Annotated in this window: 47 protein-coding genes and 2 pseudogenes (1 of these 49 running past the window's edge); 27 read left to right on the top strand and 22 right to left on the bottom strand. The window is 46.8% G+C overall.

All coding sequences use genetic code 11. From position 1 onward, the window contains the following. The 6 genes from NC997_RS24060 to NC997_RS24035 form a co-directional block, all read left to right on the top strand. A protein-coding gene (locus NC997_RS24060) for a peptidase domain-containing ABC transporter (RefSeq protein ID WP_190528843.1) crosses the window boundary here: on the top strand, positions 1-2,553 show its 3' portion. It extends 417 nt beyond the left edge of the window; 2,553 of the gene's 2,970 nt are visible here — the last part of the coding sequence; the start codon falls outside the window, past its left edge; its stop codon occupies positions 2,551-2,553. Between the two features lie 143 nt (positions 2,554-2,696). Further along, entirely contained in the window at positions 2,697-4,286 is a 1,590-nt protein-coding gene (locus NC997_RS24055) for an HlyD family efflux transporter periplasmic adaptor subunit (RefSeq protein ID WP_190528841.1), read from the top strand. A gap of 125 nt (positions 4,287-4,411) precedes the next feature. Then, the gene (locus NC997_RS24050) at positions 4,412-5,080 is read left to right on the top strand and encodes a glutathione S-transferase family protein (RefSeq protein WP_190528839.1); all 669 of its coding nucleotides are present in this window, start codon (positions 4,412-4,414) and stop codon (positions 5,078-5,080) included. Between the two features lie 215 nt (positions 5,081-5,295). After that, positions 5,296-6,123: a type I methionyl aminopeptidase gene (map, locus tag NC997_RS24045; RefSeq protein ID WP_190410170.1), complete on the top strand. Its 828-nt coding sequence runs from the start codon at positions 5,296-5,298 to the stop codon at positions 6,121-6,123. 178 nt (positions 6,124-6,301) lie between these two features. Further along, on the top strand, positions 6,302-6,940 hold the full coding sequence (locus tag NC997_RS24040; RefSeq protein WP_190410169.1) for a Uma2 family endonuclease: 639 nt from the start codon (positions 6,302-6,304) through the stop codon (positions 6,938-6,940). A gap of 104 nt (positions 6,941-7,044) precedes the next feature. Beyond that, positions 7,045-8,448, top strand: a complete 1,404-nt coding sequence (locus NC997_RS24035; protein WP_190410168.1) for an amidase — start codon at positions 7,045-7,047, stop codon at positions 8,446-8,448. 99 nt (positions 8,449-8,547) lie between these two features. Here the strand turns inward: NC997_RS24035 and NC997_RS24030 are convergent, their stop codons facing one another. From NC997_RS24030 to NC997_RS24020, 3 genes are all read right to left on the bottom strand, one after another. Further along, positions 8,548-9,300, bottom strand: a complete 753-nt coding sequence (locus NC997_RS24030; RefSeq protein WP_190528837.1) for an SDR family oxidoreductase — start codon at positions 9,298-9,300, stop codon at positions 8,548-8,550. 112 nt (positions 9,301-9,412) lie between these two features. Next, on the bottom strand, positions 9,413-10,024 hold the full coding sequence (locus tag NC997_RS24025; RefSeq protein WP_190528835.1) for a DsbA family oxidoreductase: 612 nt from the start codon (positions 10,022-10,024) through the stop codon (positions 9,413-9,415). A 426-nt stretch (positions 10,025-10,450) separates the two neighbouring features. Continuing rightward, the gene (locus NC997_RS24020; RefSeq protein WP_242031440.1) at positions 10,451-11,542 is read right to left on the bottom strand and encodes an EndoU domain-containing protein; all 1,092 of its coding nucleotides are present in this window, start codon (positions 11,540-11,542) and stop codon (positions 10,451-10,453) included. Positions 11,543-11,798: 256 nt separating this feature from the next. On the opposite strand from NC997_RS24020, the gene NC997_RS24015 reads away from it, so the two are divergent. Beyond that, on the top strand, positions 11,799-13,604 hold the full coding sequence (locus tag NC997_RS24015) for a tetratricopeptide repeat protein (protein ID WP_190528833.1): 1,806 nt from the start codon (positions 11,799-11,801) through the stop codon (positions 13,602-13,604). Positions 13,605-13,679: 75 nt separating this feature from the next. On the opposite strand, the gene crtW is transcribed toward NC997_RS24015, so the two are convergent. Then, complete coding sequence (gene crtW, locus NC997_RS24010) at positions 13,680-14,456, bottom strand: beta-carotene ketolase CrtW (RefSeq protein ID WP_190528831.1); 777 nt, start codon at positions 14,454-14,456, stop codon at positions 13,680-13,682. Positions 14,457-14,482: 26 nt separating this feature from the next. Between crtW and NC997_RS24005 the strand changes: the two genes are divergently transcribed. Continuing rightward, complete coding sequence (locus tag NC997_RS24005) at positions 14,483-14,620, top strand: hypothetical protein (RefSeq protein ID WP_190528828.1); 138 nt, start codon at positions 14,483-14,485, stop codon at positions 14,618-14,620. 238 nt (positions 14,621-14,858) lie between these two features. On the opposite strand, the gene NC997_RS24000 is transcribed toward NC997_RS24005, so the two are convergent. Then, positions 14,859-15,065: a chlorophyll a/b-binding protein gene (locus tag NC997_RS24000; RefSeq protein WP_190528826.1), complete on the bottom strand. Its 207-nt coding sequence runs from the start codon at positions 15,063-15,065 to the stop codon at positions 14,859-14,861. A 267-nt stretch (positions 15,066-15,332) separates the two neighbouring features. Here NC997_RS24000 and NC997_RS23995 point away from each other — a divergent pair, with 267 nt between their 5' ends. After that, positions 15,333-16,154: an SDR family oxidoreductase gene (locus NC997_RS23995; RefSeq protein ID WP_190528824.1), complete on the top strand. Its 822-nt coding sequence runs from the start codon at positions 15,333-15,335 to the stop codon at positions 16,152-16,154. Positions 16,155-16,273: 119 nt separating this feature from the next. On the opposite strand, the gene NC997_RS23990 is transcribed toward NC997_RS23995, so the two are convergent. Continuing rightward, positions 16,274-18,964: a tetratricopeptide repeat protein gene (locus tag NC997_RS23990; RefSeq protein ID WP_348257829.1), complete on the bottom strand. Its 2,691-nt coding sequence runs from the start codon at positions 18,962-18,964 to the stop codon at positions 16,274-16,276. A gap of 6 nt (positions 18,965-18,970) precedes the next feature. On the opposite strand from NC997_RS23990, the gene NC997_RS23985 reads away from it, so the two are divergent. Next, a complete protein-coding gene (locus NC997_RS23985; RefSeq protein WP_190528860.1) occupies positions 18,971-19,189 on the top strand; it encodes a hypothetical protein in 219 nt (72 codons plus the stop codon). A gap of 294 nt (positions 19,190-19,483) precedes the next feature. Here the strand turns inward: NC997_RS23985 and ilvC are convergent, their stop codons facing one another. Beyond that, positions 19,484-20,479, bottom strand: a complete 996-nt coding sequence (ilvC, locus tag NC997_RS23980; protein WP_190410160.1) for a ketol-acid reductoisomerase — start codon at positions 20,477-20,479, stop codon at positions 19,484-19,486. A gap of 168 nt (positions 20,480-20,647) precedes the next feature. Further along, positions 20,648-21,376 carry a DUF3891 family protein gene (locus tag NC997_RS23975; RefSeq protein ID WP_190528819.1) on the bottom strand — a complete coding sequence of 243 codons (729 nt, stop codon included), beginning with the start codon at positions 21,374-21,376 and terminating at the stop codon, positions 20,648-20,650. A gap of 228 nt (positions 21,377-21,604) precedes the next feature. Here NC997_RS23975 and NC997_RS23970 point away from each other — a divergent pair, with 228 nt between their 5' ends. The 5 genes from NC997_RS23970 to NC997_RS23950 all read left to right on the top strand — a co-directional run bounded on the left by NC997_RS23970 (position 21,605) and on the right by NC997_RS23950 (position 28,307). Then, positions 21,605-22,552, top strand: coding sequence for a DUF4349 domain-containing protein (locus NC997_RS23970; RefSeq protein ID WP_190528817.1), 948 nt, complete (start codon positions 21,605-21,607; stop codon positions 22,550-22,552). A gap of 178 nt (positions 22,553-22,730) precedes the next feature. Next, positions 22,731-24,275 (top strand): SagB/ThcOx family dehydrogenase, encoded by a 1,545-nt coding sequence (locus tag NC997_RS23965; RefSeq protein WP_190528856.1) that lies wholly within the window; start codon positions 22,731-22,733, stop codon positions 24,273-24,275. A 138-nt stretch (positions 24,276-24,413) separates the two neighbouring features. Beyond that, the gene (locus NC997_RS23960) at positions 24,414-25,355 is read left to right on the top strand and encodes a ribonuclease III domain-containing protein (RefSeq protein WP_190410157.1); all 942 of its coding nucleotides are present in this window, start codon (positions 24,414-24,416) and stop codon (positions 25,353-25,355) included. 431 nt (positions 25,356-25,786) lie between these two features. Next, entirely contained in the window at positions 25,787-27,205 is a 1,419-nt protein-coding gene (locus NC997_RS23955) for a hypothetical protein (RefSeq protein ID WP_190528815.1), read from the top strand. 487 nt (positions 27,206-27,692) lie between these two features. Then, complete coding sequence (locus tag NC997_RS23950; protein WP_190528813.1) at positions 27,693-28,307, top strand: hypothetical protein; 615 nt, start codon at positions 27,693-27,695, stop codon at positions 28,305-28,307. Between the two features lie 1,140 nt (positions 28,308-29,447). On the opposite strand, the gene NC997_RS23945 is transcribed toward NC997_RS23950, so the two are convergent. Further along, positions 29,448-29,834 (bottom strand): PhoD-like phosphatase N-terminal domain-containing protein, encoded by a 387-nt coding sequence (locus NC997_RS23945; RefSeq protein ID WP_190528811.1) that lies wholly within the window; start codon positions 29,832-29,834, stop codon positions 29,448-29,450. Between the two features lie 401 nt (positions 29,835-30,235). Here NC997_RS23945 and NC997_RS23940 point away from each other — a divergent pair, with 401 nt between their 5' ends. Then, a complete protein-coding gene (locus NC997_RS23940; protein ID WP_190528809.1) occupies positions 30,236-30,616 on the top strand; it encodes a response regulator in 381 nt (126 codons plus the stop codon). A gap of 23 nt (positions 30,617-30,639) precedes the next feature. Here the strand turns inward: NC997_RS23940 and NC997_RS23935 are convergent, their stop codons facing one another. Both NC997_RS23935 and mnmE read right to left on the bottom strand, forming a co-directional pair. After that, positions 30,640-31,233 carry a class I SAM-dependent methyltransferase gene (locus tag NC997_RS23935; protein ID WP_190436525.1) on the bottom strand — a complete coding sequence of 198 codons (594 nt, stop codon included), beginning with the start codon at positions 31,231-31,233 and terminating at the stop codon, positions 30,640-30,642. 127 nt (positions 31,234-31,360) lie between these two features. After that, positions 31,361-32,746: a tRNA uridine-5-carboxymethylaminomethyl(34) synthesis GTPase MnmE gene (mnmE, locus tag NC997_RS23930; protein WP_190410153.1), complete on the bottom strand. Its 1,386-nt coding sequence runs from the start codon at positions 32,744-32,746 to the stop codon at positions 31,361-31,363. Between the two features lie 59 nt (positions 32,747-32,805). Here mnmE and NC997_RS23925 point away from each other — a divergent pair, with 59 nt between their 5' ends. Continuing rightward, complete coding sequence (locus tag NC997_RS23925; protein ID WP_190528807.1) at positions 32,806-33,804, top strand: mechanosensitive ion channel domain-containing protein; 999 nt, start codon at positions 32,806-32,808, stop codon at positions 33,802-33,804. Further along, positions 33,779-34,915, top strand: coding sequence for a mechanosensitive ion channel domain-containing protein (locus NC997_RS23920; RefSeq protein ID WP_190528805.1), 1,137 nt, complete (start codon positions 33,779-33,781; stop codon positions 34,913-34,915). The genes NC997_RS23925 and NC997_RS23920 overlap by 26 nt, the downstream gene beginning before the upstream one ends. A 79-nt stretch (positions 34,916-34,994) precedes the next feature. On the opposite strand, the gene NC997_RS23915 is transcribed toward NC997_RS23920, so the two are convergent. Further along, on the bottom strand, positions 34,995-35,522 hold the full coding sequence (locus NC997_RS23915; protein WP_242028965.1) for a hypothetical protein: 528 nt from the start codon (positions 35,520-35,522) through the stop codon (positions 34,995-34,997). Between the two features lie 862 nt (positions 35,523-36,384). Then, positions 36,385-36,727, bottom strand: a pseudogene (locus tag NC997_RS23910) (SulP family inorganic anion transporter); the annotation flags it as partial. Between the two features lie 375 nt (positions 36,728-37,102). Between NC997_RS23910 and NC997_RS23905 the strand changes: the two are divergent. The 3 genes from NC997_RS23905 (at position 37,103) to NC997_RS23895 (ending at position 41,488) form a co-directional block, all read left to right on the top strand. Further along, complete coding sequence (locus NC997_RS23905; protein ID WP_190528803.1) at positions 37,103-38,947, top strand: family 10 glycosylhydrolase; 1,845 nt, start codon at positions 37,103-37,105, stop codon at positions 38,945-38,947. A 278-nt stretch (positions 38,948-39,225) separates the two neighbouring features. Further along, positions 39,226-40,560 carry a MurT ligase domain-containing protein gene (locus NC997_RS23900; protein ID WP_190528854.1) on the top strand — a complete coding sequence of 445 codons (1,335 nt, stop codon included), beginning with the start codon at positions 39,226-39,228 and terminating at the stop codon, positions 40,558-40,560. 103 nt (positions 40,561-40,663) lie between these two features. Further along, positions 40,664-41,488 carry a type 1 glutamine amidotransferase gene (locus NC997_RS23895; protein ID WP_190528801.1) on the top strand — a complete coding sequence of 275 codons (825 nt, stop codon included), beginning with the start codon at positions 40,664-40,666 and terminating at the stop codon, positions 41,486-41,488. Between the two features lie 158 nt (positions 41,489-41,646). On the opposite strand, the pseudogene NC997_RS23890 reads toward NC997_RS23895, so the two are convergent. The 3 genes and pseudogenes from NC997_RS23890 to NC997_RS23880 all read right to left on the bottom strand — a co-directional run bounded on the left by NC997_RS23890 (position 41,647) and on the right by NC997_RS23880 (position 44,769). Next, positions 41,647-43,040, bottom strand: a pseudogene (locus NC997_RS23890) (IS4 family transposase). Positions 43,041-43,338: 298 nt separating this feature from the next. After that, the gene (locus tag NC997_RS23885; protein ID WP_190528799.1) at positions 43,339-43,788 is read right to left on the bottom strand and encodes a GAF domain-containing protein; all 450 of its coding nucleotides are present in this window, start codon (positions 43,786-43,788) and stop codon (positions 43,339-43,341) included. A gap of 156 nt (positions 43,789-43,944) precedes the next feature. Beyond that, positions 43,945-44,769 carry an SDR family NAD(P)-dependent oxidoreductase gene (locus NC997_RS23880; RefSeq protein ID WP_190528797.1) on the bottom strand — a complete coding sequence of 275 codons (825 nt, stop codon included), beginning with the start codon at positions 44,767-44,769 and terminating at the stop codon, positions 43,945-43,947. Positions 44,770-45,375: 606 nt separating this feature from the next. Here NC997_RS23880 and NC997_RS23875 point away from each other — a divergent pair. Both NC997_RS23875 and NC997_RS23870 read left to right on the top strand, forming a co-directional pair. Next, the gene (locus NC997_RS23875) at positions 45,376-45,528 is read left to right on the top strand and encodes a hypothetical protein (protein ID WP_190528794.1); all 153 of its coding nucleotides are present in this window, start codon (positions 45,376-45,378) and stop codon (positions 45,526-45,528) included. Between the two features lie 17 nt (positions 45,529-45,545). Further along, positions 45,546-46,433 (top strand): mechanosensitive ion channel family protein, encoded by an 888-nt coding sequence (locus NC997_RS23870; protein WP_190528792.1) that lies wholly within the window; start codon positions 45,546-45,548, stop codon positions 46,431-46,433. Positions 46,434-46,496: 63 nt separating this feature from the next. Here the strand turns inward: NC997_RS23870 and NC997_RS23865 are convergent, their stop codons facing one another. The 5 genes from NC997_RS23865 to purE form a co-directional block, all read right to left on the bottom strand. Beyond that, positions 46,497-47,702, bottom strand: coding sequence for a 4-hydroxy-3-methylbut-2-enyl diphosphate reductase (locus NC997_RS23865; protein WP_190427982.1), 1,206 nt, complete (start codon positions 47,700-47,702; stop codon positions 46,497-46,499). A 99-nt stretch (positions 47,703-47,801) separates the two neighbouring features. Then, on the bottom strand, positions 47,802-48,668 hold the full coding sequence (locus NC997_RS23860; RefSeq protein ID WP_339380495.1) for an SGNH/GDSL hydrolase family protein: 867 nt from the start codon (positions 48,666-48,668) through the stop codon (positions 47,802-47,804). 92 nt (positions 48,669-48,760) lie between these two features. After that, positions 48,761-50,248: an ammonium transporter gene (locus NC997_RS23855; RefSeq protein WP_339380590.1), complete on the bottom strand. Its 1,488-nt coding sequence runs from the start codon at positions 50,246-50,248 to the stop codon at positions 48,761-48,763. Positions 50,249-50,496: 248 nt separating this feature from the next. Next, entirely contained in the window at positions 50,497-52,107 is a 1,611-nt protein-coding gene (amt, locus tag NC997_RS23850) for an ammonium transporter (protein WP_190411393.1), read from the bottom strand. Positions 52,108-52,896: 789 nt separating this feature from the next. After that, complete coding sequence (gene purE / locus NC997_RS23845; RefSeq protein ID WP_190429595.1) at positions 52,897-53,418, bottom strand: 5-(carboxyamino)imidazole ribonucleotide mutase; 522 nt, start codon at positions 53,416-53,418, stop codon at positions 52,897-52,899. Positions 53,419-53,493: 75 nt separating this feature from the next. On the opposite strand from purE, the gene nagA reads away from it, so the two are divergent. The 4 genes from nagA to NC997_RS23825 all read left to right on the top strand — a co-directional run bounded on the left by nagA (position 53,494) and on the right by NC997_RS23825 (position 56,424). Continuing rightward, positions 53,494-54,768, top strand: coding sequence for an N-acetylglucosamine-6-phosphate deacetylase (gene nagA / locus NC997_RS23840; RefSeq protein WP_190528790.1), 1,275 nt, complete (start codon positions 53,494-53,496; stop codon positions 54,766-54,768). Positions 54,769-54,878: 110 nt separating this feature from the next. Beyond that, the gene (bchM, locus tag NC997_RS23835) at positions 54,879-55,565 is read left to right on the top strand and encodes a magnesium protoporphyrin IX methyltransferase (protein WP_190528788.1); all 687 of its coding nucleotides are present in this window, start codon (positions 54,879-54,881) and stop codon (positions 55,563-55,565) included. A gap of 41 nt (positions 55,566-55,606) precedes the next feature. After that, positions 55,607-56,029 (top strand): hypothetical protein, encoded by a 423-nt coding sequence (locus NC997_RS23830; protein ID WP_190429598.1) that lies wholly within the window; start codon positions 55,607-55,609, stop codon positions 56,027-56,029. A 17-nt stretch (positions 56,030-56,046) separates the two neighbouring features. Next, positions 56,047-56,424 (top strand): DUF423 domain-containing protein, encoded by a 378-nt coding sequence (locus NC997_RS23825; RefSeq protein ID WP_190528852.1) that lies wholly within the window; start codon positions 56,047-56,049, stop codon positions 56,422-56,424. Here NC997_RS23825 and NC997_RS23820 read toward each other — a convergent pair. Further along, a complete protein-coding gene (locus NC997_RS23820; RefSeq protein WP_206753368.1) occupies positions 56,417-57,037 on the bottom strand; it encodes a dual specificity protein phosphatase family protein in 621 nt (206 codons plus the stop codon). The genes NC997_RS23825 and NC997_RS23820 overlap by 8 nt on opposite strands. Positions 57,038-57,671 lie beyond the last annotated feature (634 nt).

The raw sequence follows: 57,671 nt of genomic DNA, 5'->3' as shown, positions 1-57,671 counted from the left end.
TTCGATCTGATTGGGGAAGAATTGGCGCGTCAAGCTGACGGGACAACCAATCTCAAAGAACTAGCTTTAAAAGCGGTTTCAGACGCAACGATTCTCAACTTACCACCCGGAAAAACTCCCCTGAGCAAGATAGATCCCGACTGGGTATGGCTGGTGAGTGGCGGAACTGTCGCTGATTTCCCTGTCGGAAGCCGCTTGATACCGAGTACACCCGGAAATTTACACGTAGAAGGCGGGAGAGGGGTTCGTTTATTAGGCTTGCAGAAGTCCATCCTGTTTCCCTCGGAATCGAAAGGCGCGATCGCGTTAGCATCGGCGTCCCTTGCCGCTACAACTGACTGGGAAGCGATTCCCTACGCGCCGGAACAGCCTCCATCTGGTGAAACGGCGACGACTTATAAACACGAGAAACACCCCTACATCTACGGGAGAGGTCGTCTGGATGCAACAATAGCTTGCTTCCAAATGCTGTCTCAGCACTTGGGGATACCTTTCCGGCGAGATGTTATCAAGAGAGTCTTAGTCAATCACCTCAAGCACACCGAGAACTTATCTCTGCAATTTTGCGGTGCGGTGGCTGAGTTAACGGGGTTAAATACGCAATTAATTAAAGTGCCTGCGGCTGCGGTGTGTCGCTTGCAAGCTCCCGCCATGATTAGCTGGCAAGATAGTTTTGCGATTCTTTACAAAATTAGCGATCGCGAGTTAGTGCTGGCGGTGCCAGAAATTGGCATTTTACGCAAAAAACCCGCCCAATTCATGGAAGCGTGGGGGCCAGAAGGGGAAGTTCTGCTGCTCCGACCCACAAAAGAAGCTTCTAAAGAGCGGTTTAGCCTGCGTTGGTTTTTACCTTCTATCTATCGCTACCGCAAGGTTTTAATAGAAGTTTTAATTGCTTCCATTTTTGTACAAATCTTTGGTCTAGTAAATCCTCTGATGACTCAGGTGATTATTGACAAAGTTCTTGTACAAAATAGTATCGATACTTTATCTGTTTTAGGCATTTTCTTAGTAGTCGTCGCTGCTGTCGAAGCAGTTCTGACCAGTTTACGCACGCATTTATTTGTTGATACCACCAACCGGATGGACTTGGCTTTAGGTTCAGAGGTCATCAGCCACCTTCTACGCCTGCCCTTGTCATATTTTGAACGGCGACCTGTTGGGGAACTCGCTACTCGCGTTAATGAACTAGAAAATATTCGCTCCTTCTTAACCGGAACTGCCTTAACTGTAGTGTTAGATGCCATCTTTTCAGTCATCTACATTGCGGTGATGTTGATTTACAGCGGAGTGCTAACGCTAGTCGCATTGGCAACAGTGCCACTGTTTGCTTTGCTAACACTTGGAGTGTCACCGATCATTCGGCAGCAGTCGCGGGTGAAAGCAGAGCGCAACGCCGAAACTCACTCTTATTTAGTGGAAGTTCTGTCAGGAATCCAAACAGTTAAAGCGCAAAATTTAGAATTGCGATCGCGCTGGCAATGGCAAGAGCGTTATGGTCGTTACATCAGTGCTGGATTTAAGACAGTTTCCACCTCTACGACTGCCAGTTCCGTAAGTAGTTTTCTGAATAAACTCTCCAGTTTGTTAGTGTTATGGGCGGGAGCTTATTTAGTCCTCAAAGGAGAATTAACATTAGGACAGTTGATCGCTTTCCGCATCCTTTCCGGTTATGTAACCAGTCCGTTATTGCGATTAGTACAACTGTGGCAAAACTTTCAGGAAACCGCTTTATCTCTTGAGAGGCTGGGCGATGTTCTTGACGCCAATCTCGAAGCAGATGAAGCCGATCGCCATAACATTCTCATGCCAGCCATTCAAGGAAGCGTGAAGTTTGAAAATGTTTCTTTCAGCTTCAATCCTAGCGGCGCTCTTCAGCTAAGTAACATTAATCTGGACTTTCCAGCAGGGCTATTTATCGGCATCGTGGGACAAAGTGGATCGGGTAAAAGTACGTTGACAAAACTTTTACCCAGACTCTATGAGCCAAGATCGGGGCGGATTATCATTGATGACTACGATATTAGTAAAGTAGAACTTTATTCCCTGCGGCGTCAGATTGGAATGGTGCTTCAAGATACTCTCTTGTTTGATGGGACGGTGCAGGAAAATATCGCGCTAACTAATCCAGATGCTAGCGATGAGGAAATCATTGAAGCCGCCAAGGTAGCTTTTGCTCACGACTTTATCATGGCTTTGCCGAACGGCTACAACACTCGCGTTGGAGAACGAGGTTCTGCTTTATCTGGGGGACAAAGACAGCGAATTGCGATCGCGCGTACCGTTTTACAAAATCCTCAGTTACTGATTTTAGACGAAGCGACCAGCGCTTTAGACTACAACGCAGAGCGACAAGTGTGTTTAAATCTCGCCTCGACGTTCCGCGATCGCACTGTATTTTTTATTACCCATCGTTTAACTACAATTAGAAATGCCAGTCTGATTTTGATGATGGATCAAGGTGCAGTCGTTGAACAGGGAACTCATGATGAATTAATGGCTCTTAGAGGTCGCTACTACTGTCTGTATCAACAACAAGAAGCGCAGCTATAACAAAGGAAAAGGGGAATAGCTAATGGGTAGTTAATAACTCTCCTCTCCCAATTTTCCCTTCTATTATTCACCTTGCGAACCTCTCGCCGCTACGCTAACACTCTTCAGTCCTCAGTCCCCAGCACTCAGAACTATTGTCAGCTATGCTTCAACAAAATAGAAAACAGTCTAACGAACACCTATCTTTAGTAGCCCAAGCAGTCCCAAATCCTAACCTTGATACAGTCCCCAACCCTAGCCTTAATCAAGAAAAGAAGGAAGTAACGCCACCCACCTCCACCTCAAATAACTTCGATCAAGCTGTTATTCTGCAACAATCCCCGACTTGGTCTCGCGCGATCGTTTGGGGAATCATGGGAATGACAACTTTTGTGATAGTTTGGGCTTCTGTATTCCAAATTGAAGAAGCCATCCCTGCGACTGGCAAACTGGAACCTCAAGGTGCTGTTAAGGAAGTTCAAGCTCCAATAGCAGGGGTAGTGAAAGAAATTTATGTCAAGGATGGACAACGAGTAAAAAAAGGAGATAAACTGCTGAGCTTAGACTCGGAAACGGCTCAGGCTCAGTTGACTTCCCTAAATAAAATTCAGACAGCATTAAAGCAAGAAAATCAGTTTTATCGTTCGCAAATAAAAGGCGCAGATTTCCCCGCAGCAATAGATGGAGAGACGGCTCAACTAAAACTGCCATTAGAGTTAGTCTCTCTGACTAAAGTGCGCTCCTCTTTAGCGTCAGAAAATCAACTGTATCGCGCTCAACTAAGAGGTTCTTCTAAAGGAACAAGTCTTAGCTTAGATCAACAGCAACGTTTTCAATCGAGTATAGCAGAACTAAATTCTCGCGTTGCGACTGCTAGGTTGGAAGCTGAGCAATTGGAAAAACAGCTAAGTCAAACTCAGGTAGAGATAGCGAGTTCCAAAGACCTATTAGAGGTGAATCAGGGAATTCTCGACGATATAGAACCGATCATGAAGCAAGGAGCAGTTTCCCGCGTGCAATACCTGAAGCAGAAGCAGGATGTACGTACTCGCCAAGCTGAGGTGGATCAACTGACTCAGGAACAGAAGCGGTTACAGCTAGCGATCGCGCAAGCGAATGAAAAGCTGCAAAATACCATCGCTTTGACGAAACAAGATCTGCAAACCAAAATTGCTGAGAATGAAAAACGTTTGGCAGAAATTGACGATCAGCTAAACAAGGCAATTGTAGAAAACAACAAACGCCTTGCAGAAATTGACAGTCAAATGAGTCAAGCAGAACAAAATTTAAAATATCAAGAAATTAAAGCTCCGGTAGATGGAACCATCTTTGAGCTAAAACCTCATGGGCCAGGTTTTGTTACTAATTCTACCGAACCCGTTTTAAAAATCGTTCCAAGTGACAGCCTAGTTGCTAAAGTTTTTATCACCAATAAAGATATCGGCTTTGTGAAAGAAGGAATGGAAGCAGATATTAGAATTGACTCTTTTCCATTCCGAGAATTTGGCGATACGAAAGGTCGTTTAACCTGGATCGGTTCGGATGCTCTACCACCCGAACAAATTCGCCCTTATTATACGTTTCCTGCCAAAGTTAGCTTAAATAATCAGTCCCTTTTAATTAAGGGTCGAGAAGTCCCGCTGCAATCAGGGATGTCAGTCAGTGTCAACCTGAAGGTACGTAAACGCACAATCATGAGCATTTTCACTGATTTATTTATGGATAAAGTTGAAGGCTTAAAGACGGTTCGCTAGTGTTTCTTAGCAGAAAGATGGAATCGGGAGAGGGAAGTCTGCGATAAAGTTGCAGACGCGATCGCGCTCGTTGCCAGACCAGGGAGCGGAGTATCCTGGGAAATAAGTTCTGGAGAGGTATCCTCATGCTGAAGCTTTATCACACTCCCCTTTCCGCTAACTCAAGGCGCGTATGGGTGGCGCTACTGGAGAAAGAAATTCCCTTTGAGCTGGTATCGCTGAATATGGATGGCGATCAATTTCAACCAGAATTTCTAGCGATGAATCCCTTCCACCACATTCCAGTTTTAGTGGATGATGGCTTTAACGTCATAGAATCCTTAGCCATCCTTGACTATCTAGAGGCAAAATATCCCACGCCTGCCTTACTACCTACGGATGCCAAGGCGCTAGCAACCGTGCGGATGGTGGAAATGGTGACTGTCAACGAACTGTTGCCTGCCATAAACCCATTCGCGAATCAAATGATGGGTTTGGATACAGACGCGCAGCAGTTGGAGCAGTCAAAGCAGAAAATTCTGACAGTGCTGAACTTTTTTGAGAGTCTACTGGGCGACGATCGATACTTTGCAGGTAGCGCTAGTCTCACCCTCGCTGAGATTGTCGCCGGAACGATGGTGCCGTTATTGCCTATGCTAGGCGTATCGCTGGATAACCATCCCAAACTGAGTGCCTGGTGTGAGAACTTGACGCAGCGTCCTGCATGGCAAAAAACCCAGCCCACTCAGGAGGCAATTGAAGCCTTTAAGCCTCGATTCAAAGAGTTGATGGCAGCGCGGCAGAACCAGTCTTAATACCAGTTGGTAGCTGTAACCGTGAACCGATTTAGATGCGAGAACAACCGTGGAGCCTCCCGCCCTAGGAATGGTTTCAACAAAGTTAACTTAAGATAATAAATACCTGACAAATTAACAGGGAGAGTCCTTCCTCAGTCGTCAATCACCCCAGAAGCAGGCGGGAGGAGCGATCGCTTTACCCTGTTGACATCCCACCACTCGCCATCTGTCAAATGAACATCCTGAACAATCTGCTTTTCCAACCCGCTCAACCTCCCCGCGAGAAAAAACAACGTCGTGGCGTTGAAATTAAGTCACAGCGTGAAATTGAAATCATGCGGCAGGCGGCGAAGATTGTGGCAACCGTACTCAAAGAAATTCAAGAGATGGTGCAGCCCGGTATGACAACGGCGGATTTAGACGCTTATGCCGAAAAGCGCATCCGCGAAATGGGGGCAACACCCAGTTTTAAGGGATATCACGGCTTCCCTGCTTCCATTTGCTCCAGCATCAACAACGAAGTCGTACATGGCATTCCCAACGCCAAAAAAGTGATTCGGACTGGCGATGTCTTGAAAGTTGATACAGGTGCTTATTTCCAGGGCTATCACGGTGATTCCTGCATCACTATCGCCGTGGGTGAAGTGACACCAGAAGCGGCTAAGTTAATCCGCGTAGCAGAAGAAGCACTCTTTAAAGGAATTGAACAAGTTAAAGCTGGAGCCTACCTGCTCGACCTTGCTGGTGCCATTCAAGACCATGTGTTAGGCAATGGTTTTAGTATTGTGGAAGACTTCACCGGACACGGTGTTGGACGGAATTTGCACGAAGAACCGTCTGTTTTTAATTTCCGCACCCGCGAGATGCCAAATGTCAAGCTTCGGGCTGGAATGACTTTGGCAATTGAGCCGATTTTAAATGCTGGTTCAAAGTTCACCCGCATCTTATCCGACAAGTGGACGGCAGTGACGGTGGATAATGCCCTGTCAGCTCAGTTTGAGCATACCGTACTGGTGACGGAAGATGGATATGAGATTTTGACCGACCGCTCGAAAGTTTAACGCATCGTTACATTGATTGACCCGCAGCATAAAATGCTGGGACTATACAAACAAAGCTCGCCTATGCGGGCTTTGTTTATTTTTATAGAATAAGTTGATAAAGCGATCGCATCTTGATACAAATTCTATTCTCATCTCTAAAATTTGAAATTTAAAATAGCTATGAGCAGGTGGCAATATGTACCAAACAGCGCAAGAATTAGAAGCACAAATGCCAGATGCTACAAAACTTTTGAGCGATGAACCAGAAATGGAAAGTTCTTTGCACTACAAGCAACTAGCTTTATTGGTGAGTTGCTTAGAATGGTTTTGGCGCAAGCGGAATGATTTTTTTATTGGCGCTAATCTGACAGTTTATTTTAGTCGGCAACAACTGCGAAATCGAGACTTTAGAGGACCAGACTTTTTCCTAGTGAAAAACACGGAAAAAAAAGAGCGTCTCTCTTGGGTAGTGTGGGAAGAAGAAGGCAAATATCCCGATTTAATTATCGAATTACTGTCCAATACGACTGCTAGTATTGACCGAAATCTCAAAAAAGAGTTGTATCAAAACCGCTTTCGCACGCCAGAGTACTTTTGGTTCGATCCCGAAAGTTTAGAGTTTGCGGGTTTCCGGTTGGTAGGAGAACAATATCAAGCGATCGCGCCCAACCCTCAAGGCTGTCTGTGGAGTGAGGTTCTAGATTTGTATTTGGGTATAGCAGCCGGAAAATTGCGCTACTTTATCCCAGAAGGTTCTCTAGTTCTTACCCCAGAAGAGGCAGCAGAACGACTAGCAGAACAACTGCGATCGCTCGGTGTCGATCCGGATACTTAAGCGAAAAAGCGATCGCGTGAAACAATGTTTATTGGCAAGCTAGGATTTTATTGCCTAGACGCGCTCAGGCGTTCAAGATTAAATAGCGATCGCCCAAAGTCCCCATGAATCAAACTGATTTAGCTTTTACCCCAGCGATAGAACAGGCGCGGCTCATCCGCAGCAAACAAGTATCACCGCTAGAGTTGGTGGAACTTTACCTGGAACGCATTCAGAGACTGGATTCCCAACTGGGGAGTTATTTTACCGTCATGGCAGATATGGCGCTTGCCGATGCCCAGGCGAAGACGGAAGCATTGGCAGGCAACACAGAAGAATTTCCGCCCTTTTTTGGAGTACCCATTTCAATTAAAGACCTCAACCCCGTTGCTGGTGTTCGCTGTACCTACGGAACAGCCGCGCTGATGGACAAAATTGCCGCTTATGATGATGCGGTGGTGACGCGGATTAAGCTGGCGGGGTTTACGATTCTCGGTAAGACAGCGACTTCTGAACTGGGTTCTTTCCCTTATACAGAACCTCCGGCGTTTCCACCCGCCCGGAATCCGTGGAATCTCGACTATACACCAGGGGGATCGAGTGGGGGCGCTGCGGCGGCTACGGCGGCGGGGTTGTGCGCGATCGCTCAAGGTTCTGATGGCGGCGGTTCGGTGCGCGGTCCCGCCGCTTGTTGTGGTTTAGTCGGCATTAAACCCTCCAGGGGTCGGGTGTCTTATGCACCTGTGGGCGATCATCTAAATGGCATTGCAACCAATGGCTGCTTGGCGCGTAACGTTGCCGATGCTGCCGCCCTTCTGGATGTCATGTCTGGTTATGTCGCGGGCGATCCCTACTGGTTGCCCGACCCAGGAACGACTTTTCTTGCCGCAACTGCCCAAAAATTGGGGTCTTTGCGGATTGCTTTTTCTACAACAATTCCCCCGATAGGCGAAGCCGATTCGGCATCTGGGCAAGCCGTCCAAAAAACTGTGCAATTGCTAGAAGAAATGGGTCATACCGTTGAACCCGGTTGTCCAGACTTTACCGATTTGATCAAACCTTTTTCCAAAGTTTGGCAAGCTGGTGTGGCGGCGACGGGGATTCCCGGCGACTACTTGGAACCGATGAATCGCTGGATGCTAGAGAAATCCGGTTCTGCGGGTGAATATCTGCAAGCGGTTGCTCAGATGCAAATTATGGCGCGGCGCATTGTTGCCTTTTTTGACAACTATGACGTTTTGGTAGTGCCCATTTATATGCATCAGCCAATTCGGGTTGGGGAGTGGGCGCACCTGAATCCGGAGGAAAGATTGCAGAAAATCATTCAGTGGATCGCTCCGTGTCCCCCATTCAATGCCACCGGACAGCCTGCAATCGCACTTCCGACTGGTTTTGACGCCAACGGGTTGCCAATCGGCGTGCAGTTGGTGGGACGCCCCGCTGACGAAACCACGTTGATTGCCCTCGCCGCACAACTAGAAGCTGCAAAACTTTGGAGCGATCGCCGTCCTGACTTTGCCGCGCAATAAAAGCGATATCTGTTTCTCGTTCCCCGGCTCAGCTGGGGAACGAGGCTAATTAGCCCCAAGACAGTTTATGCTTTGGGATTATCCTACTGGTTAAATTCGTTAGAGTTCCTGAATACGCGGACGAATCAACAACTCACCGATATTGACGTGTTCAGGTTGGCTCACCACGTAAAGAATCGCGTTGGCAATATCTTCCGCTTGCAGAATATCCGCACCCGGAGCATAAAAACCGCCTTGTCCGGTCACAGCTTCTTTCGTTGCCTCGTGCTTAATTGAATCGGCAAGTTCAGTCGCCACTGCCCCTGGTTCAATGTCTGTCACCCGCACGCCATATTCAATTGCCTCTCGGCGCAAACTATCGGAGATGGCGCGCACCGCAAATTTGGTTCCGCAATAGACCGCCGCCCCTTTAAAGGCAAAGCGTCCAGCCACCGATCCAAGATTCACAATATGACCGTGCTTGCGCTTAGCCATGCCGGGAAGGACAGCATGAATGGTGTAGAGGAGTCCCTTCAAGTTCACATCAATCATCCGCTCCCACTCATCCACGCGCCCTTCCAGCATCGGTGCCAGAGGCATTAAACCAGCGTTGTTGATCAGGATGTCCACGCCACCCATTGTTTCCAGTTCCTCTCCAAGCTGTGCCACAGCTTCTCGATTCGTTACGTCCAAGGGTTTGATCATCGCCTGACCGCCTGCACGTTCAATTTCCTGGGAAAGCTGTTCGAGTTGCTCGGTGCGACGTGCCGACAAAACGACTTTCGCTCCGTTCTGAGCTAATATTTTGGCTGTTGCTGCGCCGATGCCGCTACTAGCACCAGTAATCCAAGCTCGTCCTGAAAGGATTGCCATATTTTATCTCCTGTAATGATTAGAGTCGTACTTTACCCATCCCGATGGGGATGAATTTGTCGGTTAGGGAATTCACGCCAATGGTTAGAAAAATGGGCAGTTTAGGCGATCGCTACTTTTGGCTAAGATTGCCCTCTAATGCCCGATTAATCGCCCGTTCCAAGCTTTCTTGACTTAACAAACCCGGCAAAATGCGATCGCCAATCATAAATGTCGGGACTGAGGTAATACCGACTTCTTTGCGAGTCTGTTCTAATGCCTGCTGATGAGCTGTTTTATACTTTCGAGTTTCCAAGGATTCTCTAAACTCTTTTTCATCCAGCCCAATTTCTCCCGCTAACTGCGTCAAAATCTCGATATTGCCAATATCCCGATCTTCTTGAAAAAACGCTCGGAGAAGACGGTCATTGTATTCGTTAGCTTTACCATGTTCTCTAGCGTACTGATAACCCTCGAACGCTAGATGTGTATGTGGTTGTGGCGAGATAGTTGGTAGCTTGACCTCAACACCCATTTTTCTTGCTAGCGGATAGACTGACTGCTTCCACACCGTTTGAAGATAATCGTCTTCCGGTTTCAGCGTCGCCTGTGGTGATGGTCGAAGCTCAAAGGGTAGCCACTCAACTTCAACGTCCTTTCCCTGAATGGCTGCTTCTAGGGGGAATTCGGCTAGAAAACAGTATGGACAAACGTAGTCGGAGAAAACTTTTATTTTCAGAGTCATGGCATATTCCTCTTAACAAACGGTGACGCAGGGGGATTAACTGCCAATCGTGGTGGTTCAATCGCTAAGAGAGCGATCGCGTCTTTACTTCAGAGGTACTGGACAAGTATCAATAATGGCTAGGTGCTAGATGGAAACGAACAGAATCAGGGTTAGCAATGTCTGCCCCTTCCACTCAAGTCCAAGCAATCAATTCGTTTTTCCGAGCTTCAATAATTTCTGCATCCCATTCAATATTCCCCTCAAATCCTACTAGCGCTATTTCTGCCTACCTTCCATCTGAGGTATCAGTTGCAGAATATTGATTCTCCCCGTAAATCCCCCAACTTATCGGAGGGATTTACGGGGAGCAAAACCGGACAAATAGGTTCTAGAAGACGTGTGTGTATACGATACGAACAACGGGGCGGGGATGGGGTTATTCAATTAATTTCTGCAAGCTTTTCCCCCAGGAGTCGCATCAGGATAAAAAGTAACGATTGCATCTCTACTCTTGACAAAAACCGCCTTATAAGATTTATTCGTCTCATCATCCTGCACTGTTAAAATGCAAGCACCCTGAGCATTTCCCTGGGCTTTCAAGGCTTTTGTTGCATCTAATAACATTTCTTTGGCATCGCTAACGAGAGCATATCCTTTGATATTATCTTTCCAAGTTTGACCATCCTTTTTGATGAATACTCCTAAGGTATAAACTAACCCTGGAACGACTTCTTCTTTGTTCAAATTATTCGCAAGTCGTCCGCCAATTCCTTGCTCTTGCAGTTCCCGGTATCTGCCAAAAAAGTGCAGTCCGCCAATTTTCGTTGCCCCTTCGAGTTCACCACAAAAGATATGTTCAAAGCCGCCTCTTGCAGACCAAGCAGCCGTTAAATCGTCGAGAAATTCTGCTTCTGTACTGCGGACGGCACGCAGTTCCCCACCCACTGCTTGTTGAATTTCACGCAGTACATCTCGATTTTCTGACATCAATTGTTTGAAAGCACTTGGCGTCACTTTGGTGCCAATCGCTCCACAGGTTCTCAACACTGCTTGGTCAAAAGCATTGAGTTGGGGTAATGGCGGTGTGATGTCTGCTTTTTGCCCGCGTGGAAAGCCATGAAGCTCTGGATTATTAACACTATCAAAAAAGGGTAGTACCGATGTCGATGGCTGCGTTACGGTGCCGGAGTTCGGTTCAGAACTCGCATCTGTTGCGGGGGAAAAATTACCACAATCAGCACTAACCCAGCGACGTTCTGGCTTAGCACCAGGGACTGCAAGCTGAATAAACTTTCGCTTTGGAGAATTGAAACCAATTGCTTGATAACGCTGACCGTTTGAGACTTGGATATTACCCGGATTTATCCCGTTAATTGCTCGTGGTGCTACACAAGTGCGTGTAGCGGTGAAAGTTCCAGAGGGCGGGACTTGAGCGTAAGCAGCATCGATTGATAGTAGCGGAATGATTCCGAGTAAGAAAATGGCAATTTTGAGCATTGGGCTTGCGCCTAAACTAATTAAAAAATTACGTTGCATAATTGTTAAGGCAAGAATCCGTAGGATTCCGTTAATAGATGAGGGCGTTGACAGAGTATATTCAAGCGTTTTTTATAAAAATCCGGACATTTATTGCCAGCTCCCGCAAGGATTAAGATAATCATACTTTTCTAATTTTTTTAAACCTGGCAAGAGTTTATTTTACTTTACAGATAAAGTGTTAAATATTAATTTTGGCAAGGGAATAAATGGTCGCGCTTATGCTATTATTGAAGTCTAAAATTCAGCTCTCGCTATGGCAGACTACGGCAATTTAAAGAAGGCGATCGCATTGCTAGGGCAATCCCGCAGAGAGAAAAAGGCGAAGCAAAGATTTTTTACTTTTAGTTTATTTCTGTTAAGTTTTTATTGTGTAAGTGTTAGTTTTTACGGCTCCCAGATACTGGCACAGCCAGCGCCGCAGCCACCCCTGGAGTTGAAGGACATTGATTACTGGGGGAGTTTGTGTGACTTATTGGGGGACGAGAAGAAATATGCAGAAGCCGTCGCGGCTTGCGACCAAGCGATCGCTCTCGATCCCAAAAAACCGAAAATCTGGACTGACCGAGTGGATGGGCTGCTAGGACAAGCAAAATACACCGAAGCCCTGGTTTCTGCTGATAAGGCTATCCGTCTCAAACCCGATTATTCCCTAGCTTTGGCGAATCGATGTATCGCCCTCGCTAACTTAGGCAAATATGAAGACGCGATCGCGTCTTGCGACAAAGCACTCAGAGGCGATGGAAATTGGGAGAACAATACGCCGCTGATCGCTTGGTACAACAAAGGATTAGCACAAAGGAAGCTGGGACAGAACGCCGAAGCGATTGCTTCTTTTGACCAAGCCTTAGAAATTAAATCGGATTATTCCTTAGCTTTAGCGGATCGATGCGCTGCACTGTCTGCGTCTGGGCAATATTCGCAAGCGATCGCTGCTTGCGATTTGGCGCTGAAAAGTGATGCTGATTGGGGCGCTGGGACTCCAGCCATCGCCTGGTACAACCGAGGCGTGGCGCTGAAAAAATTAAGTCAGTACCAAGAAGCGATCGCTTCTTACGATCAAGCTTTGGCGCTGAATCCCACAGACGCCACCGCTTGGACTGAACATGGCGTTTTGCTGTCACTGGTGGGTAAGTACGCCCAAGCACTCCCCTCTCAGGAAATGGCGGTTAAATTGAGTCCCACTTACTCTGTGGCGTTAGCGAACCAGTGCGCGACGCTAAACAAAGTCAGCAAGTACGAAGACGCCGCCGCCGCCTGCGATAAAGCATTACAAGGAGATGGGAGATGGGGTGAAGCGAGTCCATCATTAGCCTGGGATCAGCGGGGGAATGCCTTATCTGGACAAGGCAAATACGAAGAAGCATTAGCCTCTCACGATCGCGCGATCGGTCTTAACCCTGATTACCCTGAAGCTTGGAACAACCGCAGCGTTACCCTGTGGTTTTTGGGAAGATACTCGGAAGCGATCGTTTCGAGCGATCGCGCCACCACCTTGAATCCTAACTATGCCCAAGCTTGGTTCAACAAAGGCAGGATACTGAGAACAGTAAAAGACTATCCCAAGGCACTCGCCGCTTACGATCAAGCGATTAAAAGTAGCGATCCGAACTTCAATCAATCGCTGCTTGCCGATATCTGGGCGAACCGAACGGTAGTGCTATGGCATTTGGGAAGAAACCCCGAAGCCCTCGCCTCAAGCGATCGCGCGATTAGCCTCAATCCTGAATTATCACAAGCTTGGTACAACCGAGGCGTCGTGTTAGTCGCTTTAGAACGGTATGAAGAAGCGATCGCCGCTTACGCCCAGGCGATTCGCATTACGCCCAATGATGCGAATAGTCTTGCCGGTCGAGGCGTCGCCCTGTTGCTGTTAGATCGGTTAGAAGAAGCGATCGCTGTCTTTGATGAAGTTTTGAAACTCGATCCAAAAAACACTTTAGCGCTGGAAAACAAAACTCTTGCCACGCAAAAGTTGGAAGAAAAGAAGTTAGAAGAACAAAAATTGGAAGAGAAAAAGAAAGAAAGCCTCCCGCCACCCAAAGTACCGATTAAAAAGTAACAAAAAGAAGGGGCGTATTAGCTACGCCCCTTCTTTCTGCTTAAAATTGCATTTGTCAGTACAAGCAGTGATTGATCAACTTGAAACGGTCTGATTCATTCTGTAAGCTTCTGGTAGCTGCCACCAAGGAAGATGCGGATGTTCGTGATGTTCTTCGTGGTAGCCAAAATGATAGCAGGTGATAAATGACCAGAAAACGGGCAGAGCATTAGTTTTGGCGCGATGAGGATCTTTATAACCCTCTTGTGGCTCTCGGTGAGGTAGGAAGGTGCCGAAAAAGAATAATTGCACCGAACTCAAAATTGAAGGAATCACCCAAAATAAAGTTAAATTCAATTCTGGGATCGGCAGCGTGAAAGCAATCAGGTTATAGAAAGCCATTAAAGCAAACAAGCGTGTCCAGCTCCAATAACCTTTCATAAAGTGAAAATACCAGGCAAAAAAGTTTTTATGCTGACTGTTGTGAAAATCCGGATCGACTTCACTTGCTGGGTGCTGGTGGTGTACCCCATGCTTTTTCAATAACTCGTCAAAAGAAAAGAAACCATATAACAATAATACGAATGAACCTATCAAATTATTAATCTTACGGTTTTCAGGAAACACCACTCCATGCATTGCATCATGGGCGGTAATGAATAATCCTGTATAAAGAAACATTTGCCAAACGATCGCGGGGATTCTCCACACCGTTGGAATTTGCGACCAATCAAGGGACATTAAGAAAACCAGACTGCTTGCCCAGATGCCAATAATAGAAAAAGCAACAACAAGTCCAATAATTGGATTTTCACTTCTTTGTATTCGCGGAAGTTTTGCTTGTTGCGGAGGTGCGTGTTCGAGCTGGATCATACTTGTATAAATTTGTAGCTTTCCTTTTGAGCAAAAATTTAGGAGAGAATTGCGATCGCTACCCTATCCTTCCAGAACCCGCGATCGCGGTTAGTTTACACGATACTCATCTTTTAAAAAATATCGATCGAGTGCAAGTCACTCTGGGAAGAAAACTGTGTTGATGCTCAGTAGTCTGGATGAGATAGCGCTTCCTTTTTGTTAAATACTGTAAAAATAATATAACTATTGTAAAGGATTGCTGGTGCTGCGATCCGAACCAGAGACGTTTTGCCGCTGCCCCTGATTACATATCGGTAGCAAGGTCATCGAATGCTTGACCGTCCGGCTGGCAGATGAAGCCTTTATCTACAACTGCCAGCTAGACGAGTCTTGCAAGTCAATCATTAGCGGATATAGGCATTAGCGGGTATAGGAAACCAGGTGCAGCACGTCCCGAACGACGCTGTAGCCTGCTAAATCCCAAAGTAGGTAAGCCAAAAAGCCGATCATCGCCAAGCGTCCGTTCCATAGCTCGGCTTGGGGATTCCAGCCAAACAGAAAGGCATTGCGGTCTTTGCCATTGTACGCGCTAGCAACAGGTGGTAAATCAGTAGGGCGAGTCTGCATCGTTTACATTCCTTAACAAATCGATTACGCATTCATCCTAGCTATCCAATTGGGCACCGCGCTCTGCCTATAGTTCCAATGTGCATTTAATTCTCAAGGAAGATGTAAGGGGTTTTGGGCAAAGTAATCTATATCACAAAGTCAGGCGAAATTTAGGGAAGCAGAATTTCAGTAGTTTTTGATAAAAAGTCTGACAAAAGCTAGAGGATTTTCCCATTTTTGTTGAACAAACTGAGAGGGCAAAGCAATATTATTTAAACCAACTTTATGGCTGCCACGGTACTAATTACGGGTGCTTCTCAAGGCATCGGCAAAGCGACGGCTCTCTTGTTTGCCCAGAATGGATATGACCTGGTAATGGCGGCGCGTCAGGCTGACCGCTTGGAAGCGGCGGCACAAGAAGTGCGATCGCTCGGTCGAAAAGCCCTAGCTGTTCCCACCGATGTCAGAGACCCCGAACAGGTGAAAACCCTGGTTCAAAAGGCGTTGGAAGAATATGGCGCTATCGATGTCCTAATCAATAATGCAGGGCGTTATATATCCGGGCCAGCAGACTCGTTCTCTTTAGACGATTGGCACCAGACGATAGACCTCAACCTGTGGGGATATATTCATACGATTCACGCCCTATTACCTCATTTTCTGGAGCGAAAACAGGGCACAATTGTTAATCTGAGTTCCATCGGGGGTAAAGTACCCGTTCCTTATCTTGTGCCTTACAATACCAGCAAGTTTGCGGTAACTGGATTGACCGAAGCGCTGCACTCGGAACTCGCACCCAAAGGCATTCATGTTTGTGGGATTTACCCGAATTTAATCAAGAGTAGTTTGATGGAACGGGCAATCTTTGGAGGTAAAAATGTAGAAGATGCCCAAGCGCGTCGAGATCAGCTCAATCAGGTACTGAGTACTCCAGTGGTGGAGAAGCCGGAGGATGTAGCAAAGGCAATTTGGGAGGGGGTGAAGCATCAGCGAGCTGAAGTTTTGGTCGGTTCCGCCAATCTATCGAAAGCCTCTTATAATATGTTTCCCGGCTTTATGCAGTGGGTGTTTCGGAAAACTTTCCAGCTCAAAGATAAGGAAGCCTAGAAATATCGCCCCTCATTCAGCAATCTGGGAAGAACCCCTCCCCAACCCTCCCCGCAATGGAGAGGGAGCCGGATTTTCTCGTTCCTAGACAGTATTAAGAGTGGGGCAAGTTTGGCGCATTATCTGGGTTCTCCAATTAACGTGAATCCTGCCCAGTCTTTAGGATTGGGATTTTGTTGCTTGATTTTGAGCATGGCTTGGCGCAAAGCTTTGGCTTTATCGTCGTTCTGCTTCAACTGCTTGTAAAATTCACTCATTAACGCACCTGTGGGAGCATCTGGCGCAGACCACAAAGGCACGATCGCAGTCGGAACACCCGCTGCAATCAGAGAAGTAGACAAACCAATTACTCCATCGCCAGTTGTTTTACCCTTGCCGTTTTCAACAGCAGTGAAAACGACTAATTCAGGACGCAGGTGTTGCCCTTTGGGTTGGGCAAAAGATTCCAGAATTTCAGCAGAAGTAAGTAAGCCATTATCGGAACCACCGGGAGCAAGTGCGATCGCACCGGGGACACCTTGGCGCTTCACATCATCCAGAATCGCATAAGTTCCGAGATGGACGCTCTTCGCTTTCCGCATCTGTTCCAAAACCGCCGCCTTTGTCGCCTGGTTGCCAATTAGCAAAGATTTTGTCTTGAGGAAGTCAGCGATTTCTAAGGCTTGCTGTTCTGCATTTGCTAGCGGGGGTAACGCCTTGGGTGCCTGTCCCAGTGCTGGTGCAATTCGCGGCATCACGGGATTTCCGACCACCAGACGATTGCCCCCAGAAGTTTTTCCTCGTTGTTCTTTGGTTAAAGCAAGTACCTGAATTGCCGGTGCTGTCAGAATGGTATGTTTATCGATCAGGGAGTTGCCATAAACATCTACTAAAGCCGCAAACGGAATCCGAAACATTTCTTTTTGCGGAATGAAGATAACACGGGCGTTTGGATCTTCTGGCAATAAATCGGCAATTGGTTTAATTAATAGTTGATGCAGTTGCAGCAACGGTTTGGCCTGAATGATTGGCACTTTCGCCGGTGAGGATGTTGCATTACCTGTTGTCGCTGGTTCTGCCGCTGTGGGTTTCGGAGAATTGGCAGGCGCTTGTAATCCTAGAGATTCAGGAATTTTGGCAATTACATTTTCGATGGAAGAGACGGGAAAAATTGTATTTTGGGCACCGAGTTCGATGCGCCGAAACGTCACTTCCCCACTAGGCGGAATCACCCAAACATAAAGTCCTTCATCGGGAATAATTGAATATTCAACAAGTGTGGCGTTTTCTTGTTTGGCGATTTTTTTAATTTCTTCAATCGTGGGAAAAATCAGTTTTTTCGGTGCAGGTTTTAAACCCGATCCCACGGGTTCGGTAGATAAGCGCAGCCGCAATAAATCGACAATCGACCTGATCCGCCCTTGTTCAGCCATTTCTAAGGCGGCAATCGGCTGTTTTTGAGCAATTAAAACTTGTTGCAAGCGCTGATAAGTCGTTGTTTGCGCGTCCAAATAGCGATTAGTGCTGCCTAAGTTGGCACGGATAGCATCCCAAGTTTTAACTGAATTGAGTAAGGTTTCTTTGGCTTCTTCTGGTTTACCTGATTTGAGAAGCGCGAATGCCAAATTATTCAGCGCCGTCCCTTCTGCCAAGCGATCGCCTGTTTTCCTCGCCGCCTCTAGGGGTTCTTGATACAGCGCGATCGCTTGCTCAAATTGCCCCGCATTTTGGTAAGTTTTTGCCAAATTATTCAGGGCAATCAGTTGCAAAGCCGCATCACCACTTTTTTGAGCGATCGCAACTTGCTGTCTTCTGACTTCAATCGCTTCTGGATATTGCCCTTGCGCCTCGAAAGCGTCCGCAATACTGTTGAGAAAATACCCTTCTTCCGTGGCGTTGCCACTTTTCCGAGCAATTAGCAACTGCTGCTGATAAAAGTCAATGGCTTCCGGGTATTGTCCCAAGGTGCGATAAGCTTCTGCCAGGTTATTGAGAGAATCCAGCACTGCATTGGGATTGCGGCTTTCTCGTGCTGTCGCTAGCTGTTCTTGGTAAAGTGCGATCGCTTCTGGATATTCTCCCTCTGATTCGTGAGCGATTCCCACATTCCCTAAAAAAGCGGCTTCTCGTTTTGGGTTGCCGATTTCTTGTCTCAGCTTTTGTGCTGCATCGCGAAAATCTTTTGCTTGTTTTTCATCCCCCAGATAAAAGTAAGCATTCCCCAAATTATCCAACACCTTAGCCGCGCCCGGTTGATCGCCGATGCCTTGCAGAATATCTAAGGTCTGGTAGTAGAATGCAAGCGATCGCAAATATTGCCCTAACGTGAAGTAAGTTTCGCCAATATTCAACAGCACATTCGCTTCACCCGGGCGCGAACCAATCTCTTGGTAGAGTTTGAGTGCCCTTTGCAAAGACTTTAAGGCTTCTTGAAATTGTCCCGTTTGATGCTGCCGAATTCCTAGTTGCAGCAGTTTGTCTGCGTTGAATTCGCTAGCGCTTTGCCTGTCAGATGTCTGGGATCGATTATCAATGGTGACGGGATCTGGTTTAACAACCTGTTTCGTTATGGCTGCTTTCTCTGTACGGGCGGTTTGTAAGCTTTTCCTGACACTTGCCCTGACACCACTGATAAAATCCTCGTCTCCTTTCGCCTGGGAATTCTTCAGGATATTTTCTCGTTCCGATGCTGCTGATAAGGGGGGTAATAAATAGAAAGGCGCGAGTAAAGACAAGACAGCCGCCCAAAACAGATAAAATCCCTTTTGACTGTTTAACTTTTCCTGTTTTTGAGGGAACAATAGAAGAAAGTACCTTAGAAAAATTTTCATACGATTGTGGATAAAAAGACAGTTACGCCATTGGTGATTATTTTAGCTTTGATGTTTATTGGTTTTGGCGATCGCGTTCTGCCAAAACCCTTAAGTACAGCTAGTTTCAACACCCGAACCGCTTTGAATAACTCTTTACTGGGATTATTTCCCACTAAGAAACCGAGGAATGTTTACGAGCGAACCGAAAAAGCGATTGAACAAGAGGAAAAAGGAACCAAATAGTCAATCGGTAATGGGTTAGTGGAAAATGTTTATTCCCATTATCCATTACCGATGACTGGTACTTCCGAGCGCATTTATAAAGAAAAATGAAAGTTGTCGGTAAGCCGATTTTTTCCCATATAAAACTTTACACATACTCGCTAAGCAGCAATACTTTCCGGTTAGTGCTGCAATCCTTGGGGAGAAGCTGAATTAAAGCATCAAAAGAATAAATTAGTATTGCAAAAACTTAAAAACCCGCTCTCTTTAAAGAAAGCGGGTTTTTATCCAAGGTTAAGTTTCCTGTCTAACGGCTTATACTTTCTTCAACCAGCTAAACATTGCCCGTAAATCTTTGCCAACTTCCTCAATAGGATGTTCGGCTTCCTGACGCCGCATCGCTGTAAATCCGGCTTTTCCAGATTGATTTTCTAGCACAAATTCACGAGCAAATTGACCCGATTGAATTTCTTGGAGAATTTTCCGCATCTCAGTGCGGGTTTGGTCGGTGACAATCCGAGGACCACGGGTCAAATCGCCATACTCAGCAGTATTGGAGATACTGTCGCGCATTTTGGCTAAACCGCCTTCCACAACCAAGTCAACAATCAGTTTGACTTCATGGAGACATTCAAAATAAGCCAATTCCGGCTGATAGCCAGCAGCAACAAGCGTTTCAAAACCCGCTTTAATCAGCGCACTTAAGCCGCCGCAAAGCACAACTTGTTCGCCAAATAGATCGGTTTCAGTTTCTTCCCGGAAAGTCGTTTCTAAGATTCCGGCACGAGTACCGCCGACACCTTTCGCGTAAGCCATCGCGCGATCGCGTGCTTGTCCAGTGGCATCTTGATACACCGCAAATAAACAAGGCACACCTTCACCCTGTTCGTAAGTGCGTCGCACCAAATGTCCTGGCCCCTTCGGTGCTACCATCACCACATCTACATTCTCAGGCGGGACAACCTGACCAAAGTGAATATTGAAGCCGTGGGCAAAGGCTAATACCTTTCCTTCGGTTAGATGCGGCGCAATTTCATTGGTATAAACTGTTCTTTGTGCCTCATCAGGCAGCAGAATCATAATGAAATCAGCCGCTGCGGCAGCATCAGCGACCGTGTGGACAGCTAAACCAGCTTCTTTCGCTTTTTGAGCCGACTTACTACCCGGATACAGCCCGACAATGACATTCATGCCACTATCTTTGAGATTGAGGGCGTGGGCGTGACCTTGAGAGCCATAGCCGATGATAGCAATGGTTTTTCCGCTTAATAAATCTAAGTTAGCATCGTTGTCATAATACATCCGGGCCATAGGGGCAACTCCTTGGAGCAAGCATCTTGAGTAGTGCAAACTCTTAATTCTATCAAACTACGTCAAGATCACCCTATGCTTAGAAAATTGGTAATGGGTAATGGTTAGGAGTCGCGAGTCTTTGGTTTGTTGCGACTGACTCATCACCGATTACCCATTCCCTATCCGTCAGGACTTCACTAATGTCCACTCTAAAATGTCAATTGGTGCTTCTTGAAGTGCTTGCGTGAGTTCCGCATTTGAGTCAAATTTCACTTGTTTGAGGTAGCACGCTTCCACATTCACCGTAAACTTTTCCTCTGCAAAAGGCCAAGGTTGCACGGTGAGATTCCCATCGCTACGCTGCACCACATCATAGCGCTTTCCGTCTGGCCCCTTGCTGATTTCCAAAGCCCGCTCACCAGCAGGCAACTCGTGATTGCAGAGGATGAGTGAGAAGCGATCGCACCATTGCATAAATGCATAAGCTTTATCGGCTTCCTTTTGGGTAATCTTCAACCCCTTAATCCATAGCTTTTGATGCTCTTTTTGCTCATCCAGAAATTTGTCCAATTCTGGCGACTCTCCCCGTTTCCCTTCATTGAGAAAGCTGGTATGCATCGAAATCAACAAAGCTACCCAGCGTCCTCGGTAGCGGGAATTCTGCGTCAGTGTAGCCAGCTTTTTGAGATCCGTTTTCTTGTCGAGGGTAAAGTCCAAGGGTGCCCCCGCTTCAGTGAGGTGATTTCCTTCCCACTCGCGTTCTAAGTCGTCGTGATGGGAAATTGCCGCCACCGTCTCGATCAAGCGTTCTGGGCGATCTTTTTGGTGCCAGTGACCCGCTATTTGAGCAGCTAGCAAGGCATGGGCGCGATGATAAATTACTTCCCAACCATTTTCAACTAAGTTAGCAATCACGAAAAACTGTCCTTTTTTCCTCGAATTCTCGATCTAGTGTGAAGTAAATTAACAAAGCACGTATCTAGCTTAGGGAAGCCGTTAGATGCGATCGCGCTCATCGGATTAGAGAAAGTATCGTCGCCCTTTCCTATCACCGCAACACCCTGTGTTGCATAAACCGCAACAATCAGCGTGCCCCTTTTTTCAGTAAGGCATACTGGCAATAACTAAATTGGGGGTTATGCAATGAACGGCTCACTTCATCCAAAGCTAAAACCTTCTTTATTCTTAAGCGCCTTGCTGGGAGGCATCGTTTTAACCAGTTGTGCCTCTTCTTTTGAACAAAAGACACAACTGGCGCAACTCGCGCCTACCGCCCCAAATTCAGAGCCAATGGCAAATTCAGCAGCCGAAGCCGGAGCCGTTCGCTCCCAAGACATAGCAAGCCCTGCTGGGGCGAAGGCTCAGGTGCCGAGACATCGCCCCCAATTGATCAAAAACGCCGAACTATCCGTGAGTGTCAACTCCATCGAAAAAAGTATTGAAATCGCCTCAAAAATTGTTAAACAACAGCAGGGCGACTGGCTAGGATTCCAAGATCAAAAACCCAAAGACGAAAACGCCCGTCACACTGCATCCATGCAAATTCGGGTTCCTCAAGAGCAGCTCGAAACCAGTCTCGATTTCTTAGCAAAACTGGGAACCGTACAGCGCCGCACCCTCACCGCTGAAGATGTTACCGATCAACTCGTGGATAACGAAGCCCGACTGCGGAACCTGCGGAAACAGGAAAGCACCTTACTCAAAATTATGGAACGCTCCGGCTCTGTGGGGGATGTCCTGAAAGTTGCCAACGAACTCAGCAACGTACGGCAAAATATCGAACAACTGGATGCACAACTAAAAAGCTTACGCAGCCGAGTCGCCTACTCTACCATTACCCTAACTTTGGAAGAAGCGATCGCAGGTATCCCCCCAGCGCGACCTTTGGGTTCAGATGTTCGGGAAACCTGGAACCAAGCAACCCACTCCTTAGGCGAACTCACCACCAGCTTGATCCGGTTAGCGATTTGGTTAGCAGTTTTCAGCCCGTTTTTACTTGTATTAGTGGCGGTTCCCGTTGGCTATCACCGCTTGAAGCAGCAGCGATCGCAATCAGCCCCTCAACCGTCCGAACCCCCGCACGCCGGTTAATCTGCGGGTTTGTCAATCTTAATTTTAAGAATTGGGGAAACTGCTATTCGCCCCGAAAGACCGTTAAAACAGGATGAATCCAGAACGACACAGATTTATTTGTACCTAACAGCACGACACGTTTGCTGCTGGGAATGGCAAGATGGAAGGCGAAGCGGAAGCGTTGCTAGACAGCTGTATGCCAGAATTGCGAGTATCAATTGCTCAGCACTATCACGAGCGGACTAAATACGATCCCCAGACGCTCGCCTCTAAGAGCCAGGGGCTGGACTGGGAGCGTCAACCAGTGCCTTTTAAAGACTACAAAATTGGCTCAACCTATGACCTGAAGCCCTATTTAACAGAAATACCAGAGGCGTTAGTAGATGAGGGCGAAAAAACCCAAGCATGGCGTCGCCTGTCGCGGCTGCTGTTTTGCAGCTATGGCTTGACGGCTAAAGTAATGACAATGGGAAATCCGATGTATCTGCGGGCAGCCCCCTCCGCCGGGGGGTTGTACCCAGCGGAGATTTATTTAATTTCCCGTGGGACGCCGCTTTTACCACCCGGACTCTATAACTATCAGCCTCAGAGCCATTCTTTAATTCATTTTTGGGAAAGTGATGCCTGGAAAGCGCTGCAAACAGCTTGTTTTTGGCATCCGGTGTTAGATAGTACCCAATTGTGCCTCGTCACCACAGCCGTCTTCTACCGTTCTGCTTGGCGCTATCAAGACCGAGCTTATCGGCGGATTTTTTTGGATACGGGGCATCTGCTGGGCAATATTGAGCTGGCGAGTGCCCTGAATGACTACCGCCCTCACTTAATTGGGGGGTTTGCGGATCGGGCAGTGAATGAGTTACTTTACCTCGATCCAAAGGAGGAAGGAGCAATTTGCGCGATCGCTCTGGCAGACTTGCTGGATGTGAAACAAAACTTGCCCCTCAGTCCGACTGCATTGCCCTCTGTCACCCAAACGGACTATCCTAATATCCCCGATGGTGAATTGCTCGGCTACTGCCACCAAGCAACGCAGATTGAGGAAACCCAGCAGATAACGGGCAAAACGCCCATCTCACAAGATGTCCTGCCACCGCCAACTCCCGATGATAAATACAACTTTCCCTTCTGTCTCAAGGTTTCAACCGTCACGACGCCAATTGATTGGGCAGCAAATTTGCACGACTTGGAAACAACCATTCTCAAGCGGCGCTCGACTCGTGCCTACACGGGTGAAGATCTAACTCTAGAGGAACTGAAAGCTTTATTAGATTTCACCTACCAACCCCAGCACTACATCGACCAAGGTTTAGATAGCTCTCCAGACTATTTTGATTTAAATTTAATCGAAACCTTTATCGCCGTGTCTGGGGTAGAAGGACTGGAGGAAGGCTGCTACTATTACGCACCGAAAGCTCAGGAATTGCGGCAAATCCGCTTTAAAAATTTCCGCCAGGAATTGCACTATCTGTGCCTGGGGCAAGATTTGGGTAGAGATGCGGGAGCGGTGCTATTCCACACAGCAGATTTGAAAACAGCTGTGGCGCAGTATGGCGATCGCGTTTATCGTTATTTACACATGGATGCCGGTCATTTAGGGCAACGGCTGAATTTAGCCGCCATTTACCTTGGTCTAGGCGTCAGCGGCATCGGCGGCTTCTTTGATAACCAGGTGAATGAAGTCTTGGGTATCCCTGCTGATGAAGCGGTTGTGTACATCACCACCTTAGGGCGTCCGAGATAAAGGCAAGTAAAAGGCAAAAGGAAAAAGAAAAAATCGTTGTAAATTTTAAGATTGCCCATTGATTTTTTCAATCTCAAATCTAAAATTTCTTTTTCCTTTTGCCTTCGTTAATTAGGCATTTCATAGAGGAAAAAGAAGATGGCATGGAACCCAGAAACGGTCGAAAATAAAATTGGCCTCCGTTTCAAAGACAAGAACCTACTCCGCCTCGCCCTAACCCACACCTCCTTTGCCACCCAAATCGGCGAATCTGGGCAAGACAATCAGCGGTTAGAATTCCTCGGCAAGGCGATTCTCAACTTCGTGGTTGCTGATTACCTTTACGAACGCTGCCCCTATCTAGAGGTCAGCAAATTCTCAGTTTTGCAAGACAAGCTCGTTGAGGGAGAAAGGCTGACCAAGCTTTGGTTCCAATTAGGGTTAGGAGAAGACCTGTTGCTGGGTTCGGGTGAAGACTGGAACCTGCTGCGCCAGAAGGTGAATAACCCCTTTAAAGATGCATGTGAAGCGTTATTAGGTGCAATGTACCTCGATCGTCGTTTCTCGCAGACGCAGAAATGGATCGTCAAGCACTTAATCGCTCCGGTTCTGGAGCATCATCTTCAAAACTTGAAGGAGCGTAAGCAGCCGAATAAACAGTTAGAATTTTTGGGCGACGGGATCATCAATGCTGCTGTCTCCGATTACCTGTATCGCAAATTTCCCCACATTCGTACAGGCATTCTCTCCACTTTGCGAAAGCAGCTGATCAACTCTCACAAGTTAGCTCAATTGAAGTCTCATCTGAGGTCGGAAGACTCAATTTTACTAGGGCGAGAGTCGGAAAAAATTGGCAGTTTATCGTTCAAGGCAATATTAGGGGAAGTCTACAATTACCATGAACGTAGCTTCTCTGATACGTGTAATTGGTTTAAGCGCTTTATCCAAGAAGATGAAGTTTTTACTCTGGCAATCCCGTTACTTCTGGAAGACGGAAAACACAAGGAGTGGATTATCAAGAAAGTCATGGGATATGAAGGTCAGCGATACAAAGAAGGCGTAGAACGCTTTAATCAGCTGATGGAGCGGGAAGTTTCTTAAAAAGTCAGGACTTACGCACGAGTAACGGAAAAATGAACCGCGTTTGCGGAGCCTGCGCGTTAGCGCTTAGGCACGAAGGAATAAGAGTTTGAGAGAGTTTTTGCGTAAGTCCTAAAAGTGCTAGATACTGTTAGCGTAGCGGCGTACTTGCGGACTGATCGACTTATTCTCTGTTCCAGGAGCAGTCTGGAAGAGAAAATATAGAGCGGATATACGACCTTTGTAGTGCGGAAACTGCCTTGTGCGGGGGCGCTGTAGATGTTGATATCCGCTAAATCTTAGAAGGTGACTCAGTAGGTCATTGGTTGACATTCCCACTTCTGAAGTTTAACTTTGAAGAGTGGATGTACCAAGGGATAGGGCAGACAAGCGGATCGCCACAGCACCTAAAAGCACCACAGCCTCAAGCTAAATTAAGCAATAAGTAAGAAATGCCAAAGACCAAACTGCATAAGGAATCCAGCGTTAGTACAGATGAACTAATGGATGATCTGACGATTCCCGATAGCCTGAGAAAAGACCTCGGTTATCCAGCACAGAAAAAAAAGGAAGCGCTTCGCACGGAACACCTAGAAAAGAAGTTGCTAGAAAGACTTCAGACCATTAACACCAACCTCAAAGCCGATGGTGTGAAGGTTCAGTTAGTCAGAGTAGGTAACACCATCGCTCTACAGTTCTCAGCACCTTTGCGAGATGGTGATAAACCTACCGTTGCAGGAAGGTCAAGCAAGCAATACAAATTAGGCGCTAACTGTCCGTGGTCTGCTGATGGGTTAACTCTAGCTGATAGCTACGCTAGGCAGATTGGACATCACTTACTACACAAAACATTTACCTGGCAGTGGTTTGATTCTGAGATAGCGAAAAAATCAGAATCAATAACAACTGAAACACCTAAGACTATTGGTGAATTAATTGAGGAGTTTAAGGTTAAATACTTCCATACTAAGAAGCGCGGCAGACAGAGTGAAGCTACTCTCAAAAAATGGCTAGAACAGCTTCAAGCTTTACCAACTGACAAGCCATTATCAAGTGAGTTAATCATGCAAGCCGTTCAATCTACAAAAGCTGAAAGTAGCAAACGAGTAAACCTTGTAAAGGCATTATCTGTTTTCTGCAACATCATTAGTTTTAAGTTTGAATTCAAAGGTTTAAAGAATGGTTATAAACCTAAAGAAAAAACCATCCCAACTGATGAAAAGATTGAGCAATACCGATTAACATTCCAACCATCGAAATACCGACCTAATTTTCAGTGGGAGGAATATCAATGGCTCTATGGAATACTCGCTACCTATGGTTTAAGGATTCACGAAGTATGGGCAATTGATATTCCTAAGTTCTTAGACCCCGCTAACACTGACAACGTGATTACTTTGGATGAATCGCTTACCGAGGGGTTAAAGACTGGTGAACGTGTAGTGTTTCCATTGCATCCTGAATGGGTAGAGAAGTTTAATCTCAAAGATGTCAAGATGCCTCAATTTTCAAGTAATTTGGAAGACAAAAGCACTGCTGTTTGTCGCAGATTCAAAGACCGTAAAATCCCCTTCACTCCTCACACATTACGCCATGCTTACGCAATCAGGGGTCATGTATTAGGTATCCCTATTAAGGAGATGGCTAATAACATGGGGCATTCAGTACAGATGCATACTGACACCTATCAGAAATACATGAGCCTTGACACTCGTACACAGGTCATGAGACAGGCTCATGAGCGTAATAAAGGACAGCAAAAGGAACTGAGTGAAGTAGAACGCTTGAAGGCAGAGAACGAAGCTTTAAGGGCTGAGATTGAATCACTGAAGACAGAGTTAAGGCTAACAAGAGAATTAGCAGGTAAGTAGCAACTAGAACCTACAACTCAGTAATAATTACCCTCCCTAGTTTGGGAGGGTTTTTTATATCTGTCATAACTACTCAACCGTCATAGCGATATGTCTATTTTCCAGAAAAAGTTAAACTCCAGAGTTTAACTCATACCAAAAAATACACATATCGCTAATCCACCTCACAACTTTGAGTACAACAACTAAGCACTGATGAGCGAGCCATCGGGTATTGTGCCCACTCTCTAACCACTGGTGTCATTTCCGACTAAGTATCTTTAATGGGTATCTCTACAAGTTGAGTGTGTCCCTCATGAAGGAAGTCTTGCAGTATAACGCTGTATACACAAAAACCTCTGGGGTTTTGAAGTCGTGTATAAGGCTATACAAGGCTTCTGGAGTGGTTTCTGAGATACCCGGTTTCAGGGGTCTGGCACTCGCTGTTGAGGGGCGTTATTTGATTTGAGTGTACACTCAAATTTGAATGTACACTCAAATTTGAGAAATGGTTAACAGTGGGAAGACTCCAACTAGAGAGCAAACTGATGCTTATGATTTCATTTACACCTACTTCAATGGGGAACTGTTTAATAATGAGCTTCCGGAATGTGTACTAACTCTTTCACCTAAAGCTGGTGAGTACGGTTGTTTCCTACCTGATAAGTGGGACAAGAACGGAGTAACTCTGAGTGGAATACAGTTAAGTCCTGTGAGCTTTGAACGTCCTGTGGAAGATGTTTTGGCAGCGCTCTGTCGCCAGATGGTGAATGTTTGGCAGTACAACTTTGGAAAAAAGAAACCCGCTAGACAGGGTTATTGCAATGAAGAATGGAAGGCAAAAATGAGAGAAGTCGGATTGAATCCTGTAGATACTGGTGACAAGTGGAATGTAGATCACGAAGTTGTTAAAAACGGTAAATTTGAGCAAACGATCAACAATCTCCCTAAAGAAAGCGTTATCCCTTGGAAAGCTAAACCATCGGATGAACCTGAGAGAAGTAAAGGTGGTAAAAGGGTTAAATATACTTGCCCTAAGTGTGACCTAAATGCACGGGCTAAGCCAAATGTAAGAATTGCTTGTTGGGATTGCAAGCTCCTCATGGAAGCATCCACTAACTAAGAAAAATCATGCTCTGGGGAGTCCTCTGAATCACTTAGCTAAATAAATAAAAACCTCCCTTATACAAACAGGGAGGTTTTAAGTACACTTTGAGAAATGGTTTATTTCACCATAACTCATTTTTCGTTTCACTTGCATTCATTTGTCACCTTGAGATTAACTCAGTAGTTAAACTCATTTGAGTGGATGTATAAAACAAAAGCGCAATAGGTACTAAAATAAAGCCATCTAGAAATAAGCTTTACCCTAGTACCTATTGCATTAGTTAAAAGTGAGTGTGAGTAAGTCGTAAGTCACTCTGCCAGTACGGGTCTCGCAAACTTAACTGACAGGGTGACTGCCCTTTTAATGGGCTTCCATATTGTGAAAGAGTAAGTGATATTACGCTCACTTAATTAACACTTGTTTACAATTATTTTGCTGTATCTAATTGGATGTATTTTTCAGCGATCAAGGAATTAAGTGAAGCGACTAGGATTTTCCCGTGGTATGGCTGATAGTCTCTGGGATACATTAAACGGACGTACGCCCCTGCTAGATGAGATCGTCCTAATTTAGTCAAATATTCCCAGACTCCGAGAGTGCTAAGGTTTGTTCGCAAGTGTCAAATGAAAGTAAGCCACAATTCTCCTAAGCGTTTTATGTGTTTGTCGGAAAAAGTTTAACTATAAAGTTTAACTATTCTGGAGAAATGAACATAGATATCAGGAGAGGCTAAAGCCACTCCAAGGGGATGTGAATCACCAGTAGGAGTAGTCTGTACTAGATCAGTAGTACACCCATTAAGAGCTGATTCTCAATTAAAAAGCTTATTGAAAATAAGAGCCTTCTGTATGACCTCTACAAACCCCATGAAGAGATGGGTACTTGTTGATTAAGGTTAGATACCTAAACAGTGCCGGATATGACTTGTAGGTGCCAAGAGTTAAACTCTAATTAGGGTAAGGTTTTTAGGCGCTACCTAAGCAAGGCAGCGGCGATGACCACACCCCACTGCTGTAAATGAGTAAGCAATGAGTAATGTGAAGGAGTTAAACTCCAAACGAGAGAACACTACCCTCAGACCAACTGAGTAAGCAACGGGTAAGTAATGAACAAAGTAAGAATCACAAAAGCTTTACTGTGCAAGCTTTTGAAGCGTCAAATTGAGGACCGATAGAATATCTGTTGACCTAATGGCAAGTCAGCCAGGTAAATCCGTGCTGTGAAATCGCTGTTTTCCAGGGCGGCGGGTCCCACAACCCGCTGCACATTCCGGAATGACTCGGTTGTCGAATATTTCACAATCATACGTCCAGGGCGATTACAACGGCTCCATACGACAGCGCTGTTACCTGTGATGTCGCCGCTAGCAACCCCAAACGGGATTTGCGGACGCATCTTATCCGATGTCACAATAGCAGGGGCAGCGACTTGTGCTTGTCCAGATTTTGATAATAAATCTGCGGCAACGATCCCGCCTCCAGTCAGGGTACAGCCAAGTAGAAACCGACGACGGTTCAGCCGCGATCGCAGTTTTCCTTCCATGAATTGAAAATTATTAGTTATAACCGATACATAGAGTTGAATAAAAATCGGAACCCAAACACGACTCTGTATGCTTACGTATAAGGATGTTGACCGGAATTTGGCTTCTCCGTATTTAGACGGATATTTACATAATCTTTACAGCTTTTCTGGAAAAACTCGGAGGAACTTTGAAGATTAAGCAAAGATGTCCGTTGATTGATAATCGGATTTCAGAGCGATCGCTTAAAATATAACGGAAAGAAACCGGAAAAATTACGTGTATTTACGTAAACAATTTTTAGACTCATAAGCGAAAATGAGCGGAAGTAGATAAGTTTTATCTAACCAAAGGCAATTCGACTTGGGGTGCGCTGATTTTTTTCCCGCGAACATTTGAACCTCGTAAGTAGGTAGGAGTTATGACTACAGTTCTGGTGGTGGAAGACAGTCACACGCAACGGGAGATGATCTCACGCCTCCTTCAAGAGAGCGGGCTGAGTGTTACTGTGGCTTGTGACGGTGTCGAAGCGCTGGAGCAAATGGAGGGCAATTGTCCGGATTTAGTGGTGCTAGATATTGTGCTACCCCGGATGAATGGCTACGAAGTTTGCCGTAAAATTAGAGCCGACTCCAAAACCCAGAAGGTAGCTGTGGTGATGTGTTCAGCCAAACGGGAAGAATTCGATCGCTACTGGGGAATGAAGCAAGGCGCAGATGCCTATATTTCTAAACCTTTTGAACCGCACGAGCTAGTCGGAACCGTTAAACAATTGCTACGAGAAACAACGGTAAGGAACTAGGTTGGGGGGAGGGTGAGCAATGCTTACTCTCCTTGTCCATAAGTTCGCTGATAAAGCCGCGATCGCACGCGGTTACACATGATTTCGTCTAAGCAAAGCCATCCCCATTCTGGCTTCAAGTGAGGTCGCTTGTTTGGGGTAATAATTATCATTGAATGGGCAATTAGACCTAGTTGGTAAACGACGATCGGCAAACGTGACTCTGGCAGCAAATGCATCGCAAAGCTGCACACAATCAAACTATAATGCCGGTTGTTGAGAATTCCAGAGGCAATGTCCTCAAAAGTATAGGGTTCAGCTTCTTTACCCGTGCGATTTAAATAGGCGTTGTAGGTATAGGGATCGATGCCATCAATGTTGGTACATCCTAAACTTTGCAGCGCTAAAGTTACTTCGCCGCTGCCACAAGCTAAGTCTAATACTTTGTGAAAATCTAGCTGCCACTGACTGGCTGCAAGTTGCAAAACTTTTTGAATGGCGGATTCTTGAGGATTTCGGTATTCATCTCCAAATTGTTCGTAGAAACCTTGGACGCTATATTGTTCGTATCCTTTCCGAATCGCTTGGCGCTGGTTAGAAGAGGTAGATTTTCCTGAGTTTTGCTTGTGCTTGTGCATAATATTAAATTGTCTGTATCGTGATTACACCCTTAGCCTGAATAGGGCTATACAAACAATTAGCCCTACCTACGGGGGCTACAGAATAATGCATTTTGGTAATAGAGACTTCTGAAAAACTCATTACCTATTTCCCAATACAAAATCGGCTAAAAATGCGATCGAGAACCGATTCTGTGACTTCCTCGCCGGTGATTTCTCCTAAAGCTTGAATGGCACCCCGCAAGTCAATTGTCCAGAAGTCAAGAGGGAGTTGATCGGTAATCGTAGCCAGCACTTGTTCCAAAGAAGTTTTAGCCCTCGTTAGCGCCGCTGCTTGCCGCTGGTTAATCGCTAAATCCAAGTCGGCTGCCTTGAGGTTGCTGGTGTGTACAGCATCCAAAATGGCTTCTTCTAGGGCGTCAATGCCTTGGTTATGGGCGGCTGCGGTGGGTACAACCCGGTGAATAGTGTCTGGGAGGGAAAATTCTGGAATCTCCCCAACCAGGTCAACTTTGTTAATCACTAAAATGAGGGGGCGGTGTTGTACCTGTTCGTAGATTTCTCCATCAGCGGGCGTCCAACCGGCTTGGGCATCAATGGTGAGTAGTACCAAGTCAGCGGCTTGAGCGGCATCGCGCGATCGCTCAACCCCAATCTTTTCCACCACATCAGCGGTATCCCGAATCCCGGCAGTGTCTAGCACTTGCACGGGAATTCCACCGACTACCAGAGTCGATTCTACAACGTCGCGAGTGGTGCCGGGAAGGTCGGTGACGATGGCGCGATCGCTCCGGCTCCAGGCATTCAGCAAACTCGATTTCCCCACGTTGGGACGCCCGACAATCGCCACTTTCAAGCCAGTGCGGAGGAGTTCGCCTTGTGCGGCAGTTGCCAAGATTTTTGTGGTTTCTGCCAATATCTGCTCGATTTGGGCGATGATATCCGCTTCATCCAACGGTGGTAAATCTTCCTCAAAGTCGATTCGGGCTTCAATTTCTGCCAAGATGTCGAGGCAAGTGGTACGCAGGGAGCGAATCGGCTTTTGCAACTTCCCTTGCAACCCGGCAAGCGCTGATTGAGCCGCTTGAGGCGATTTCGCTCCCACGAGATCGGAAATACTCTCCGCCTGCGTCAAATCCAAACGCCCATTCAGAAACGCCCGCAGGGTAAACTCTCCCGGCTGTGCTAATTTTGCCCCCGCCTCCAAACACAGCTGCAATACCTGCTGCACTGGCATAATTCCGCCGTGGCAGTGGAACTCTACCACATCTTCGCGGGTGTAGGAGCGAGGCGCTTGCATCATCAACAACAGTGCTTCATCTACCACATCATGCGTCTGGGGATGGCGCACATATCCGTAGAGGATGCGGTGAGATTCCCACTGCTGCTTCCCTGGTGCGTGGAAGAGGGTACGCGCGATCGCGATCGCTTCCGCTCCCGATACGCGCACAATCCCCACACTCCCCTGCTGGGGAACAACAGCGGTAGCGATCGCGGCGATTGTTCCCCCCTGCACAAACGTTTCAGACATCTTGCCTTGAGATTCGGGTTAAATGAAAAGCTTATCAATTTCCATTCTGCTGTAATAAAGTGGAAGAATTACCAGAATTCTCAGAAGTTGTGCAATTAGTTTCTTCCCAGGCTCTTGAAGCCTATCAAAAAGTCGTTAAGCCTTATGAGGGTTTATTGGGAGTTGTCATTGGGCTAGCGATCGCTGACACTGCCATACACTTAATCCCAGCTTTTTTTCAGTCGGGTTTAATCGAATTTGCAGTTAGTTTATCTCTCGCGATCGCTGCCTGTTGGTTGGGTTCTCGCCTGTTTAAGCAGGTTTTTGATATCTATCTCTTAGATGCTGCGATCAACAGCGGACGTAAAATCAATAGCGAACTGCTAATTCTGGCTAAATTAATTGCTAATTTCATTATTGTATTTTTGATTATCGTTATTTTTGCCGAAACTCATAAAATTAATATTTTTGGTTTAGTAGCCAGTTTAGGGATTGGCGGCTTAGCTGTTGCCTTTGCTGCTCAAAAAACTTTGGAACAAGTATTAGGAGGCATTGTCATTTATCTCGATCGTCCCTTTGTTGTCGATGACTATATTGGCTTGCCAGATGGGATTTTTGGCAGAGTTGAGTCAATTGGCTGGCGTTCCACCAGAATTCGCACCTCTGGCAAAGGAACATTGGTAATCGTACCGAATAGTTCCTTAACACAGGTGAATATTGAGAATTTTTCGGGTGCCAAGAAAGTTATGGCTCTCATCTACTTAAACTTCGACCGAAAAATTGAGAACGAAGAACGTGCCTTAATTCGTCAAGTCATCTTAGACAGTACAGAGGATATTTTTGGAATCGACTCGCGCAACACCGAAGTTACATTTAAAGATTTGAGCAAGGATAGCGAGAGCAAAACACAAGCACAAATCACTTTTTTTATCTTAGGTTCTAGCGAAGTGTCGATGGGATTGCGGCGTCAACTCCTCGATATTGCGAGTCAAAATATTACAGATAAATTGAAATATTACGGGATTGTCTTCGACATTGAAGAACCAACAATTTATGTGGATTCACCCATTACTATCTAATCTAAACCTTGCCGATATTCGTTATCAGGTTCTTCAAATTGATATTTCCAAACCCCTTATTTTCTTGCTGTTTGTCCTCCTGTCTTTGCTATTGGGACGATACACACCTGGGATCAGCAAATTAATCGTCCGCCGCTTTGCATCGGAGAAAGTAACGAGTATTTATGAAGACTTAATCGAGCCAATCAAACACTTGTTTAGAGTGGCGGGTACATTTATCCTTATCTCTCTTTCTCTAACCTGGATTGAAGATTATCAATCCCTTTATAAATTAATCAAACCTTTTGTAGATTTAGCTGTCATTATTAGCGTAGCTTGGTTAATATCCCGGTTGTTTCGGCAGTTTATCCGAATTTATGGAATTGATATACTTGGGAAATTTAGTCGAGATTTTGATGAACTGATTTTGGTAATTGAGACTTTAGTAAATGTTGCGATTGGCTTCATCGCCATTCTGGCTTTTGCCCAAAGTCAGCAATTCAATTTAGTTGGCTTGATGGCAAGTTTAGGCATTGGTGGATTGGCGGTGGCGTTTGCGGCTCAAAAGACTCTAGAGCAGCTTTTAGGGACGATTGTTTTGTATTTAGATCGCCCTTTTGTTCCTGGGGATTATATTCGTCTGCCTTCAATTGGCAATGTACCCGGAGGTTTGTTTGGTCGCGTTGAATCGATTGGTTTGCGCTCTACTAAGATTCGCACGGCGGCTAAAAGTACGTTATATATTGTGCCCAATTCCACATTGGCAAATTTAGAAATTGAGAATGTGACGATGGGCAAGAAAGTAATGGTTTTACTTTATCTAGATTTTTTTCAGTTACTAGAAGATCGGGAACAGGCGCTAGTACAGCAAGTCATTAATCAGAGTACAGACTCTGTATTCGGGATCGATCCCGGTAGTACAAATATTACGTTAATGAATAATGCAGAAAAGCAAACAACAAGAGCGAGGGTAACGTTTTTTATTCTGGGTTCCAGTGAAAACTCGATTCAACTGCGAAAGCATCTACTGGAATTGGCGAACGAAAAAATCTCCAAGCATCTGCTCGAGTATGGCATAGAGTTTAAGATGCAGGAACCAACAATTTATGTTGAGTCACCAGTGACTATTTAATGACGCCTATACAGTTATGGCTAGATAGGTCATCCTAGAGACTGTCAGCGCGTTAGTCATCTTGCAGGATGCTCCTCTTTCAGGCGGTAATGGCTGTCCACTCTATCGACTGATTGTTGGGAACCTCAAATCGAATGGCAGTAGTCGCCCAGTTTTTAAAATCTGGTGCCATCCGAGTCAGCTTTTGCAGAATTTCATCGCTCACCCACAACACTAGCGGAAAAGCGAACTGCTTGCGGAACTGATTCCGGACGAGGTTCGTCGAGGTAAGTACTTGATTAATGTCCACCACAGATTCTAGACCGAAGACCATCAAGGCTTGCGGCTGCCGATCTTCAATTGTTTTTTGAATCGTTGTATAAAGCGTCTTTACCGAAGGATGCAGGACGAGTTCTTGAATTTCGACCGTGGAGATTTCTTTTAGCAGCTTTGCCATTTGCTCTTGTAACTGGGGATAGTTACAAGACACCAAAATCAGCGAGAACTCACCTTGAGAAAGCGCGATCGCCTTGGCGAGTCTTCTGAGCGATCGCTTGTGGTTTGCCTGAACATCTTCTGAATCATAAAGGTCAGTCATGGCGAGTACCAAAGGGAGTTTAATTAACATTTTTTCAATCTAAGTTTCTTTTTGCTTCCTTATATCGGGTGATTTTGGGAGCGTTCGGTCGATCGCGTCCTAACAGGACAATGACTGCTATCTTTTCGCTTCGTGATCTCTATCACTTAATTTAAGTGATCTCAGCTTGCCTGTCCAAAGGTAGGTAGAACAGTGCTGAGCTTGGATTGAGAGTCCTATAGGGGTTGTTGAATGTATGCGTACACCCGGTTATTTGCTACACAGGGGCATTCGGCTTTTCCCTTAACAAGGAATAAAATGTAATAAAACTTAACATATCGCTATAGTTCTTAAAGTCATAAGTGCTGGCTCTGAACATAGAATGCCAACGGCTCGATCGGACAACACGTACGATGTGCTAAGAGCGCTCTCGCTTTGCTGGATGCTGGCGACATCCGAATGTCCTAGACGTTGCGTATCCTACGAAAAGCCGCAATTCTAATTTTTGAAACCACCTACAGCTTGTATCTAAGTTAAAGAGCTTTATGCAGAAAATCCATAAGGATTGATTGCCACTATGCAAACATTGCACACCTACCTGATGAAACTACCGAAAGAATGAAAAATTGCTGACAAAGCAACAGCAGCAGACTCGGCTCTTTTTGAGCGATTTAGAAACACATCTGCTTCTTTCTTGGCTGTATAAATGAAAACTGTAGCAGAGGAGACAGCAGCTTTGGGGGATTTATTAAGTAATCTTCAGCTTTCTTAGCCAAAACCAGCCTTATAGTAGATGCGAATACGCAAAAATTAGTAGATTAAGCGATAGCGAAGCGCCGACCTGTCGGTTCGCCTTTCCACATTTGAACGTCAAGAAAGCGATCGCGCCTCTACTTCAAGAAGGCTTATGTTCCCCTGAAAGACGGGTTTTTCCACCAGAATGGACATTGATGACGGTACGGGCGATCGCGCCGGTAGCCGGAATTCCCATGAGTTCGCGATCGCTATTGTGTTTTTCACTCACGGTCATCCCATCCGCCACGACTGCTGATAATAAAGACTCGATCCTGTCGAGTGCTGCGAGTCCCAAAGCCGGATCGATCGGTTCTCGAATTAATCCAAAATCATTCCAGTAGGGAATCACCTTGCGGCATCGGCAAGGATTGGGGAATGGCTCCAATTGTGGGCACCTTGAGATGGAAATAAGATGCGATCGCGATCGCTAAAACCAATCCTATTAATGAACCCGGTATCGTGCGATTATTACTCCAATTTTACTCTCGTCCCTGAAGACATTTCCCCTTGTTTCTACTAACCAGTCAAAAAGTTTAACGCTGCCTAATTGCCGGACGATGTAGGGTACATTTTGCGGATACCCAGGTATTGAGAAGGGCAGGTACAAGACCTACCCCGCCATCCTTTCAATCATCAGCCACTTCAAAACTTGTATGCTGGTTGCACTTGCAGCATCCTTAAAGGGAGCGATCGCGATTTTCGATGACCACTGATTTCCATGACACCAAGACCTTTACCCAGTCAACTTGCTGCAACCTTTGCCGAAATGCCCAAGTCATGATTTGTGGTTCCATAATATTTGGGGAAGTTTTCGTACACCCTGATTGAGGTAGAGATTGAAATACGCTGTCAAACGACTTTTTACGAGCTTCGCAGACGGGCTAGTTTGGTTTAGCCGTGCCTTTGGGCGTCAAGCTTGGTTTATCTTCCTGGTTGCCTTTAGCTTCACCATGACGCTCGTAAACCCTGCCGCATTTGCTCAGACAAAATTTTTCGATGTGGAAGGACTTTGGGCGCAACCCTGTATAGAACAGTTGGCACAAAAGCAGATTATTAGTGGCTACCCGGATGGAAGTTTTCGACCAAAGGCACCCGTAACCAGGGGTGAGTTTGCCGCGATGGTTGGCAAAGCTTTCCCCAATACAGCGGACGTTCGTAGCGGCGGTCAGTTTGCGGATATCCCAGCAAATTCCTGGGCGGTAGATGCAATTCGTAAAGCCTATCAAAAGGGATTTATGTCGGGTTATCCGGGTGGGGTGTTCAAACCGAACGAAAAAATCCCGCGATCGCAAGCGTTGGTATCTTTGGCGAGTGGTTTGAAGTATTCCCCCACTCAGGCGGTGAGTAGCACGTTGTCTGGGGCATTTACCGATGCAACGGCAATTCCTAGCTATGCGCGGAATGCGATTGCTGCTGCGACCGAAAAACAAATCGTGGTCAATTACCCCAACGTCAAGACACTCAATCCCAATCAGCTAGCCAGTCGTGCAGAAGTTGCAGCTTTCTTGTGTCAAGCCACCGGAACTGCTGGATTAGTCCCTTCCCAATACATTGTTAGCGCTGGGACGCCACCAACCGCGCAGTCCGAAGAGATTCGGGGGGTGTGGCTGACAAATATTGATAGTGACGTGTTGTTTGAGCGCGATCGCCTGAGCAAAGCCCTGCAACGCCTTGATGAGCTAAATTTCAATACCGTTTATCCCACCGTTTGGAATTGGGGTTACACCCTATATCCCAGTGCGGTAGCCCAAAAAGTCACCGGGCGATCGCTCGATCCCACCCCAGGCTTACAAGGACGAGATATCCTCAAAGAAATCATAGACCAGGGACATCAAAAAGGCATGGGAGTCATCCCCTGGTTTGAATTCGGCTTCATGGCACCCGCTGATTCTGACCTCGCCAAACGCCACCCCGAATGGCTACTCAAAAAGCGCGACGGTTCCCAAACTTGGAAAGAAGGAACGCATAACCGAGTTTGGCTGAATCCAATGCGTCCCGAAGTGCAGAATTTCATCCAAGATTTAGTCGTCGAAATTGTTAGCAAATACGATGTTGACGGCATTCAATTCGATGACCACTTCGGCTTTCCCGCCGATTTTGGCTACGACGCCTTCACCGTCGAACTGTACAAGAAAGAAAACGGTGGGAAATCTCCTCCCGCCAACGCCCAAGATCCTCAATGGATACGCTGGCGGGCTGACAAAATTACGGCATATCTGAAACAATTGTTCAAAGCCGTCAAAGACCGCAAACCCAACGTTATTTTTGCCCTTTCTCCCAATCCCCAAGAATTCTCTTACAACTCCTTTCTCGCCGACTGGCAGAAGTGGGAACAGCAGGGACTGATTGAGGAACTGATCGTCCAAATCTATCGAGATGATCTGAGCCGCTTCATTGGGGAATTAGAGCGCCCAGAAGTCAAAGCAGCAAAGCGCCATATCCCCGTCGCCATCGGCATTCTCAGCGGCGTGAAACCTCACCCGGTTAAGGCTGCACAAATTCAGGAGCAAGTTGCAGCGGTGCGTCAGCGCGGATTTGCCGGGATGTCATTCTTCTTCTACGAAAGCTTGTGGAATATGACCCCCGAAAAGCCAGACCTCAGACAGGCTGCCTTTAAAGGACTCTTTCCTACGTCCGTAGAGCGACCAAATCTTTTGGACGGGTGGAAGGCATCTCGTTAGGAATTAAGACTAAATAACCGGGAATCATTGCCGTTTTGTAGGGGCATGGCAATCAAAAAGCCCCTACGCAGTTAATAAATCCACTGAGAGTTTGTATCGCCGGTAGGAACAAGAAATCTGTTTTTCTTAGCTGTTGGGTACTATTACTCATCATTGACAGGGGATTTACAGCCAAGTACGGTAGAATGCTGACGAGCAAAGCACAGCTCAGTAAGTAGCAGTAAAGCCGCGACGAGAGCGTGCGGCTGTGTAGCCGGGGCAGGAGTGTGGTGGTGAAAATATCGCTTTTAGATAGGTTACGGCTGGGCGTAGCAGTCGGGACGGCAAAGACAGTGACGCAGCTGGTGCGCTTGCTGCGTTTGGGGGCTGCTAGTGTTTTACCGGGAGAAATTGCCGGACGCATTCAGCCGCAGCTGTTGTCCCTGCTGTCTGGTCAAGTAAAGCACGGTGTGATTTTCATTGCGGGGACAAATGGGAAGACAACGACATCGCTGCTGTTGCGGACAATGCTAGAAAGTCAGGGATGGCGCGTTGTTCACAATGCGGCGGGTGCCAATCTCATGAATGGATTAATCACCGCACTGCTAACCAACACCAATTTAATCGGACAGCTCAACGCTGACTATGCAATTTTAGAGGTAGATGAAAATATTCTGCCGAAGGTTTTGCCGCCGGTTCAGCCAAAATTGATTTTGTGTTTGAATTTATTTCGGGATCAGCTGGATCGGTACGGTGAAGTGGATATGATTAGCCAGCGCTGGCAGAAAGCGATCGCCCAATCAAAAGATACGGTAGCGATCTTAAATGGCGACGATCCCACCTTGTCTTATCTGGGTCAGCAGTTATCGCAACGAGTTTTATTCTTCGGTTTAAGCGAACCTGAAGCTTATCTTGACGAAATTCCTCATGCAGTAGATTCTATATATTGTCCCCGGTGCGGACATTCTCTCGATTATCAGGGCGTCTACTTATCTCATCAGGGCGATTATCGGTGTCCTAGCTGTGGCTTTGAAAAAGGCCCGCTGGCAATCGATAGTCGCCAATGGCCTCAGATTCTGATTGGGATTTACAACAAATACAACACGCTGGCAGCTATTTTAGCGGCGCAAGAAATTGGCGTTGATACCGCAAATATCCTGGACACGATTAAAAACTTCCATGCAGCTTTTGGACGGGCTGAGGAATTAGAAGTCGCCGGGAAAAAGGTGCGGATTTTGCTATCAAAAAATCCCGTGGCGCTGAATGAAACCATCCGCGCAGTAAATCAGCAAAGAAGCCACGGCGGTTCTTCCACAACGCTGATGGTGCTAAACGATCGCACCCCAGATGGGACTGATGTCTCTTGGATTTGGGATGTAGACACCGAAAAATTGGTAGAACAGGGAGGAACGGTGGTAGTCAGCGGCGATCGCGTTTACGATATGGCGCTGCGCCTGCAATACAGCCAAGCAGACGAGGAACATGGCTGCAAACTGATTGTGAAAGAAGATTTACAAGAAGCGATCGCCACTGCTTTAGAACACACCGCTACCGGCGAAACCCTGCACATTCTACCGACTTACTCAGCGATGCTAGAAGTCCGAGGTATTTTGACTGGACGAAAAATTCTGTAGATGTTAAACGCTCTCGGTACGCAGAAAGTAGCCTTCCTTTGCGTACCTCTGCGATTTCCTTGGCGCTACTTTGCGTTAAAAATCAAAAAATTTGACTGTCACCATGACCGAACAACTTGAACTCACAATTGGCTGGCTTTATCCGACGCTGATGAGTACCTACGGCGATCGCGGTAATGTCATCTGTTTACAACAACGCGCCCAATGGCGGGGGATCAAAGTCAACGTCATGCCCTTAGATCGGGACGCCCCGACCGAGCAATTTCACCAAGTCGATGTAATCGTGGGTGGCGGCGCACAAGACCGACAGCAGGAAATCGTCATGCGCGATTTGCGCCAAGGCAAAGCAGAAGCGATCGCTCAGAAAATTGAAGCCGGAACGCCTGGGGTATTTACTTGCGGATCGCCCCAACTGCTGGGACACTACTACGAACCCGCCTTAGGGCAACGGATTGAGGGATTGGGTTTATTGGATTTTGTCAGCAAGCATCCGGGGCCAGATGCCCGTCGCTGTATCGGGAATGTCGTGTTTGAGATCACGGCGTCGCGATTGGCGGAGGATTTGCGAAAGATGTCGGAGGATGCGCCTTTAGTAATTGGCTTTGAAAATCACGGCGGACGCACTTATTTAGGTGAGGTGGAACCCTTGGGACGTGTGATTAGCGGTTATGGGAATAATGGGGAAGATGGGATGGAAGGAGCATTTTATCGGAATGCGATCGCAACCTACTCTCACGGTCCTCTTTTACCCAAAAATCCCTCGATTGCTGACTGGCTCATTCAAACTGCACTTGCAGAAAAATATCAAACGCCAATTTCTTTAAAACCCCTAGATGATGTCTTGGCAATGCAGGGGCGAGAAGCGATGTTTAAAAAGTTGGGCGTCAAGGTGCCAGCGGTTTCTGCACAGCGGGGATCGAGAAATTAGTACGGTTCTGACTTGAACTCGGAACCTCACCCCCAACCCCTCTCCGTCAACGGCTATCCATTAGTCACATCTTTCTTAACAAAGGGACAAACAAGATAGGAAGGGATTTCCGAGAAGTAAGTTGGTAGAGATAGTGACAATTCAGGAAATTCATGGTGCTACAAGATTTGAATGGAGGACAACAAGCATAAATAGAAAACTGAATGGAGTAATTTCCAGGTAGCCGCGATATCATGTAATCGCCGCAATCCTCGCCAAATGGTTTGAATTCCCGGCTCCCCATCGCTTTTTCGTCCTAAAAAGCCAGCCAACATTGCAATCATTCGTACGGCTTCTCGCAAACAAGGTGGCTGGGTGGGTGGAATGGGATTTTTATTAATAGTGGCGCACAAAGACTGCCATTCATAGGTTTCTAAAACTGTCTCACAGGGCTGCATTGGATTGCATCTGGCTTCATAAGTTAGCCATAACAAACGCCACGCTACAATTGTATAGGTGGCTAGTGCCATCTCAATTCTCCGAGCCGTTTCCAGTTGTAATTTCTCAATTCCACAACCACTTTTTAATGCGTAGTGATAGCGTTCTATCAACCAACGGTAAGTGTACCAGCGAACGCAACGGGCTGCCTCCTCTAGCCGATTAATCTCCAGGCTAGTCATCAATAACCAACTAATTGGCTGAATTCCGGATGGGGGGTTTTCTTCTGATGCCAGAATTCCTTGTAACTTCACAGGTTTGAGCCGGGAACGCTCAATGTAATGTAACGGGACAAGGATATCGAAACTTGTGAACCGAAGTGTGAGTATGGCCTTTCTTGCTCTAGATTCTGGACTACGTTTAACTTCGACCGTGAGTTGACCACCAGGTGGAATTTGACGAATGGCAAGATGAAGCTATTTGGCACAATGGTCTACTTTTCGATTATGAGTCCCGCGAATTAATAAATGGGAATTTTCCGGACGTTTCTGGTTAAATAAGTCGAATATATCGGCTTCTGAGTCGGCAACTGTCACCACTTGAATATCTGCTGGGATCAACTTTTGGGTGATTTCTAATCCATCTAACCAGCGTTGGCTTTCTTTTTGTTGTGTTTCCCGTTGACGACGTTTTTTGGCGATGCCTAGATTTTCGAGTTCTCTGACCCACACCTGCTGGTCAATAATTCCCGTGGGACTCCATTACTTGTCGCTGCCAGTGTTGAATGTACTTTTAATCCCGATGATTTTCGGTTGTCCAGATAACCAGTCCCTCTGGTGGCTGGGTGGTCTGTTAAATCTATGTTGGTCGTGTCCTGGATTGCCAAGATTTCTTGATGTTCTTTGATTCTTTCAATTGTGCTGGCTGTATGCGCCTTGCGAATATCACGCGGCTGAAAATAAGGTGATTTCCAAAAATCATATGCGGCGCTGGTTGCTGCTATATTTCCACAGGCTTGGGGGACGCTACTTGCTGGTTGTGTTGCCAAATCTTCGACGATGCGTATAAGACGCTTGTTTCGACGCGCGTCTCCTAAGTTGGCCTGGGACAATTCTTTGGCTGCCCACTTTTCCATGTTGCCATTACCCGCTACTTTTGTGTTCCCTCAAAACTATACCTATCAAGCCTTTGAGTATTATTTTAAGGAGTTTGTCCCTTTGTTAAGAAAGATGCGGATAATGGATAGCCCGCAAGCGAGGAGAGGGGATAGGAGCAGAAGGGGGAATCGGATGGGGAGAGGGGATTGGAAGAAGAGAGGGGATTGGAGTGGCGTAGAAGCTTTGGTTCTATAGGTTCATCTTGGGTCATTTGCTCATCTTTGATTCGTTGCTTATTTCAAGCCAGCGCGATCGCTTTTCCCTGCAAATTATCTTCTACTTCATAGCTGCCTGGTATTGATAAACCAGTGGAGCAACTTCAGAGGCGTAAGCAGCCAAAACACATTCTGCTTCTTCGTCAAATAAGCTGCCGTCAGTACGATTCCAAACTTGTAGCGCTCCCAAAAGCTTGCCTTCGTAGTAGAGAGGCACGGCTAAAGCTGTCTCAATTCCCAACGCTTTAGCATGATCTTGCCGGACTCGGGGATCGCCCTCAGTACGACAAACTAACACGGGTTTGTCGCTCTGAAATGCCGTACCACACAATCCGGAAGTCGCTGCGGTAACCCTTTTGTCCAACACCCACTCAGCGTGCTTGCCTATCGCTGCCGCATAGTAGACGGTTTCCCCTTCGGACTCAGCTAGAACCACGGAGGCTGTTTCAGCATTGACAATTGCTTGGATGCGTTCGGCAATGTCATCTAATATCTGGCGATTTTGACTCATCGTTAACATCTCTTTATCTGCAATCAGTCTATCCAAATACAGTTAGGTTAAATGGCACTAACGCTCGGAGCCTGGAAATAAATTTCACAGCTAAAGTAGAGACACGATTAATCGCGTCTCTACTCTGGAATCAGATTTCCCTGTTGATAACAGACTTTAATGCGAAATTATTCCAGCCTCTCGGAGTCTGTGGTAGCGCTTTTGTTTATACTTCGACAGGGGTGCTGCTAGCAGTAAAACTTTCTCTAGCAGCCAAGGTGCAATGCGATTGCACCACACAGCTAAATGACTTTGCCATCCCACCAAAATTTCTGGCGATTCCTTTTGCAGTCCAGTGACGAGTGCTTGAGCAACTTTTTGAGAAGTCGTAGGCACTACCCAGCGAAACCACTTTAATTCTCGCACCATGTCAGTGTCGGTCAAAGATGGCAGCAAAGCCATCACCCGGATATTATAGTCAGCGAGTTCGCCGCGCAAGGCTTGGGTGAATCCTAAAATCGCAAACTTGGTAGCTGAATAAGTCGCCATTGTCGGCGCGGCAATTTTGCCCATCAAGCTAGAAACGTTCACGATGGTTCCTTCCCGTTGGGTTGCCATACGTCGAGCAACCAGACGAGTCATGGTGTACATTCCCATTAAATTAATCGCGATTTCTTGCTGCACATCCGGGAGTTGAGATTTCAAAAAGGGCGCTTGGTGTGCAACTCCCGCACAGTTGACGAGCAGATGAATCTGACCATAATCTCGCCAAGCTTGGGCGATCGCAATATTCACTTCTACTATCTGAGCCAGATCCAAAGGCAGGATCGCGGCTTCTACGCCAAGTGCTTCAACTTCGGCGGCGACTTCCGCTAAACGATCGGCATCGCGTGCCACCAGCAACAGGCGTTTGGCTCCTTGTTGCGCGAGTTCAAGCGCGATCGCTCGCCCAATTCCACGGGAAGCTCCAGTAATCAGAGCCGTCTTTCCTTGAATATTCATAACTTAAACCTTCTCCATTTGAGGTCTCACCGCGCTGATAGTGCCGAGTTCAAGATGCAAGAAGTAGAGGTAGCATCTTCTAAGCTCGCAGTGAGGAAAACAGTAACTCGTAATTACAGATGAGTTGAACTGAACTGTTGGGAGCAAGACATTTCTCAAAATTCTTGCAGGGAACCCTATTTTTGTAGACAAACCTGAGAAATGTCTTTCCGGAAAACTTCAGTCAAATAAGAGTTGGACTGGCAGTACGTAAGGGGAACACGAGTTAGGAACCAGATGAAATTGAAGAAATGCATTTTGAATCGTGAAACAAAGAAATTCCTCCGCCGTCTAGCAAGGTTGGTGTACCGTCAGAGAAATAAAGTTTCAGGCAATCCTGCAATCAGTGAATGGGTGTACAGCCAAGTTTGATGTAGAGCATGGATGGCACGTCTCCTAAAATACGGGCATTGACCAGAAGCAACTCTTAAGCACACCTTAGCAACTGCATCAACGAATCGCAATAAATTTTAATAAATTCTGCTTAACATTCCGTTACAAAACTGCCAAATGCTTTGCTGGAGCTAAATTTGTAGAAGTGTTTCTTTGGGGAAGTCAAGGGATGCGGTGAGCGCAGGAGCAGGCGACTTCCTAGTTACTGGTGTTGTGGAACACACTGCTCGTCTGAAGAGAGCCAACCAAAAAGCGATCGCTCACGCCAAAACCCAAGCGAAAAAACCGCTCGGTTTTGAGATATTTGATATTCTGGCAAAAGTTTAAGATGATCCCTTTCGCCTATGGCTGCTTTGATTAAAGAAATCCAACAGAGCTTATTAAACCTGATGGGTCAAACTATTGAGGCACTACCAGGAATTTTGATGGGGATCGCGATCCTCTGTTTAACCCGGTATGGAGCGAATCTAGTTCGGCGGCTCGTCCGTGGCGTTGGCAGGCGTGCCCTGAAAAACCCATCACTGCGCCTGCTGCTCGTGCAGACCAGTTTTGTAGGAACCTGGGTGGTAGGGATTCTCTTCGCCTGTGTTGTTGCCTTCCCAGACTTGCGGCTGGGCGACATCATTGGTTTGCTGGGACTCAGCTCGGTAGCGATTGGCTTCGCCTTTCAAGATATTTTTAAAAATTTTCTGGCGGGAGTCCTGCTGCTGTTGCAGGAACCGTTTCGGTTGGGGGATCAAGTGATAGTAAACGGTTTCGAGGGAACGATTGAAGAAATTTCCCTGCGCGCCACCCAAATTATCACCTATCAGGGAGAGCGCATCGTCGTGCCAAATGCAATCGTCTTTACCAGTCCGGTGCAAGTGCTGACGGCGATGCCCCACCGCCGGACTGATTTAGAAATTGGCGTTGATTACAATACCCCTTTACCCTACGCCGTCGAAACTCTGCTCGAAGCCGTGTTAAAAGTCGAGGGCGTTTTATCGAAGCCAGCACCGGAAGTAGATGGATTGGGCTTTGGTGATAGCTCGATGAACTTGGTCGTCCGCTATTGGACATCGCCGCACAAAGTAGATGTGCGCCGCACGAGAACCAAGGTGATGATCGCGCTCAAACAAGCTTGCGATCGCGCTGACATTAACATTCCTTACCCCATCCGCACGCTTTACAACTACAATCAGCAGCAGTTTAACGATGCTTCCCCAGTTGCAGATGGTGCCCAAAAAAGCTGAAAGTTTTGAGTTTTGAATTGAAGAAAAACTCAAAACTCAAAACGAATTCATCCCCTAATTTTGTTAAACCACCGCAGCCACTTTCAGCTCAAAAATCCTCTCGATCGTATCCTCTACCACCTTATCGGGAGTTGAAGCTCCAGAAGTAACTCCTACCACGATGGGACCAGCGGGGAGCCAATTTTCCTGAACTTCCAAATCGCCATCCAGCGGCTTATGCTCCACACGATTGCCAGGGCCAATTCTCTCGGCGCTATCGATGTGATAGGAAGGAATTTTCCGCTCAATGGCAATTTCTTGTAAGTGCGTCGTATTGGAAGAATTGAACCCCCCAATCACCACCATGAGATCTAGTTTTTCATCTACTAGCTGAAACATAGCATCTTGCCGCTCTTGAGTGGCATCGCAGATGGTGTTGAAGCTTTGGAAATGCTCGTTCAACTCGCTTGGCCCATACTTTCTCATCATGGTGCGCTCAAATAGCTTGCCGATTAGCTCGGTTTCGCTCTTGAGCATCGTGGTTTGATTAGCAATGCCAATCCGCTCTAAATCGGTGTCGGGATCGAATCCCTCTGAGCAAGCGCGGCTGAATTTTGTCATAAATTCGTCGCGACTCCCACCATTGAGAATGTAGTTAGAGACATACTCCGCTTGTGCCAGATTCAGCACGATCAAATACTTGTCAGCAAAAGAACTGGTGGCGACAGTTTCTTCGTGATTGTATTTGCCGTGAATGATCGAGGTATAAGCTTTTTTCTTGTGTTTTTCGACCGTATTCCAAACTTTAGAAACCCAAGGACAGGTTGTATCGACAATCTTGCAACCCTTGTCGTTGAGCAGCTGCATTTCCTGAACGCTGGCACCAAATGCCGGTAAAATCACCACGTCACCCGCATCGACAACGGAGAAGTCTTTTTCCCCTTTCTCTACTGAGATAAACCCTACTTTCATGTCGCGCAAGCGCTGATTCACAGAAGGGTTGTGAATAATTTCATTAGTAATCCAAATCTGCTCGGTCGGGAAGTGCTGGCGGGTTTCATAAGCCATTGCGACGGCGCGTTCCACACCCCAGCAAAAACCAAACGATTCGGCTAACCGGATGGTGACATCACCGCGTTTCAGGGTGTAGTTGTTTTCCCGAATTTCCTGAATGAGATGGCTCTGATACTCGGATTTGAGGACACCAGCGACTTCCTCTTGATGACCAAAGCCCTTGCGATGGTAGTTCTCAGAACTGTTTAATGACCGTTTGAAGGCTTTTGTATCCATGCAGCCGTTTCCTCTCTCATTCTGGTGGTTCTCCTCGTCGATCATAAAATGCCTGGACGCTCAGCTGGCGTTACCCAGCAAAGTCAAAGCCAGGAATTTTTAATTGGCTTTGCTGGGTTCTGTTTCCACCTGCATGAAGAATTGAAGGGCATAGCGCCAAATAACATAGCCTTGGGGACTTAGGTGCAAGCCATCCGTCGTCAGTTCGGGCTGTATATTGCCGTTACTATCGGCAAACAGGGGATAGAGATCGAGATAGCTGACAGATTCCGAACGAGCGATCGCGCCCAGTTGTCGGTTTAGTTCGCGGATGCGACTGCTAGGGATAGCAATCAGGCGATCGCGTCCCACCCAGGTTGACTTTTTACCGCCGTGGGGCAAAATCGACTGCACAACAATTTGTGCTTGGGGATGAACCCGTCGCAGATAGCGGATAATCTGTCGCTGGTTCGCCAGAATTCTCCGATCGCCCACCCCTCGGATCAGGTCGTTAATGCCAATCATCACCAAGATCGTTTCGGGCTGAGTTTCGTCCAACACATCCAATCGGTTGAGCAAACCCCCTGAAGTATCTCCAGAAATTCCTTGATTGAGCCAAGTGCGCTCTGTGGGCAATAGCTCCGAAGGAAACCACAGACTGAGCGAATCCCCAGCCAGTACGGTTAAATGTTTGGGATTTTTGGTTGCGGCTACCTCCGCTTCTTGCCTGAGCAGCGTCACCCACTGAGCGTAATTCAGCTGGTGGCGCGGCCCTAACGCGGGTGTGGAAGGTAGTGTTTTCGTCAGCAGGCTGGTAGAGACGTCTTCTGGGATCGGCTCTACAGAGGTAGCATCGCTAGCTTGTAACCTAGCTGATAGCCACCGATCCCGATTCAGCAACAAAATTACTGTTAGCATCAGCAACCCGTTGGTAGCTAGGGACAAAAGCGCCCAAGCCGGAAGAAAGGTTTTCGAGCGAGTGGACACACTAAATCAGATTCAGCACAGGTTGAATTTAATCTTAAATTGCTAGCATCCACAAATCGAGCGATCGCCTAGCTGCCAATGGAAATTGCCAATTATTCGCCTTTGAAGCTCAGTCCAGTGGCAAAATCCTCTCCATAACCTTCTTCACCATGCTCGTTGATGTCTAAACCTTGGTCTTCAGCGTTAGGTTTGACTCGCAAATCCATCGCCAAACTTAAAAGTTTGAGGATAGCAAAAGTGCCCACCCCGGCAAACACATAAGTTGCTAAGACACCGACAATCTGTTCCCATAATTGGACGGGATTGCCGAAAAATAAACCGTTGTCTCCTGCTGAGTTAACGGTTGTCGTCGCAACCAGACCCGTCAGAAGCGCCCCTATCGTCCCGCCAACGCCGTGGATAGGAAAGGTATCCAAAGAATCGTCAAACTGCAACTTGGCTCGGAGACTGACGGCAAAGAAACAGCAAACAGAGGTAACGGAACCGATGAAGATGGCTCCGAGCGGATTCACGTATCCGGCTGCCGGGGTCACGCCAACCAGTCCGCCGAGGAAACCGCTGGCAATGCCAATTGCTGTCGGTTTGCCTCTGAGTAGCCATTCCAGGATGACCCAAGTGAGACCGCCGGCTGCCGCAGCGACCATTGTGGCGACGAAAGCTACCGCTGCTAGGGAACCTGCTGTTAAAGCACTCCCGGCATTAAAGCCAAACCAGCCAAACCAGAGCATACCGATTCCGAGTAGCACGTAAGGCACGTTATGGGGTGCGTGTGGTGTCACCATGAAGCTTTTTCGCGGCCCAATCACCCAAGCGGCGACGACAGCAGAGACGCCAGAGCTGATGTGTACGACGGTTCCTCCAGCAAAATCTAAGGCTCCAAATGTACCGATCCAGCCTTTGCCCCAAACCCAGTGAGCTAAAGGAGAGTAGATAAAGGTAGACCAAAGCAGGATGAACCAGAAGTATGCCTTGAAACTCATCCGCTCCACGATAGCCCCAGAAATTAGGGCTGGAGTGATGATGGCAAACATCATCTGGTAAACCATGAACACTTGATGGGGAATCGTGCCAGCGTAACCGACCGGATCGGGTTGGTCGAAGGCGACGTTATTCAAAAATAGCCAGTTCAGGCTGCCAATGAAGGGATTGGCACTGAAAGGAGGATCGGCTCCAGGGGTCAAGGAAGTGGGTGCAAAGGCGAGGCTATAGCCCCACAGAGTCCAGGTAACGCCGACAACTCCCATGAGGATGAAGCTCATCATAATGGTGTTGAGGACGTTGCGCGATCGCACTAATCCGCCATAGAAAAAAGCTAACCCAGGCGTCATCAGCAGCACTAGGGCTGATGAAATTAGCATAAATGCGGTATCGCCTGTGTCGATTTTCGGAGCCTCAGCAACCGCTGGCGACGCTTCCTGACGCGAAGCATCGGCTGGTTCCCCAGGAACCGTTGCGGGAGCGGACAATTCCGGGGAAGGACTCACCGAAGGCGATGCGTCTTGGGCAAGCGCATTTCCTACCATTGGGCCACCCAGAAGACACAGCGCCAGTATCCAAGTAATGAGAACTTTCTTGATCACTGATTTGGTTCCATCAACGCGATCGCTTTGTTAAGCAAATGAATCTGATTGCACCAATTTCAATCAGGTCAATTCTGTATCAAAGTATACAAATTAGCGGAGTTGCCTATAAATATTTCACCCACAGATAGACGACAAAAATGAAATCCGCCCTACTCGCAACTCTATAGAGTTGGGAATAGGGCGGACTCTATGGGGAAAGGAGAAAACTCAAAAGAACAAAATGCTTTCTTTTGGTTTATCTGTCGTTACTTGACATATTCACCGGGCGGAGTCGGCATTCCACCATGCTTACCAGTATCAGAAAACCCAGCAGAGCTTCCTTCCTTAAGGAATCCACTGTAAGCTTCCATGCCATGTTCTCCGATATCCAAACCTTCAAACTCCTCTTCTGGAGTGACTCGGATACCGAGGGTCGCTTTCAACGCCAGCCAGAAGATTGTACTGAGTAGAACGGTTATGCCTCCCACTGTGACAATACCAATCAGTTGAGTGATCAACTGTCCGAGACCACCACCGAGCAATAACCCCTTGGTTGGGCCAAGACCCTCACCGTACCAGGAATAGACACCAGGACCAGCAGCAAATAAACCCACTGCCAGAGTCCCCCAGATACCACAAACCAGGTGAACTGAGGTCGCGCCCACCGGGTCATCAATTTTGATTTTGTCAAAGAGAGTGACAGCGAAAACAACTAATACTCCGCCAACCAAACCGATGATCAAAGAACTGCCAATGCTGATAAAAGCACAGGAAGCTGTCACCGAAACTAAGCCAGCCAAAATGCCGTTGATAATCATCGACAGATCCGGCTTACCCAGGTACAACCAAGCTGTAATGGTAGCGGCAATTCCACCCGCAGCACCCCCCATGTTGGTTGTCAGGGCAATGTGAGTAATGGCGTTTGGATCGGCAGCCATTGTGGAGCCAGGGTTGAAACCAAACCAGCCCAACCAGAGAATCAAAGTGCCCAAGGTGGCAATGCTCAGGTTATGACCAGGGAAAGCAACGCTTTGCCCGTCTTGATATTTACCAAGCCGTGGCCCTAAGAATGCGGCTCCCATCAAAGCTGCCCAGCCACCCACTGAGTGAACGACCGTGCAACCCGCGAAATCCCAGAAGCCTCTGGTTTGCAGCCAGCCACCGCCCCAGATCCAGTGTCCGGTGAGCGGGTAGGCAATCCCGACGAGTAAGAGGCTGAAGATTAAGAAGTCAACAAACTTAATTCTTTCTGCAACCGCTCCAGAAACAATCGTGGCGGCTGTTCCGGCAAATACTAGCTGAAACAAAAACTTAGCAGCTAAGGGAACGCCAGCCCATTTCAGAGAGCCAAAAACACCTTGATAGGCATCGTTGGTGGCAGGGCTGTTATCGGCTCCGCTCAAAAACCACCCGCTCAAACCAATGAAAGGATTGCCGTCCCCGAACATCAAGCCAAAACCAATCGCCCAAAACGCGACGGTCGCTAGAGCAAACACAATCAAGTTTTTGGCAAGAACGTTGACCGCGTTTTTCTGGCGGCAGAAGCCAGTTTCTAACATACAAAAGCCAGCGTTCATGAAGAACACCAGGAAAGCAGCGATCGCTACCCATAGGGTGTCTAGCGCTACCTTCAACTCGGCTGTTGTCGGCCCCTCAGCTGCCGGAGCATCCTGGGCGACTGCTGCATAACCCCACACCATCACAATCAAAATGGCGATAGGAATGCAAGCTTGCCAACTTGGAGTCAGCCGCTTAATGGCAATTTGCAACTGCTTAAACATCGTGGCAGTCCGGGGAGATTGGACTTGCCAATTAGAAGACAATCGCTTCTTTTTGGCTTTCGATTTCTTCTTTTTGAGCGTTAATTTAGGCATCATCACTGCACTTTCCTCAATCAGTCCAACACATCCATCGGTTTAGTCAAAAATCAGTAAATCCAGTCATTTGAAGTGAGTATATGACAAAACCTTACAGGCAACTCGTTAGGGATTTTTTCCTTTATCAACATCTAGACGGGATGTCTAATTTGTCCGGGAAATTTTAAGATTTTGTATTTTCCGAGGCGGGATATTCTGTATCGAAAGTTACATTTTTAGATTCTGGCTCTGGCATCTCAACCCGCAGAACTCTCCTGGAAGTATAAATCGCGGGAGTTTGAGCGAACTTGGAGCTAAATTAGTTTATATCCATCTATGGGGGGATGCCCCAAAGAAAAGCCTAAATTTATTAAGCGAATCCATTAAGACTTCAGAAGCTTAAATTTCTCCGAAAATCCCATATTATAGAAACTTAAATTAAGCAATTACTTTATTAAATAAATGCTTTTATAGAAACTTTCCTATAAATTAAATGCAAGTTTTTTTATTTTATATTTGATGAACAGATAAAAACTGTTACTAAAATAGCAAAAACAAGGTTATCAATTTTTTTTAGGACAAGATTAAATTTGACTTTGATCGCGAAACATTCAACGAATAGATTGGGTCTAAATCTCAAAGAAACCGCCCCTGTCGCCCCTCCAGTTCCGCTAAAAATGAAATCAGCAGTTTTCTTGACGCACCTCGCTATCGGTAAACAAAGCGATTGGCATCAAAAAATTATTCTTGAGATTTCAATCGTTTCTCCTCTCTGCCAAGCCTAAAAAAATAACTGACTCGCCCTTAAAATTAGGGCATCTTCTCCAAATACTGCCTATAGCCGATTTCATCCAGAAGCTGCTGCTTCTCCATCACGGAATCGCTTAAACTGCGGCGATATTGCTGCACTCGTTCGAGTAATTCTGGCTGGTGGGATGCCAAGATTTGCACAGCCAACAAACCGGCATTTTTCGCATTACCAATCGCGACAGTCGCGACGGGAATTCCCGCTGGCATTTGCACGATGGAATAGAGGGAATCAACGCCCTGTAGGTGACGGCTGGCGACTGGCACCCCAATTACTGGCAAAGGTGTCAGAGACGCTACCATACCGGGGAGATGGGCAGCGCCACCGGCACCCGCGATAATCACTTTGATGCCGCGCTGGTGGGCTTGTTGGGCGTATTCCACCATCCGTTCCGGGGTACGGTGGGCAGAGACGATGGCGACTTCGCAGCCGACGCCAAATTCTTCACATATTGCGATCGCGCCTTGCATAGTGGGCAAATCGGAATCGCTACCCATGATGATGCCAATTAACGGTTGAGTCATTTTTTCGGGAGTTATTCAGTTGGTTGTTAGATAAACTGGTGTCTGCTCGAATTTAGGTATCTTGTCGCAAAAGTGATGACAGACGCAACAACGCTATCCATGACTGCCCCAATCGTGATTCGCAATGCTCGATTCCGAGGCTACGAAAGCTTACAGCAGATTTGGATTCATCAGGGCAGGATTGAGCAAATTCTGTCAATGGACACTGTATTCAAAATGGTTCCACCTGAGGATTTGCAAGTGCTGGATGTGGAGGGAGATTGGGTGTCGCTGGGTGGTGTCGATTTGCAGATTAATGGGGCGTTGGGGTTGGCATTTCCAGAATTGAATCTGGAAAATTGCGATAAGCTACCGGAAATTTGTAAATTTCTGTGGAATCAGGGCGTTGATGGATTTTTACCAACCATCGTTACAACATCGGTTGAGAACATTCAGCGATCGCTCTCCATTTTCTCTAATTTTGCCGCTTCCCAGCACCAAGATCGAACCACTGCCGAGATTTTGGGGGTGCATTTGGAAGGGCCATTTCTCAATCCCCAGAAACGAGGCGCACACCCTGCCGAGTACCTATTGCCGCTAACGATTGACAACGTGAAACGGGTTTTGGGGAACTATGCGGGGATAGTGAAAGTGATTACTTTGGCACCAGAATTAGATCCAACTGGGGAAGCGATCGCGTATTTGCGAAGTCTTGGGATCACCGTCAGTCTGGGACACTCCCAAGCCACTGAAGCCGAAGCGCAGCAAGCTTTTAAACTGGGGGCGTCAATGGTGACTCATGCCTTCAATGCCATGCCCGGATTACATCACCGCGAACCCGGCTTATTAGGAGCCGCCCTGGTTCATCCAGCAGTACAGTGTGGTTTAATTGCCGATGGTCAGCACGTCTCTCAGACAATGATTCAGCTGCTGCTACGCGCCAGTTCTACCCCCTTAAACCAGGGGCAGCAGGGGGAGCTATCCGAGCAAGGCATTTTCCTGGTTAGCGACGCCTTAGCACCCTTGGGACTCCCCGATGGCATCTATCCCTGGGATACGCGGCAAATAGAAGTGAAAAACGGCACCGCCCGACTCCCAGATGGAACCTTATCGGGAACAACATTACCGCTGTTAGTCGGAGTGCAGAATCTAGTCCGTTGGGGGATTTGTGAAGTCGAGACTGCGATCGCGCTTGCCACAGAATCCCCCCGTCGCGCCATTGGGTTGCTCAAAGAACCGTCAAAACGCGATCGCCAAAAAAACAACAAAACTAGCCCCTACCTCAGCCAGCCCGCTCATCAACTGCTGCGCTGGCATCCAGACGAATCAACGAATGGACTCACCTGGCAGCGCTTATTACCCAATCCCTAAAATAAGCAATGCCTCTCCTCTTCCTCTCTTCCTCTGCGTTCTCCGCGTCCTCTGCGGTTCGTATAAATGGTAAGTTTAACCGTTGGGAACACTTCGACAAAACCAATTTCATGAACGCAACAGACGATAAAACAATTGTCAAAGACTATTTCAACTCCACAGGCTTCGATCGCTGGAGACGCATTTACGGCGATGGTGAAGTTAATAAAGTCCAACTAGACATCCGCGAAGGACATCAGCAGACAGTCGATACTGTACTAAGCTGGCTGAAAGCCGATGACAATCTAGCCAATTTATCCATCTGTGATGCGGGTTGTGGCGTCGGTAGCCTCAGCATTCCCCTCGCCGAAGCGGGTGCCAAAGTCTATGCCAGCGACATCTCCGAAAAAATGGTCGGAGAAGCCAAAGAAAGAGCCGAGGCAGTTCTAGGCAACGCGAGCAATCCTACTTTCACCGTGCAGGATTTAGAAACATTAAGTGGCAAATATCACACCGTTATTTGCTTAGATGTCCTCATTCACTATCCCCAAGACAAAGCTGCCGAGATGATTTCCCATCTCACTTCTATGGCAGAATCTCGGATAATTCTCAGCTTTGCGCCGAAAACTTTAGCCCTCAGTTTGCTCAAAAAAATTGGCAGTTTCTTCCCCGGTGCCAGCAAAGCCACTCGTGCTTATTTGCACCGAGAAGCTGATATCGTCAAAATTCTAGAAAGTAATGGTTTTTCCATTCAGCGGCAAGGAATGACGAAGACTCGCTTTTACTTTTCTCGCATACTGGAAGCCACGCGAAAGTAAGGTTAAGATCGCGGCTGTATTGACAACATCGGCTGGGCACCATGAAGCTCATCAAAAAACTGTCTGCGGGCTTGTTACTGACATTCGGCGGAATTTTGCTAATGATTCCGCTCATTGTTTATACCCTACCGAATCCGAATGCTAGCCCGGAGGATAAACAGGAAGATGGAGACGCTGCCATCGGGGGTCTAGTTTTAGGACTCCCAGCGGTAGCCCTTGGAGGTTGGCTGGTGTGGGGATTGCGGAAACAACACTCGAAAGAAACAAGCGATCGCCTCCAGTCTACCTTTTACCAGCTACTGAAAGAAGGCGATGGAAATATCACCACTTTACAGTTTGCGATGGAGGCGAAGCTAACAGCTGCGGAGGCAAAGCAGTATTTAGATGATAGAGCTAAAGAATACGATGCTAACTTTAAAGTAAGTGAGGAAGGAGGAATTTCTTATTACTTCCTGTTGAGATAAGAGTAGTTGAAATTATGATGACGCAGATTTTTTTATGCATCGCATCTATTTTAGGCGGATTGTCCGTCGCTGCTGGTGCTTTTGCCTCCCACGCTTTGAAAGAAAAACTCAGCGAACGGGCAGCAGAAATCTTTGAGACGGGTGCCCGTTATCAGATGTATCACGCATTAGCTTTGCTACTGGTGGCATTATTATTAAGTCGCGCCGAGGCAGCACAGTCAACCCTTGTGGCAGCTGGATATGCCTTCATCGTTGGCGTCATCCTTTTCTCAGGCAGTCTTTATGCTTTGAGTCTGACGGGTGTAAAGTGGTTGGGACCAATTACTCCACTAGGAGGAGTAGCATTTATTGTGGGCTGGGGTTGTTTAGCAGTTGCCGCATTTAGTTTTAAATAGTTATCCTTTTCAGCAAGTCCCACTGAGCTTTACTAAACTCAATTCCCGGACGTTTATTCTTGATCAGTGCTTCTGCTTGGTTCGCATTATTCACAAGCCCCTTGGCAACAAGTGTAGCAGCAACAACTGTTGCTGAACGTCCATGCCCAAGGGCACAGTGAATATAAATATTTCCCTGCCATGCACAGATTTTATTAACCAATTTTTGGAATACTTGATAATCTGGCACAGACGCATCTAATGTAGGAACGCAGATATAATATCTTCCTGAAATAACATTTTTGGGTTCTGGGAATTCGGCTGTTAAATCAACTATTAAGCTGATATTATCGGGCAATTCCTTAGCAAATACTCTACGACCCAGCCAGATGCCAGGTACTATCTCGTTACAGCATTCCTCTTTCTCAATCAGTCTTTGAAGATACCAGCTTATCCAGGTTAATAATAAGTAGGGCATTAATAAGCATATATTCAGCCATCCCATCGTTCCATCTGACCGTTTTCCAAATACTTTAGCTCCCAGCCATCCGTATGCTGCTCCTACTGCAATAAAACTAACACCAATCCATAGAATTAGCCATCTAGCATTACCAAATCTCAAGCCAAATGCCATTAGGTAAATACCACTCAGAAAAAATATTAAACTATACTTCATTATTTGTTGGCAATAGATGCCATTCTTAACAGCACTAATAGATTATTCAGTCAAAAACTTGTTAATTTTATATTTCGTTACCTCAAGCCAACCTACGCTTACTTGTACAAACTATCAGACTCGTAATATTTGTCATACTCTGGACCTGATGCATCTTCCCAAGGTCTACTATTCACAGATTTGTATCGCGCCCCGCAGTTTTCGCAGCGGTAAAAGCTGCGAGAAGGTTGACGAGTAGGCATAATCAACGAGTAACACTTTAGCTTCCGCTTCCTACAAGTTGGGCATCGGATACCAATCAATTGAATCAGCCAGCCCAACCCAGCACTAATCAAAATTGCTAGTGGAAAGGCAAGAATTACACCGATAATAAAGATGAAATTATCCAAATATTTCCTGGAAAGCCAAGAATTACACCGATAATAAAAGTGCTAACATAATCAGCCAATAAGATGCCATCAATTACCTCTAATTATTAGCGGTGCTTAAACGAAAAACAAGACTCTAAAAAGGTATAATACAGGCATGGCAACCATTTCACGTTATGGTGTGATAAATGAAAGAGACAACTCCCGCCGCCATGCCCCCTTGC

The organism is Trichocoleus sp. DQ-A2, assembly GCF_039961915.1.
GTDB lineage: Bacteria > Cyanobacteriota > Cyanobacteriia > Cyanobacteriales > FACHB-T130 > FACHB-T130.
This window is presented reverse-complemented; position numbering and strand designations above follow the sequence as displayed.

Bases quoted from the DNA above. Each gene is read 5' to 3' on its own strand.
- NC997_RS23950 (WP_190528813.1), top strand. From the start codon at position 27,693: ATGGTTAACAGTGGGAAGACTCCAACTAGAGAGCAAACTGATGCTTAT.
- NC997_RS24035 (WP_190410168.1), top strand. From the start codon at position 7,045: ATGAATCAAACTGATTTAGCTTTTACCCCAGCGATAGAACAGGCGCGG.
- NC997_RS23970 (WP_190528817.1), top strand. From the start codon at position 21,605: ATGAACGGCTCACTTCATCCAAAGCTAAAACCTTCTTTATTCTTAAGC.
- NC997_RS23990 (WP_348257829.1), bottom strand. From the start codon at position 18,964: ATGAAAATTTTTCTAAGGTACTTTCTTCTATTGTTCCCTCAAAAACAG.
- NC997_RS23820 (WP_206753368.1), bottom strand. From the start codon at position 57,037: ATGGCATTTGGCTTGAGATTTGGTAATGCTAGATGGCTAATTCTATGG.
- NC997_RS23960 (WP_190410157.1), top strand. From the start codon at position 24,414: ATGGCATGGAACCCAGAAACGGTCGAAAATAAAATTGGCCTCCGTTTC.
- NC997_RS23880 (WP_190528797.1), bottom strand. From the start codon at position 44,769: ATGAATATTCAAGGAAAGACGGCTCTGATTACTGGAGCTTCCCGTGGA.
- NC997_RS23965 (WP_190528856.1), top strand. From the start codon at position 22,731: ATGCCAGAATTGCGAGTATCAATTGCTCAGCACTATCACGAGCGGACT.
- NC997_RS24025 (WP_190528835.1), bottom strand. From the start codon at position 10,024: ATGACTCTGAAAATAAAAGTTTTCTCCGACTACGTTTGTCCATACTGT.
- NC997_RS24000 (WP_190528826.1), bottom strand. From the start codon at position 15,065: ATGCAGACTCGCCCTACTGATTTACCACCTGTTGCTAGCGCGTACAAT.
- NC997_RS23940 (WP_190528809.1), top strand. From the start codon at position 30,236: ATGACTACAGTTCTGGTGGTGGAAGACAGTCACACGCAACGGGAGATG.
- NC997_RS24030 (WP_190528837.1), bottom strand. From the start codon at position 9,300: ATGGCAATCCTTTCAGGACGAGCTTGGATTACTGGTGCTAGTAGCGGC.
- NC997_RS23935 (WP_190436525.1), bottom strand. From the start codon at position 31,233: ATGCACAAGCACAAGCAAAACTCAGGAAAATCTACCTCTTCTAACCAG.
- NC997_RS24040 (WP_190410169.1), top strand. From the start codon at position 6,302: ATGTACCAAACAGCGCAAGAATTAGAAGCACAAATGCCAGATGCTACA.
- NC997_RS23825 (WP_190528852.1), top strand. From the start codon at position 56,047: ATGACGCAGATTTTTTTATGCATCGCATCTATTTTAGGCGGATTGTCC.
- purE (WP_190429595.1), bottom strand. From the start codon at position 53,418: ATGACTCAACCGTTAATTGGCATCATCATGGGTAGCGATTCCGATTTG.
- NC997_RS23995 (WP_190528824.1), top strand. From the start codon at position 15,333: ATGGCTGCCACGGTACTAATTACGGGTGCTTCTCAAGGCATCGGCAAA.
- NC997_RS23895 (WP_190528801.1), top strand. From the start codon at position 40,664: ATGACCGAACAACTTGAACTCACAATTGGCTGGCTTTATCCGACGCTG.
- NC997_RS23885 (WP_190528799.1), bottom strand. From the start codon at position 43,788: ATGAGTCAAAATCGCCAGATATTAGATGACATTGCCGAACGCATCCAA.
- NC997_RS23955 (WP_190528815.1), top strand. From the start codon at position 25,787: ATGCCAAAGACCAAACTGCATAAGGAATCCAGCGTTAGTACAGATGAA.
- NC997_RS23870 (WP_190528792.1), top strand. From the start codon at position 45,546: ATGGCTGCTTTGATTAAAGAAATCCAACAGAGCTTATTAAACCTGATG.
- NC997_RS24050 (WP_190528839.1), top strand. From the start codon at position 4,412: ATGCTGAAGCTTTATCACACTCCCCTTTCCGCTAACTCAAGGCGCGTA.
- crtW (WP_190528831.1), bottom strand. From the start codon at position 14,456: ATGATCCAGCTCGAACACGCACCTCCGCAACAAGCAAAACTTCCGCGA.
- map (WP_190410170.1), top strand. From the start codon at position 5,296: ATGAACATCCTGAACAATCTGCTTTTCCAACCCGCTCAACCTCCCCGC.
- NC997_RS24015 (WP_190528833.1), top strand. From the start codon at position 11,799: ATGGCAGACTACGGCAATTTAAAGAAGGCGATCGCATTGCTAGGGCAA.
- NC997_RS23920 (WP_190528805.1), top strand. From the start codon at position 33,779: ATGTGGATTCACCCATTACTATCTAATCTAAACCTTGCCGATATTCGT.
- NC997_RS24055 (WP_190528841.1), top strand. From the start codon at position 2,697: ATGCTTCAACAAAATAGAAAACAGTCTAACGAACACCTATCTTTAGTA.
- nagA (WP_190528790.1), top strand. From the start codon at position 53,494: ATGACAGACGCAACAACGCTATCCATGACTGCCCCAATCGTGATTCGC.
- ilvC (WP_190410160.1), bottom strand. From the start codon at position 20,479: ATGGCCCGGATGTATTATGACAACGATGCTAACTTAGATTTATTAAGC.
- NC997_RS24020 (WP_242031440.1), bottom strand. From the start codon at position 11,542: ATGCAACGTAATTTTTTAATTAGTTTAGGCGCAAGCCCAATGCTCAAA.
- NC997_RS23865 (WP_190427982.1), bottom strand. From the start codon at position 47,702: ATGGATACAAAAGCCTTCAAACGGTCATTAAACAGTTCTGAGAACTAC.
- NC997_RS23945 (WP_190528811.1), bottom strand. From the start codon at position 29,834: ATGGAAGGAAAACTGCGATCGCGGCTGAACCGTCGTCGGTTTCTACTT.
- amt (WP_190411393.1), bottom strand. From the start codon at position 52,107: ATGATGCCTAAATTAACGCTCAAAAAGAAGAAATCGAAAGCCAAAAAG.
- NC997_RS23830 (WP_190429598.1), top strand. From the start codon at position 55,607: ATGAAGCTCATCAAAAAACTGTCTGCGGGCTTGTTACTGACATTCGGC.
- mnmE (WP_190410153.1), bottom strand. From the start codon at position 32,746: ATGTCTGAAACGTTTGTGCAGGGGGGAACAATCGCCGCGATCGCTACC.
- NC997_RS23915 (WP_242028965.1), bottom strand. From the start codon at position 35,522: ATGTTAATTAAACTCCCTTTGGTACTCGCCATGACTGACCTTTATGAT.
- bchM (WP_190528788.1), top strand. From the start codon at position 54,879: ATGAACGCAACAGACGATAAAACAATTGTCAAAGACTATTTCAACTCC.